Annotated in this window: 29 protein-coding genes; 12 read left to right on the top strand and 17 right to left on the bottom strand. The window is 46.5% G+C overall.

Annotation, left to right across the window (positions count from 1 at the left end; translation table 11 throughout):
* Positions 1-1,198, top strand: a 1,198-nt coding sequence (locus NC99_RS08910; RefSeq protein WP_053182508.1) for an ABC transporter permease, incomplete at its 5' end; no start/stop codon positions are given.
* Positions 1,199-2,291: 1,093 nt separating this feature from the next.
* Positions 2,292-2,996 (top strand): DUF6261 family protein, encoded by a 705-nt coding sequence (locus NC99_RS08900; RefSeq protein ID WP_053182501.1) that lies wholly within the window; start codon positions 2,292-2,294, stop codon positions 2,994-2,996.
* Positions 2,997-3,075: 79 nt separating this feature from the next.
* Here the strand turns inward: NC99_RS08900 and NC99_RS08895 are convergent, their stop codons facing one another.
* A complete protein-coding gene (locus tag NC99_RS08895; RefSeq protein WP_053182525.1) occupies positions 3,076-5,514 on the bottom strand; it encodes a glycoside hydrolase family 2 TIM barrel-domain containing protein in 2,439 nt (812 codons plus the stop codon).
* Between the two features lie 293 nt (positions 5,515-5,807).
* On the opposite strand from NC99_RS08895, the gene NC99_RS08890 reads away from it, so the two are divergent.
* The 4 genes from NC99_RS08890 to NC99_RS08875 all read left to right on the top strand — a co-directional run bounded on the left by NC99_RS08890 (position 5,808) and on the right by NC99_RS08875 (position 11,878).
* The gene (locus tag NC99_RS08890) at positions 5,808-6,809 is read left to right on the top strand and encodes a glutamate ligase (protein ID WP_053182499.1); all 1,002 of its coding nucleotides are present in this window, start codon (positions 5,808-5,810) and stop codon (positions 6,807-6,809) included.
* Between the two features lie 102 nt (positions 6,810-6,911).
* Positions 6,912-8,282: a glutamate--cysteine ligase gene (locus NC99_RS08885; protein WP_053182496.1), complete on the top strand. Its 1,371-nt coding sequence runs from the start codon at positions 6,912-6,914 to the stop codon at positions 8,280-8,282.
* A 25-nt stretch (positions 8,283-8,307) separates the two neighbouring features.
* Positions 8,308-10,053: an ABC transporter ATP-binding protein gene (locus NC99_RS08880; RefSeq protein ID WP_053182493.1), complete on the top strand. Its 1,746-nt coding sequence runs from the start codon at positions 8,308-8,310 to the stop codon at positions 10,051-10,053.
* A gap of 37 nt (positions 10,054-10,090) precedes the next feature.
* On the top strand, positions 10,091-11,878 hold the full coding sequence (locus tag NC99_RS08875) for an ABC transporter ATP-binding protein (RefSeq protein ID WP_053182490.1): 1,788 nt from the start codon (positions 10,091-10,093) through the stop codon (positions 11,876-11,878).
* A gap of 30 nt (positions 11,879-11,908) precedes the next feature.
* Here NC99_RS08875 and NC99_RS08870 read toward each other — a convergent pair whose 3' ends face one another.
* The 7 genes from NC99_RS08870 to aceE form a co-directional block, all read right to left on the bottom strand.
* Entirely contained in the window at positions 11,909-12,763 is an 855-nt protein-coding gene (locus tag NC99_RS08870; protein ID WP_053182487.1) for a hypothetical protein, read from the bottom strand.
* A gap of 82 nt (positions 12,764-12,845) precedes the next feature.
* On the bottom strand, positions 12,846-13,184 hold the full coding sequence (locus tag NC99_RS08865; RefSeq protein ID WP_162231185.1) for a SpoIIAA family protein: 339 nt from the start codon (positions 13,182-13,184) through the stop codon (positions 12,846-12,848).
* Positions 13,185-13,279: 95 nt separating this feature from the next.
* Positions 13,280-14,089 (bottom strand): family 1 encapsulin nanocompartment shell protein, encoded by an 810-nt coding sequence (locus NC99_RS08860; RefSeq protein ID WP_053182480.1) that lies wholly within the window; start codon positions 14,087-14,089, stop codon positions 13,280-13,282.
* A gap of 13 nt (positions 14,090-14,102) precedes the next feature.
* Entirely contained in the window at positions 14,103-14,393 is a 291-nt protein-coding gene (locus NC99_RS08855; protein WP_053182477.1) for an encapsulin-associated ferritin-like protein, read from the bottom strand.
* Positions 14,394-14,427: 34 nt separating this feature from the next.
* A complete protein-coding gene (lpdA, locus tag NC99_RS08850; protein ID WP_053182472.1) occupies positions 14,428-15,849 on the bottom strand; it encodes a dihydrolipoyl dehydrogenase in 1,422 nt (473 codons plus the stop codon).
* Between the two features lie 12 nt (positions 15,850-15,861).
* Positions 15,862-17,265: a 2-oxo acid dehydrogenase subunit E2 gene (locus NC99_RS08845; protein WP_053182469.1), complete on the bottom strand. Its 1,404-nt coding sequence runs from the start codon at positions 17,263-17,265 to the stop codon at positions 15,862-15,864.
* Between the two features lie 52 nt (positions 17,266-17,317).
* Positions 17,318-19,984, bottom strand: coding sequence for a pyruvate dehydrogenase (acetyl-transferring), homodimeric type (gene aceE, locus NC99_RS08840; RefSeq protein WP_053182462.1), 2,667 nt, complete (start codon positions 19,982-19,984; stop codon positions 17,318-17,320).
* Positions 19,985-20,422: 438 nt separating this feature from the next.
* Here aceE and NC99_RS08830 point away from each other — a divergent pair, with 438 nt between their 5' ends.
* The 4 genes from NC99_RS08830 to NC99_RS08815 all read left to right on the top strand — a co-directional run bounded on the left by NC99_RS08830 (position 20,423) and on the right by NC99_RS08815 (position 27,831).
* The gene (locus NC99_RS08830; RefSeq protein WP_053182457.1) at positions 20,423-21,793 is read left to right on the top strand and encodes an NAD(P)/FAD-dependent oxidoreductase; all 1,371 of its coding nucleotides are present in this window, start codon (positions 20,423-20,425) and stop codon (positions 21,791-21,793) included.
* Positions 21,794-21,895: 102 nt separating this feature from the next.
* Positions 21,896-23,845 (top strand): aconitate hydratase, encoded by a 1,950-nt coding sequence (locus tag NC99_RS08825; RefSeq protein WP_053182454.1) that lies wholly within the window; start codon positions 21,896-21,898, stop codon positions 23,843-23,845.
* Positions 23,842-25,380 (top strand): trehalose-phosphatase, encoded by a 1,539-nt coding sequence (gene otsB / locus NC99_RS08820; RefSeq protein ID WP_053182451.1) that lies wholly within the window; start codon positions 23,842-23,844, stop codon positions 25,378-25,380. Before NC99_RS08825 ends, otsB begins: the two co-directional genes overlap by 4 nt.
* Positions 25,381-25,410: 30 nt before the next feature.
* On the top strand, positions 25,411-27,831 hold the full coding sequence (locus NC99_RS08815; RefSeq protein WP_053182448.1) for a glycoside hydrolase family 65 protein: 2,421 nt from the start codon (positions 25,411-25,413) through the stop codon (positions 27,829-27,831).
* A 140-nt stretch (positions 27,832-27,971) separates the two neighbouring features.
* Here NC99_RS08815 and NC99_RS08810 read toward each other — a convergent pair whose 3' ends face one another.
* The 3 genes from NC99_RS08810 to NC99_RS08800 form a co-directional block, all read right to left on the bottom strand.
* Positions 27,972-28,343, bottom strand: coding sequence for an endonuclease domain-containing protein (locus tag NC99_RS08810; protein ID WP_053182445.1), 372 nt, complete (start codon positions 28,341-28,343; stop codon positions 27,972-27,974).
* A gap of 417 nt (positions 28,344-28,760) precedes the next feature.
* Entirely contained in the window at positions 28,761-29,408 is a 648-nt protein-coding gene (locus tag NC99_RS08805; protein WP_053182442.1) for a hypothetical protein, read from the bottom strand.
* 511 nt (positions 29,409-29,919) lie between these two features.
* A complete protein-coding gene (locus NC99_RS08800; RefSeq protein WP_204374953.1) occupies positions 29,920-30,765 on the bottom strand; it encodes a formate/nitrite transporter family protein in 846 nt (281 codons plus the stop codon).
* A gap of 483 nt (positions 30,766-31,248) precedes the next feature.
* On the opposite strand from NC99_RS08800, the gene NC99_RS08795 reads away from it, so the two are divergent.
* Positions 31,249-32,388, top strand: a complete 1,140-nt coding sequence (locus NC99_RS08795) for a baeRF7 domain-containing protein (RefSeq protein ID WP_053182439.1) — start codon at positions 31,249-31,251, stop codon at positions 32,386-32,388.
* 86 nt (positions 32,389-32,474) lie between these two features.
* The gene (locus tag NC99_RS08790; protein WP_053182435.1) at positions 32,475-35,135 is read left to right on the top strand and encodes a cation-translocating P-type ATPase; all 2,661 of its coding nucleotides are present in this window, start codon (positions 32,475-32,477) and stop codon (positions 35,133-35,135) included.
* 92 nt (positions 35,136-35,227) lie between these two features.
* On the opposite strand, the gene NC99_RS08785 is transcribed toward NC99_RS08790, so the two are convergent.
* The 6 genes from NC99_RS08785 to NC99_RS08760 all read right to left on the bottom strand — a co-directional run bounded on the left by NC99_RS08785 (position 35,228) and on the right by NC99_RS08760 (position 45,245).
* The gene (locus NC99_RS08785) at positions 35,228-36,217 is read right to left on the bottom strand and encodes a DUF4973 domain-containing protein (RefSeq protein WP_053182517.1); all 990 of its coding nucleotides are present in this window, start codon (positions 36,215-36,217) and stop codon (positions 35,228-35,230) included.
* Between the two features lie 21 nt (positions 36,218-36,238).
* Positions 36,239-38,293 (bottom strand): RagB/SusD family nutrient uptake outer membrane protein, encoded by a 2,055-nt coding sequence (locus tag NC99_RS08780; protein ID WP_204374952.1) that lies wholly within the window; start codon positions 38,291-38,293, stop codon positions 36,239-36,241.
* Between the two features lie 11 nt (positions 38,294-38,304).
* Entirely contained in the window at positions 38,305-41,382 is a 3,078-nt protein-coding gene (locus NC99_RS08775; protein ID WP_053182511.1) for a SusC/RagA family TonB-linked outer membrane protein, read from the bottom strand.
* Between the two features lie 25 nt (positions 41,383-41,407).
* Positions 41,408-42,835, bottom strand: coding sequence for an IPT/TIG domain-containing protein (locus NC99_RS08770; protein ID WP_204374951.1), 1,428 nt, complete (start codon positions 42,833-42,835; stop codon positions 41,408-41,410).
* Positions 42,836-43,570: 735 nt separating this feature from the next.
* Entirely contained in the window at positions 43,571-44,566 is a 996-nt protein-coding gene (locus NC99_RS08765) for a FecR family protein (RefSeq protein WP_053182428.1), read from the bottom strand.
* Between the two features lie 91 nt (positions 44,567-44,657).
* Positions 44,658-45,245, bottom strand: coding sequence for an RNA polymerase sigma factor (locus NC99_RS08760; RefSeq protein ID WP_053182425.1), 588 nt, complete (start codon positions 45,243-45,245; stop codon positions 44,658-44,660).
* Positions 45,246-45,376 lie beyond the last annotated feature (131 nt).

Below are 45,376 nucleotides of genomic sequence, written 5' to 3'. Positions count from 1 at the left end.
GGTTGATGTTGTTCTAGTTGTTGGTATCGTAGCCGAAAAGTCCGGTAAAACGAAGGCCGTCGGTCACAAAATAAAAAAAATGAAAACGATAAAATACATTCTTCAAAAAGAGTTCATCCAGATATTTCGGAACAAAACCATGTTGCCGATGATCTTTTTATTGCCACTGATACAAATGCTCGTGTTGGTTTTTGCGGCCACCTACGACCTGAAAAACGTGAATATTTATGTGGTGAACCAAGACCTGTCGGAGACTTCGCGCGAGCTGGTGTCCAGGTTCGAAGCCTCGCCCTTTTTCAACATTTACGATGCCTCGTTTGATGTACAGGATGCCGAAAACAGTTTCAATAAAGAAGAAGCCGATTTTGTGATGCTCATTCCACCTGGGTTTGAACGCGACCTCATTCGCGAAGATCAGGCGAAGCTGCAACTGCTAATCAATGCCATAGATGGTAACAAAGCATCGCTCATCTATTCATACACGCTGGGCATTCTCAAGGGCTTCAACAAAGCAGTGGTTGCCGAATGGAAAAGCCTGCCCGAGTTCAACCCGCCCCGGCGCATCGAGGTGAAGGACAGCTATTGGTTCAATCCCGAGTTGGATTACAAATGGTACATGGCTCCCGGCATCCTGGCAATTCTGGTCACCATTATCGGCATGTTTTTATCGGGCATGAACCTGGTGCGCGAAAAGGAAATTGGCACCATCGAACAGCTCAATGTGACCCCCATTAAAAAGTACCAGTTCATTTTGGGCAAGCTCGTCCCTTTTTTAATCATTGCCCTGTTCGACCTCGCTTTTGGTTTGGTCATCGCCCGGGTCGCATTCAACATGCCCATTGTAGGTAGCCTGCCCCTGTTGTTTGGTTTTGCCGCGCTCTACCTGGTTGGCGTGCTGGGGCTGGGCCTCTTTATTTCGACCATTACCGAAACGCAGCAGCAAGTTATGTTTGTCACCTACTTTTTTATGATGATTTTTATTTTGATGGGCGGCATTTTTACCCCGGTCGAAAGTATGCCTGAATGGGCCCAGGAACTCAACCGCATCAACCCCATTTATTACTTCATGCGCATCATGCGGATGGTCGTACTGAAAGGTTCCGGCTTTTTCGATTTGCTCGAAGAATTTGTTTCCCTCACCATCATCGGCACCACCTTTTTGGCACTCTCCATTTGGCGCTACCGGAAAACAAGCTAGCCCGATTGACGATTTAACGATTGACGATTGACGATTTTATGCTGCTGGCTTCTGCTCCGTCATTCCGGCGAAAGCCGGAATCTGTAGGCAAGCCGTTCGATCCCATCCGGGATTGCATCATCCTCTACTCGGGTTAGTTCTACAAATATTGGATGCCTCTGGCATCGAAAACGTACCCGGTTGAAGAAGCGATCCTGTTTTTTACTGAGCGGGTGACTCCAAGTCACCCGCTCAGTAGGTAGGCACCCACTTTTGAAGAGACTACAACCCTCAGCCGTCATCCCGATGAAGATCGGGATCTGTAAGAAAATAGGGATCAAGCTTCGTAATCATCCAACGATATTTCAATTTCAAATCCAGCGGATTTGCATGTTTGTAGTAAAGCTGCAAGGTAGCAAGCCGTTCGATCCCATCCGGGATCGCATCTTTCCCTGATTCTGTGTTTCTATAAACATCCGATGCCGCGGGCATCGAAAACGTGCCCGGTTCAAAAAGCCGGCATTTCTTTTATTGATCGGATGACTCAAAGTCATCCGATCAATAAGCGGAATAGCCTGCCAGTGAGGGCGTCATCATTTAGTCATGACTTCCCTGACAAAAAGTGAAGGTGTGACTATTTAGTCATGGCTTCCCTGGAGAAAAGTGGAGGCGTGACTATTTAGTCATCGCTTCGCTGGCAAAAAGTGGAGGCGTGACTATTTAGACATAGCTTCCCCAATCAAAAAATGGAGGCATGACTATTTAGTCATGACTTCGCTGGCAAAAAGTGGAGGCGTGACTATTTAGTCATAGCTTCCCCAATCAAAAAGTGGAGCTGTGACTATTTAGTCATGACCCCGCTGGCGAAAAGTGGAGCCATCACTATTTAGTCATGGCCTCCTGGTGCAAAAGGAGGCGAAATACTGTAAAATACTGCTTAGACGGAAAAAAAGAGCGTGAAACGACTAAATATATGTTCAAAAACATAATCATTACAAAATGTAATTGCAATAATTTATTCTACATTGTACACACAATTAACCCGCCGGTCACCCAATCTTCATCTTCAACCCGATTCAGGGACCGGTCATTATTCATTAATAAACATACCTATATGATCGAAAAAGTAATCACCACCAGTCGTACGACCGAAGTCAACGATCTGGCCTCGCGGGCGGTTGGTGCATTTAAGAACACCGAACTAAGCGGTGACGCCTATTTAACGGGCATCATCACTGGTTTGGAAGGTGAAGTGGCGCGTTTGACTGCCGCCATTAAACGAATGAAAATTGAGTCGCAACTGGAGGAGAAGGATGAATTTCGGGATGATACCTTACGTGCATTGTTCTACCTGGTGCTGGGCTTATCCCTCCATCCGAATGCTGAAATAAAAGCAGCGGCTACGAAGGTAATTGCTGTGCTTAACCGTTACGGAATGTCAATTTTAAATGAAAGTTATGCTATTGAATCGTCGCTGGTCAACTCGATGCTTGGCGATTTAAGCCGAGCCGATTTGCAGGATGTAATTGCTGTTTGCCCAGGATGCCCTGAATTAATTGCTGCTACGCAAACTGCCCAGGATGATTTCGAGGCTACCCGGATTGCCTACGAAGAAGAACAAGGGCAGGAAACCACCCAGGAAAACGCCACAGCCATTAAAAAGCAAATGGTTACTCTGATTAATCAGAAACTCGTGCTTCACCTTCGTGCCATGGAGCAGGTACAACCTGACGCTTATGGGCCTTATGCCCGCACCGTGGCGCAGATTATTGCCGACAACAACGAAATCGTGAAAAGACGCCGTTCAAAAGCGGCCTAAGCAGCATAAAGGTTGATAGTTGGGTTTAAAGGTAGGGATGTCATTTTCGAAAGAAAGTGGCATCCTTTTTTTATTGGAATTATTCGACCGAAGAAATTTTGATTTTCGCTCGTTTCAAACCCTTTCCAGCAACCGACAATTCAATGTCTCCAGCCCTTTCGTTGCTTTGTACCAACACCACCAATTGGCCACTAAACAGCTTCATCGTTGGCTTGTGGAACAATTCCAGCGATGTGGCATCGCCGTTGCAGGCTGCCCGGTATTCGCCTGCGCCGCTCACCTCGAATGACAGTTGGTTGGTGGCCGTGGGACAAGGATTGCCATTTTTATCGACCACCGACACGGTTACAAAGCTGATGTCTTTGCCATCGGCCTGAATGGTCGAGCGGTCCGGCTCCAACACCAAGCGATGCGGCGCTCCTGCAGTACGAATGATCTTCTCTTCAGCAGGTTCGCCTTTTTCGTTGAATGCAACCACTTTCAGTTCGCCGGGTTCATACACCACATCGTTCCACATCAGGCGGTAACGCTCCAATTTCGAATCTTTACTTTTGGTTCGCACGCCCAGGCTTTTCCCGTTTACAAAAAGTTCGGCACTGCTGTAACTGCTGTACACAAACACGGGAATGGTATCTCCCTCCTTGCCTTCCCAGTTCCAGTGGGGCAGCACGTGCAAAGTTGATTCATCAGTGTCCCAACGGCTTTTGTACCAGTAATAGCGGTCCTTGGGCAAACCAGCCAAATCACAAATACCAAAATACGAACTGCGCGACGGCCAATATTGGTCGTAAGGCGTCGGCTCACCCAGGTAATCGAAGCCCGTCCACACGAATTCACCGATCACCCAGTCTTTGTCATCCTGCAACACAGCGTCATCGTCCGGCAGGTTACTCCAATTGCAATATTCCAGATCATAGGAAGAACACTGCCCGTCATCGTACATTTTGCCAACGGCTTGTTCTACCGGAAACTTGTAAATGCCCCTGGAGCTCACGGTCGATGCCGTTTCGGAACCTAAAAGCAATCCTTGGGGAAAACGCTCAAAAGCCTCTTCATACAGATGCGTGCGATAGTTCAACCCCGGCACATCCACAATGGCGCCAAATCCCGACGCCATGACAGCTTTCACCTGGTCCATACCAACCGTCACCGGCCTGGTCGGGTCTTCACGATGGAAGATATCCTGTAAGCTTTTTGCTCGTTTCACCCCTTCGCTGCCATGCTGGTCGGGCACCTCGTTACCACTGCTCCACATCACAATACACGGATGATTGCGGGTTGCACGCACCAGGTTCACCAGGTCTTTTTCGTGGTATTCGTCGAAAAAACGATTGTAGCCGTTTTTCACCTTCGGTCTTTTCCACTCATCAAAACTCTCCGCCAAAAAGAGCATGCCCATTTCATCACAAAGCTCAAGCTGTTCGATCGACGGCATGTTGTGAGCACTGCGAATGGCATTGGCGCCCATGTCTTTCATCAGTTGGATCTGGCGTCGAAGGGCCGCCTTGTTCACCGCTGCGCCCAATGGTCCCAGGTCGTGATGCAGGCAAACACCCTTAAACTTGCGGACTTCTCCATTCAGCTTGAATCCCTCGCCGGCCTGGTAGCTGATGGTGCGAACCCCAAAACGGGTGGTCTGCTCATCCTGAAGCTGGCCGCTTTCATCGTATAACTTCGACTCGGCATAATACAAAGCCGGCGATTCGGGGCTCCAAAGTTTGGGATTTTCCAAAGCGATATTTTGTTCGAATTCCTTGCCAAACAAAGCTGTTGCGGTCTCTGTAGCCAGCACATTTCCGTCAGTGTCCTTTATGGCCGTTTCCAGGCGAAGATTTTGTCCTTCAACCTTGGTTTTAATATTGATTTTGGCCAGGCTGTCGGTCACAAAAGGGGTCGTGACAAAAGTGCCCCACAATTGAAAATGATGCTCCGGCAGGACCAGTACGCGCACTTTTCGAAACAGTCCGGCGCCGGGATACCAACGCGAAGACAAGGGTTTTGGCGAAAGGTGCACCGCCAGCAGGTTGCTTTCGCCTGAGGCCACAAAATCGGTGATGTCAAGATTAAAGTAAGCATAACCATAGCCCCACTCGCCTGCTTTTTCGCCATTGACAAACACCTCGGGGTCGCTCATTGCACCTTCAAACACCACCAAAACACGGCTACCTGCTGCCAGCTCCGGAAGCTGAAAACTGGTTCGGTACCAACCATCCCCAATGTGTGGCAATGCTCCGGTGCGTCCGGTTTTTTCCGAGGCCTCCTGCTCATTGTTCTGGCTGATGGCAACCACCTGTTTGTCCACCTCTTTGTCAAATGGCCCATAAATCGCCCAGTCATGAGGCACCGAAACGGTTTCCCAAGCCGAATCATCAAAATCCACCTGTTCAGCATTTTCAAAATTACCCTTGCTGAATTTCCAGTTGTTCTCCAGAATATGGGTGGTTCGGGTTGTTTGGGCATTTATCAGATAGGGGCAGATCATTAACAGGAGCAAAGAGCCAAAGCGTAGTTTTTTCATGAGTTTGAGCTTAGTGTTTGAAAGTTCTGAATGAATTCCAAAGATATTGTTTTTATAGAAAAAGTAGATCTTCATTTGCTTTCCGGTTTTTGAGCACGTTATTTCAACAAGGAGCAGCTCAAATCAATGTATTTAGCGGCAGCATTGAAACCGTTGGGTTATAAGTTTCCATTTCTTCAAAATCAGTTGAAAAACAAGCATTTTACGCATCTTGAGCCGGATTCCTTCATCGTGATCCTTTATTTCGACAGTTTATTCCTAATTTTGAGCTTCCTTAAAAATCAATCGCAAAAATGGAAGACACCACTTATAATTTCGTCCCTTTAGCAGGCTATGAGCAGTTTGAAGCCACCACGCAAATCATCGTGGCAGAAATCCTGCGCCGAAAGCTCCCCTTCGAAATCATTGATGCCAACAAAAACCTGCTTGCCGTAACCTACGAGAACAAGGAATTTATTATTCATGAAGGAACTATTTCGGATGCCAATAGCCTGATTGCCTACTGGATTTCGAACGACAAATGGATGACGCGCCAGTTTCTGCAGCGCAAAGGAATCCGCCAGGCCAAGGGCATTTTGCTCGAACGGGGCTTCGATCCGGAACGGCTCCAAAAGGTTAGTTTTCCGGCTGTGGTAAAACCCGTTGACACCGACCACGGTATTGCGGTTGCCACCAACCTGCAAACCCACAACGAGCTTCACGAAGCCATCAACAATGCCTTTTTGCACGCCAACCGGGTGATTGTGGAAGAGTATTTTACTGGCCGCGAGTACCGGTTTTTGGTGATTGACGACAAGGTACGGGCCATTGCCTACCGCGAGCCGGCGAACGTAACCGGCGATGGTAAGCTGACCATTCGGCAGCTGATTGAGCAGAAGAATGCCGGGCGTGGAACAGATTACCGACATCCGCTGCTGAGGATTGTCATTGATGAAGAGGTGCTGCGGCATTTGAAGGCTTTTCAACTCACCCCGGAAAGTATTCTGCCGGAAGGCGAAAAAGTGTACCTGCGCAAAAATTCGAATTTGAGCACCGGAGGCGACAGCATTGATGTCACCGACGAAATGCCGGACTATTATCGCGAAGTGGCCATCCAATCGGCGCAGGCCGCAGGCTTGAAACTGGCAGGAATTGATATCATCATCAACAATTTGCTGGCGCCGCCTTCGACAGAAAACTACATTGTCGTCGAGTTAAACGCGCCAGCCATGTTGTCGATGCACAATTTTCCGTACATCGGTAAAAACCGTCACGTGGAAAAATATGTTTTAGACTGTATTCTGAACTCAAAATAAGCAAGCGACCATATTCAATTGACAAGCCCACCAAGCGCTTAAAACGAAAAAGAATTCAACTCAAGGGAAAACAAAATTGCCAAAAAGAACTTTAGTAAGAAGATGACAGAAATAGAAAAACAACAACACATACTGGACAAGGCACAGTTGGTGCATTACTTTGAGCAGGGAAGCAAACCTTCGGTGGATTGGGGCATTGGAACCGAGCACGAAAAATTCCTATACAACACCACGAACTTTCATCGACTGGGTTACAACACAGAACCGGGCATCAAAACCATTTTGAAGCATATGCAGATTCACGGTTGGGAACCCATTAATGAACATGGAAATATCATCGGGCTGAAGCAGAACGGAGCTTCCATCACGCTCGAACCCGGCGGCCAGTTTGAGCTTTCCGGAAAGAATTTCAAGACGGTACATGAAACTTACATCGAAACGAAGAAGCACTTTGAGGAGCTCAAATCCATTTGTCAGGAGTTTGGCTTTTTTAGTCTTCCCATGGGTGTTGGCCCCCTTTGGGAAGTCGACGAACTACCCTGGATGCCCAAGAAGCGCTACACGTATATGAAAGAGCACATGCCCACCCGCGGCAAACTCGGACTGGATATGATGACCAACACGGCCACCATTCAGGTTAACCTCGACTATTCAAGCGAATCGGACATGGTTCGGAAAATGCGGGTTGCTCAGGCTTTGCAATACATCGTCACCGCCATCTTTGCCAATTCGCCGTTTTCGGGTGGAAAACCAAACGGCTATTTGACTTACCGGGCACACATTTGGGAATACACCGACCCGGACCGATGCGGCTTTTTACCTTTTATTTTTGATGAAGGTTTTGGCTTCGAACGCTGGGTAGATTACCTGTTGGACGTGCCCATGTATTTTATCTTCCGGAATGAAGAATACTTACCGGCCAGTGGCATGACCTTTCGCGATTTTATGAATGGGAAGCACCAGCTTGTGCCCACCATGGAAGATTGGGAAACGCATGTATCGACCGTCTTTCCCGATGTGCGCCTAAAGCAGTTCATCGAGATGCGCGGCGCCGATGCCAGCTGCACCAGGCATATTGCCGCACTGTCGGCCCTTTGGGTAGGCCTGCTGTACGATGGCGACAGCCTGGATGAAGCCGAAGCGCTGATTTCAAATTGGGACGTGAAAACCATGCAGGAAGTGCGTGCGCAGGTTCCCCGCAAAGGATTGCAGGCTGCCAGTGGAAACATCCACGCCGGAACGGTGGCCAAGCAACTGTATCAAATTGCTTTGGGTGGCCTCACGCGGCGTTCGGTCACTTGCTGCAGCGTGGACGAAAGTCTTTATTTGGAGCCCGTCCGCGAAATTACGGCAAGCGGCATTACCCAAGCCGAACGGGTGCTTCATAATTATCATCAGAAGTACAATGGAAATTTAATCAACTTATTAAACGACTGGCAGTTGTTGCAATTGCAAAGCTGTCCCAACGAATAGAAGCCTTTAAACGACAATTTAGCTCATGTTTTCAAAACTGAAATTTTTATTCAGCTACATGCACCAATACCGCTGGTGGTACACCGGGGGAATTCTTTTTTTGGCGCTTACCGTTTGGGTGTCGGTCACCATTCCCGAGTTTATTCAGCGAAGCATTGACCTAATTGCCGACGGACGCGCAGGCAATGAAGCTGATTTCAACAAAAACGTACTGATCATCGTTGGCTTGGCTTTGGCGTTGATCCTGGTGCGGACTTTTTCGCGCATCCTGATTTTCATCCCGGCCCGTTTGATTGAACGGCAGCTGAAAGGCGAAATGTTCCGAAAACTTTCGTCGTTTGGAAAAGACTATTACGATGAAAACTTGTCCGGCTCCATCATCTCCCGAATCAACAACGACATCAACGGACTGCGGCTGATCGCCGGATTTGGCATCCTGCAAATCGGTAACATCATTTTCTCCCTGTCGCTGACGCCTTATAAAATGTGGCAACTTTCGCCCGCGCTCACCTTGTACTGCATTGTGCCCATGGTGGTGGTTTTTATCATCGTTCGTATCGGCATGGCCATCATGGTGAAAAACACAAGGTTGCAAATGAACACGCTGCAAAGGCTATCCGGAAAAACCATCTCCTTTTTGTCGGGAAACAGCGTGATTAAAAGCTACAACATTTACGATTACGCCGAGCGTGAAGTTCAGAAGGAAAACATCTCCCTGTTTGGGCAAACCTTGAAAATTGCCTGGATTCGTTCTTTTGTCATGCCACTGCTTTTCAACCTGGGACAAATTCTGAAGATTGTGGTGCTCTTTGTCGGTGGTATGTACGTCATTAACGGAAAGTTTACCATTGGCGAACTAACCGGATACATTGCCTACGCGGCGCTGCTCAGCCAGCCCATTATGGGCTTGGGCTGGGTGCTCACCATTTTCCAGCAGGGTTTTGTGGGCATCAGCAGCATTCAAACCATTTTGGAACGAAGAGGAGCCGATGAAAAACGCCAGGCACTTCCCGATGAAATCAAAGCCAATTTGTTTGGCGATGGCATCCGTGTAAAAAACCTCAACTTCACCTACCACAACGGGGAAAAACCCGAATTGCAAGCTATTTCCTTCACCATCAAACCCGGGCAAGTCGTTGGTATCACCGGAAAGGTGGGTTCTGGTAAAACAACGCTCATCAACTGTTTGAATGGCTATTTACGCCCCGAAAAAGGCATGGTTTATTTTGGCGATTTGGACGCGGCCGACCTGCGCAGCGAAGATATCCGCTCGTCGGTAAGAACGGTGAGCCAGGAGGTTTTTCTGTTTTCGGATACCATTGAAAACAACATTGCTTTTGGTTCGGAAAAAGCACCGACAAAGAACGATTTCAAGGAAGTGATTTACAAGAGTTCCTTTGCCGACGAACTGGCCCGCTTTCCGAAGAAGGAAAAAACATTGGTGGGTGAAAAAGGCATCATGCTCTCGGGCGGACAAAAACAACGCATTAGCCTGGCCCGTGCGCTTTACACGCCCTGCGACCTGCTGATTTTGGATGATGTGTTTTCGGCGGTTGACACCGACACCGAGCGCTTTTTGATCAAGCAAATATTCGACAATCATCCGGCCAAAAGCCTGGTGGTCATTTCGAACCGGATCAGTGTGCTTGAAAAAACTGACTTTACGATTGTACTGGAAGAAGGAAGGATGGCTGCCAAAGGCAATCACCGCGAGCTGCTGGAACAATCTGAATTTTACCGCGACATTCTCGCACTTCAGCAGGAAAGTTAAACGCAAAAGCTGTCATTAAAAATTGAATTGGAAACCGATGATTAACGCAACACAAAAGATATTAAAAACAAAAGACTGGCAATTGCTTCGGCGATTTGGACGCTATTTTGTTCCGCATAAAAAGTGGTTCTTCCTCAGTATTGCTTCCATTCCGGTCACCACCATTGCGGGTATTCTTTTTCTGTGGCTGGTTGAAAACATCATCGACAACTACGTCGTTCCGGGAAACCGCGAAGGTTTGATTCTTCAAATCATTTTGCTGGCGGTGGTGTTGCTTGTCAACCTGTTGTTTGACGGTGTTTACAGCTACGCCTTTTCGAAATCGGGCGGAATGGCCATTGTTGATATGCGGAAAGAGCTGTTCGGAAAATCACTTCGGTTTCCACTCAGCTATTTCGATAAAAAACCGATTGGTGTCACGCTTTCGCGCCTGACCAGCGACATGGAATCCATTTCAGAATCGTTTGCCCAGGGAATCCTGGGGCTTTTGGCCGACAGTATCAAAACGCTGGCCCTGGTTGGTTACCTCTTTTACCTGAACTGGCGGCTCACGCTGGTTCTGCTTATTGTCGTTCCGGTTATTGTGCTAATCATGAGCTATCTGCGGAAGAAAATCCGCATGGCTTACAACAATTCACGCACCAGCCTGGCCAAATCCGCAGCATACCTTCAGGAATCACTCAACGGTATGAAAACTGTTCAGCTATATGCAGCCGAAAATGAAGCATTCGAAAAATACGACAAACTCAACAAAGAATATTGCGATGCCCAAAACAATTCGAACATTTACGATTCGGCACTTTATTCGCTTGTTGAAGGAATTACCTCGGTAGCTACGGCCATTGTCATTTGGTACGGCGCCATTCAAATTTGGGATTATGGCTTTACGCTGGGAATCCTCATTGTGTTTGTCACTACGTTGGAACGTTTGTTCATCCCGGTCAAACAATTTGCCCAGCAAATCTCCACCATTCAGCGGGCTTTATCGGCGCTCGAACACATCAACGAATTGGTAGATCAGCAAGTGGAAGACCCCAAAGCAGCGCAAAGGAGCCAAACGCCACAGCCTTTGCAGGTTCGCGAAATTGAGTTTAAAAATGTCTATTTCCGTTATTCTGAAGATTCGCCGGACGTATTAAAGAATGTTTCTTTCACACTCAACAAAGGCGACCGGCTGGCTTTGGTTGGAACAACAGGATCGGGCAAATCGACCATCATTAAACTGCTGGCGAAAACCTACACCGGCTATCGGGGCTCCATCAAAATTAATGGTATTGAACTAACTGACATCCCCATTGCGCAGGTTCGCGAAACCATTTCGGTGATGCAGCAGGATATTTTCATGTTCAACAATACGGTGGAATTCAACATTTCGCTGGGGCGCGAATCAATTTCCAAAAGCGATGTGGAACAAGCCGCTTCCTTTGTGTTTGCCAACCACTTTATCAATCAGCTACCGGGCGGCTATGAATTTGTTATTCAAGACAACGGCGACAACCTGTCGAAAGGACAAGCCCAGCTGATTTCGTTTGCCCGGGCCATTGCCGGCAACAGCGAGCTCATTATCCTTGACGAGGCCACCAGTGCGGTTGACTCACTCACCGAGCAATATATTCAGCAAGCCATCGCGAATATTTTCTCATTGAAAACGGTGATTGCCGTGGCTCACCGACTGAGCACCATTAAAAACTCCGATATGATTTTGGTGCTGGAAGATGGCGAAATCATTGAGCGGGGCAATCACAACGAACTGTTGCTCCACGGTGGAAAATATGCCCGCTTGCTTCATCAACTACAGGAGGAAAATAAACCGGAAGCCGAATAAAATAGACTGACTAATTTTTCGTCGCCTGAATTATTGTTTCATCGAATAGAACAATACCGGCGTGCGGGTTTGTTCCAAAATTTTTAGCACAAATTCCTTTTTGAAAAAACTTGCAATGGCATTCTGTGGCCGCTCAAAAATCAAGGTCAAACCGGGCTCGAGCAGCGCCGTATACTCGATAAATTGCGCTTCGAAATCACCTGCCGTGATCAGCTTGTGATTGACCGATGAAAGATGAAATACGCTCGAAAGCTTTTTCTCCCACTGCCGCAGCTCACCCGCTGTTTTGTCGGCACGCATACCCATAGCATTCACCACGGGATGAAAAACACCCAGAAAATCAGCTACTTTCCGATAGTTGTTAAATTCTTCATCATCGAAATTTGTTGGTAAAAGAATACTTGAAATGGGTTGAAATTCTTCACCGGGTGGAACCAACAAGCTTATCCCGCTAAAAGCTTTACAGCAATCGATCAGCTCCTTTTGCGATTCAAAGATGGCCCCATCCGCTTCCTTATTGATAACCATTAAGGCACTGGCACCTGCGTTCAGATCATTCGCTATTTTATTTTCAACACTGTTTTCTTCAATGTCAACATTGACTTTTAAAGGATAATTCAACTTCGAAGCTTCCTTACTCAGCATCTGGTCAATTTTCATGGCAACCTGTCGCTTTTCGCGCTGCATAATTTCGGCATGCGAAAACTTATTCCCTGGCGTTATGCTTTGCGAATCGGCATACGTACTGCTGACTCCCTGCGCCATGCGCGAATCAATAACATGAACCAAGTCTACCTCAGCCTCCAGATGTTTGGCCAGGTTTAATCCATAAGGAATGATGCTTTCCGCATTTCCTTTTATATCACTTATAATCGTTATTCTCATTTCGTTCTGTTTTTCAGATTAAACTTCTTCTGATTCGAAAGTTGACTATCAAAAGGCATCCCGGTTGAAGCGACCCCATTCGCTAATCCAAAATCCAGCGGACAGCATCGGTAATTTCCTCTTCGGAATAGTATTTCATCTCGCCTGAAACAAATGGGCTAGCCAGATTTGACCACAACTTTTGCCATTTACTTTTGCCAACAACAACAACTTTTTCCATATGGTTAAAATGTTTGATGTAGGTTTTCAAATCTTCTTTCAACGCTGCAGCCTCAACACCCTCAATACTTTCAATTTCAATGTACATCCTGATTTTCCCATAGTCTTTGACACGTCCATTGATCAAAGGGGTAATCATTTGATAGTCTTCTTTTCGGACCTTTCCGTCAATCTTAATGGCTATCAGATTATCTTTTGTCAAATTCAATAATTTAAACATGCTCGTTCCTTTCTTTAATCGTTAAATGATGACTTTTTTCAAAACGATGCCGGCTGAATCTGTCTTGATTTCAGATGCTAATCCGACCGCTTACTTTCAAATACAACGACTGCTTCAGGACTTAAAACCCTGAAGGTAAATGAAGCCGTCAGGTAGAGTTTCACATTTTGAGTATCATGTGTATCATAGCCCAAAGTAATATCTTGTCCTTGAACCAGTTCATAATCTCCTCCCCGCTCCGAAACCAAAAAAGAAAGCTTATTGGATTGGTTAATGATCAGCTGTCCACCTAAGATTTCCGTTAGCTGCTTTTGGATGGGATAACCTTCGGAAAGCTTCACCAACTCAAGCCATTCGGCTGCTGAAATCACCAACGAATATGGGCCTTCAACCCCATTTTGACATAGTTGCATAATTTGCTTGCCCAGTTCTTTCAAAAATGCATTGGTACTTTTCGGAATTTCAACAGATGGATTTTCCGCAGCCTGTTTCATTCCCTTAATTTTGATCGGTTCAAAGCCTTCATAAATCACCTTTTCTTCAAAAAAAGCCACTTCTTTTACAGCTTCTTCCAGTGGAGTCAAGTCAACATCTTTTGCGCCCCGTTCAATGTTGTCGAGCTCCCAAAGATCCAGTTCAAAAGGCTTGCGAATTTCGATAAAAGGCAACATTTCCCTGATTCCATAATTTACACCATCATCCGACTGGTTTTCAGGTACAATTAAACGGCCGGTTGAAATTCCACCTTGTTCCAGACCAGTTGGCCCTTCAATGTCAACAAACTTTCGGGCAGTCAAATAGGTTCCCATAATTTGCTTGGTCCTGTCCGTAATTTCCTCCCAGGCCTTATCGGTAATTGGTGCGATCGATTTTTTTAAAATATTCATAGCTTTCTATTTTTTAGTCATCTTCAATTTTAACAATATCTTTTTCGGTAAATAGGTAAGTTCTCAAATGTTCATCCCAACCTTTCATATTTCTTCGGAGCCATTCTAAAGCCATACAGGCATGCTCCATTTCTTCATTGCGGTTGTGTTCTAAAATCTTTTTGAGTTGTTGATTTTTAGTGACCGATAGACGCTGTTGATACCAATCAATAGCTTCAATTTCTTCTTTCAACGATGTAAGAGCCCGGATAAAATCGCGGGTTTCATCTGACAATTCTGTTGGTGGCTCATGATAGTTTTGCATGGTTATTTATTTTAAAGGTTCTACAAATGATTTGTTATTTCTTTTTGACAAACGTATGGGCCGGATGGCCGTAAAATAATTCGGCCGCTTCCATAATGGTTTCGCTCAGCGTTGGATGCGGATGGATGGTCAGCGCCAGATCTTCAGCAGTTGCTGCCATCTCGATAGACAGCGCCAGCTCCGGAATCAGATCACCGGCATTTTTTCCGACAATCCCCGCTCCCAGTATGCGTTCGTTTTCCGGATTGATCAGCAACTTGGTAAAGCCGATCGTTTCATTCATCGCCACGGCCCTACCCGACGCGGCCCATGGAAACTTGGCTACTTTATAGCTGATGTCGTTATCTTTCGCCTCCTTTTCGCTCAATCCACAGGTGGCAATCTCGGGTTCGGTATAAATCACTGCCGGTATCACTTTCGCGTCGTTGGTTGACTTTTTACCGGCAATCACCTCAGCGGCCACTTTGCCCTCGTAACTCGCTTTATGTGCCAGCAAAGGGGCACCGGCAACATCGCCAATGGCAAACACATTTTTGCCCGTTGTTTCCTGCTGCTCATTTACCTTGATGAATCCTTTTTCATCCAACTCAATGGCTGTCTTTTCCAGTGCCAGGCTGTCGGTGTTGGGCTTTTGCCCCACGGCTACCAACACCTGGTCGTATGGCTTCCTGAATGTCTTTTGTTCGCTGTCTTCGAAAGTCACTTGCAGCGCGTCACCCTTTTTATCCACCTTCACCAATTTCGTTTTCAGAAAAACATCCTGGAACATTTCTTTCGATGCCTTCTTATATTCGGCCACCAAATCCTTGTCCATTCCCGGCATGAAATCATCTGTCAGTTCGGCAATGCTAACTTTCGAACCAAGTGCATGATAAATCGTAGCCATTTCAAGGCCGATGTAACCGCCGCCAATCACTAACAGTTTATCAGGAATCTCTTTCAACTCCAAAGCTTTTGATGCGTTTAAAATACCGGGCTTGTCAAACTCCATTCCCGGAAGTTCGACTGGTGTGGCACCGGTTGCAATAATGGCTTTTTGAAAGGTGATCTTTTCCACATCGCCATTTTCATGCTTCAACTCCAGTGTTTTCGAGTCGATAAACTTGGCATAAGCCCTGATGTAATTGATCTTCCGGGCCTTTACCAGTTGTCCCAAGCCGGCGGTCAGCTTCTTCACAACCTTGCTTTTCCAGTTGGCCACCTTTTTCACATCAATTTCTGCGGCAGAAAAATGAAGCCCCATGGCATCAGCTTCTGCCGCATCCTTTTTAATTTTCGACAAGTGCAACAATGCCTTGGTAGGAATGCATCCGCGGTAAAGACAAACGCCTCCCGGATTGACTTCTGGATCGACCAAGGTAACTTTCAGCCCCAGATCGGCGGCCATGAATGCCGCGCGGTAACCTCCGGGACCAGCACCAATAATGACGAGTTCGTGTTTTTTATCGTTGTTCATTATGATTCGTTTTTATTGCAGGATGGCGTAAGGATCTTCAATCACCTGGCATATCCAGCGTAGAAAGCGTGCACCATCGGCACCATCAATCACGCGATGATCATAAGAAAGAGACAAGGGAATCACCATTCGCTTTTGAAATTCATCATCAACCAAAACCTGCTGATATTTGCTTCGAGCTACGCCTAGTATGGCGACCTGGGGCGCATAAACAATCGGCGTGAAACCGGTCCCGCCAATACCGCCCAAATTGGAGATGGTAAAGCTTCCACCCTGCATTTCGTCGGATGAAATTTTCTTGTCGCGGGCTTTTTCAGCCAGCTCATCCAGCTCAGCTGAAAGCTCGGTCAGCGACTTCTTATTGACATCGCGCACCACCGGAACCAACAACCCCTGAGCCGTATCAACCGCAACGCCAACATGGTAGTAATGCTTGTAAATGATTTGATCATTCTCGGTATCCAGACTGGCATTAAACTGAGGATATTTCTGCAGTGCAAAACCAACAATTTTGAGCAACAAAGCTGTCACCGTTAGTTTTCCACCTGTTTTGGCAACTTTCTCTTTATTCTTTTGTCTGAAATTTTCAAGATTGGTGATGTCCGCTTCGTCAAACTGGGTGACATGCGGAATGGTTTGCCAGGCACTCTGCACATTAGTGGCTGTCAGCTTGCGAATGCGGCTCATCGGCTCGACCGAAATCAGGCCCCATTTGGCAAAATCAGGCGACTTTTTCCCGTCGTCTTTGGTTTCTTTTTTCTTGTCCGATTTTTTATCAGACTCACCAGCCTCCGCTTGTTCTGCGTGCTTTTTTACGTCCTCAGCCGTAATTCGCTCGCCTGGTCCCGTGCCTTCCACCTGACTCAAATCCACCCCTTTTTCGCGTGCCAATCGTCTGACCGAAGGCGAAGCAGGCAGATCAGCCGAATCTTTCTTCTCTTTCTTTTTACTTTCATCCTCTTCCTGCGACTCATCAGACTTTTCGCTTTCTTCGGAAGACTCTTCTTGCTCGTCATCGTCGTCATCTTCTTCTGAATCCTGACCCTCTTCTTCAGAATCTCCTACCTGTTCTTCCTTTTTTGTCGATTTTGATTTTTCCTTTTTAGACTTTTTATCATCCGAAGCTTGTTCATCGTCTTTTTCGTCGGCATCCTCATCGCCATTCTCCTCTCCTTTTCCTTCGGTTTCAATAATCATGATGACCTGGTTGACTTTCACTTCATCGCCTTCACTCACTTTAATTTCATCCACCACACCGGCGTAAGGCGAAGGAATATCGGTAGTCGCCTTATCCGTTTCAATTTCAACCAAGCCCTGATCTTCATCAACCTTATCGCCAACAGAAACCAGGATTCCGGCTACTAAACCAGTTTCGACACTTTCGGCGATCTCTGGAATTTTTATTTCTTTCTTCATCTGTATTTCAAATTAAGGGTTACTACCTGTTTTTTCGGATTGCTTCGCTGATTCACGGTCGAAGTGGCGATTTTTTCTCCCCGGTTATCTGCAATTTCTCTTTGGCTTCTTTTAATGTTTTTTGGTCAATCTTTTTTTGCTTATGGAGAGCCAGCAAAGTACACCAAACAATATGTTTTGCATTGACTTCGAAATGTTCCCGCAATTCGTCGCGATGTTCGCTAAGGCCAAAACCATCGGTTCCCAGGGCCTCAAAAGTTCCGGGAAACCATTTTGAAACCGACAATGGCAAAGCCTTAACATAGTCGGAAGCAGCAACAAAAATTCCTTCTTCCTTTCCCACAGCCTCTTCGATGTAAGATTTTATTTTCGAATCATTCAGTCGGTTTTGGCGTTCCGTTTCAATAGCGTTGTCATACAATTGCTTGTAGCTGGTCACACTCCATACTTCCGAAAAAATATCGTAATCTTTCTTCAGAATATCGGCTGCTTTCAGGGCTTCATTCAAAATGGAACCACTTCCAAGCAAGTGCAGGTTATGCTCATTTTTCCGGCTGCTCCTAAACGGGTACATCCCATTAATAATGCCTTCTTCGATTCCCTTTCGGGGAGGTTTGGCTGGCATCTTATATTTTTCGTTCATGATGGTGATGTAGTAAAAGATGTCCTCGCCATCCACATACATGCGTTTGATTCCATTCTTTACGATCACCGCCAGCTCATAGGCAAATGCCGGGTCGTAAGCCTGAACTGTAGGAACGGAAAGTGCCAGCAAATGGCTTTGCCCATCCTGGTGCTGCAGGCCTTCGCCGGCCAAGGTGGTTCGCCCGGCTGTTCCTCCCAGCAAAAATCCTTTGGTTCGCGCATCGGCAGCGGCCCATATTAAATCGCCCACCCGCTGAAAACCAAACATGGAGTAAAAGATGTAGAACGGAATGCAATTGATTTGATGAGCAGAATAGGCTGTTCCTGCAGCGATAAACGACGACATGGACCCCGCTTCGGTAATTCCCTCTTCCAAAATAGCGCCGTCTTTTGCTTCCTTGTAGTACAATAAACTATCGCGGTCAACGGGTTCGTACAGTTGTCCTTTGTGCGCATAGATACCCACTTGCCTAAACAAGGCATCCATCCCGAAAGTCCGCGATTCATCAGGCACAATCGGAACAATCAGCTTTCCGATATTCTTATCCTTCAGAAGTTTCGAAAGCAGCTGCACAGCAGCCATGGTCGTGGCCACTTCCCGCTTTCCGGAACCTTTTAGGAACTCCTCAAACACCTCGGAATCCGGCATCTCAAAATCTACCGTCTCCTCATTTCGAACCGGTAAAAACCCATTGAGTTTCTCCCGCTGTTTTTTCAGGTATTGAATCTCGTCGCTGTCTTCGGCAGGCTTGTAAAAGGGAGCTTCTGCCAAATCTTCATCCGAAATCGGGATATTGAACCGATCGCGAAAATGGATGAGCTCTTCTTCATTCAATTTCTTTTGCTGGTGGGTAATGTTTCGGCCTTCGCCCGCTTCGCCCAGTCCATAGCCTTTCACGGTTTGGGTTAAAATGACCGTTGGGCCGTTCGTAGATTCAGACGCTTTCTTGTAGGCATTGTATACTTTTAGCGGGTCGTGGCCTCCGCGGCGCAACTTGACCAGCTCGTCATCACTTAAATCTTCAACGAGTTTTAACAATTCCTTGTACTTTCCAAAAAATTCCTTGCGAATAACATCGCCATCAGAAATCGAGAATTTCTGACGCCGCCCATCAACCAACTCGCCAAGTCGCTTTATCAATAAACCACTTTTATCCTTCTCCAGGAGAGGATCCCAGTTTTCGCCCAATATCACTTTAATGACATTCCAGCCAGCACCATAAAAGGCTGCTTCCAATTCTTGTATGATCGATGAGTTTCCCCGAACTGGTCCATCAAGCCTTTGCAAATTACAATTGACCACAAAAATCAGGTTATCCAAATCCTCTCTCGAAGCCAGCGTAATGGCACCCAGCGACTCAGGTTCATCCATCTCACCATCGCCAATAAATGCCCACACTTTTTGATCAGACTCTTCCAAGAGACCTTTGTCTTGCAAGTACTTGTTAAATCGTGCCTGGTAAATGGCCATAATTGGCCCCAAGCCCATCGACACGGTGGGAAACCGCCAATAGTCTGGCATTAACCGCGGGTGCGGATAAGAAGACAAGCCGCCTTTGGGATTCAGTTCACGCCGAAAATTTTCCAGAAGCTTTTTCGAAAAGCGCCCCTCCAAAAAAGAGCGGGCGTAAATACCGGGAGAAGAGTGTCCCTGAAAATACACCATATCAGCCGATGTGCCGCTGTCTGCTCCCCGAAAGAAATGATTGAATCCAACCTCATAGAGCGTAGCCGACGAAGCATAAGTTGAAATGTGCCCTCCAATGCCATCTTGCTTTTTGTTGGCTTGAACCACCATCGCCATGGCATTCCATCGAATGATACTTTTAATTTTTCGCTCTAACTCGCGGTTGCCCGGGTAGTCCACTTCATCAGAAACCGGAATGGTATTGACATATGGAGTATTGACAGGAGACTTTAGCCGAATGCCTTTTGCCCGGGCCCGGTTTTCTAGTAATTCAATTAATTCGTCAACCCGGTCAGCATCTTCATTCTCAATAATGTAATCAATGGAATCAAGCCACTCTTGATTTTCAAACTCGTGTATCTTGTGAGAGTGATTTTGTTTTGTCATACCTGCTCTCTTTTTGTTTTGATTATTCGGAAATCAATTTCCTTTTTTATGATAAAAATGGCAATTGTTATACCATAATCAGCATGAAAGCAACGGCACAACTGAAAACGAGGAAACTGCTGGGACTCGCTGGAAAATCAAGGCCAACCAGATTCTATCGAATGCAAAGTGATTGTGGAATTTTCAAGAAAAAGCGTGTAATAACTCTACACAAAAATAGTGACTTTACCAATAATCCTGCAGTAGCGGTAACGCTGCCTCATGACTCCTAAAACGAAGTCTTTAGGTGAAAAACAGATCAGTGCCCACTCACAATCCCCTTCGAGTCTTCCTGCAAAAAATAACAGCATCACAAGTTCAGCGCATCCAAATTTGACCACTTTCCGCCAACGGCCAAAACTGGAACGGTTTTTTCACTTCTAAAACAAAATTAACGAAATGACGAATCAAGAGCATCTGTTTTCGATCAATATACCAGACACAAAAAAATCCCGAATTGTAATCATTGGCGGAGGTTTTGGAGGTGTTCAACTATTAAAGAATCTGAATTCTGACTATTTTCAGATTGTGTTATTGGATCGGTACAACTACCATACATTTCAGCCCTTGCTCTATCAGGTGGCAACTGCTGGACTTGAACCAGATTCAATTGCAGGACCGTTAAGAAAAGTGATTAATCGAAAGCCGGACACCCACTTCCGGATGCTCAAGGTGAACCGAATTAACCCGAATACCAAAACAGTAAAAACATCCGCAGGAGTGCTAAACTATGACTACCTGGTCATTTCCACAGGCGCCCAGATCAATTATTTCGGTAATAGAAATATTGCAGAACATGCTTTTCCCCTCAAACAGATCACCCATGCGCTGGATTTGCGCAGTCATATTTTTCAGCAATTCGAAAAGGCCGAAATTATGACCAGTGAAAAGGAAAAGAAAAAGCTCATGACCTTTGTTATTGTTGGTGCCGGGCCTACAGGGGTCGAAGTTTGTGGTTCGTTAGCCGAACTAAAAAACAAGGTATTGCCCAAAGACTACTCCGGACTGGATTTCAGCAAAATGGAGATCCACCTAATTGAAGGACTGGATCGTATCTTGCCATCCATGTCAGAAAAGTCGGGGAAAAAGGCAAAAAAATACCTTGAAAAAATGGGGGTTCATATCGTGTTAAACTGCATGACTGACGATTATGATGGCGAAGTTGTAAAACTGGATAATGGCACAACAATCCATGCCGGAACGTTAATTTGGGCTGCTGGTGTGAAAGGAAATTTAATTGATGGATTTGGCAAGAAAAGCATTCTAAAAGGCAAATTGGTCGTTGATGAAATCAATCGTGTTTTTAAAGATCAAGAGCAAAAACAAGTCTATGAAAACCTTTTCGCCATCGGCGACGTTGCCCACATGCTGCATCCAGACTACCCCAAAGGGCTCCCTGGCCTGGCACAGGCGGCGATACAACAAGGCCGGCAACTGGGCAAAAACCTGAACAGGCTGCATCAAGCTCAAACCATGAAGCCTTTTCACTACAAAAACAAAGGCGTTTTGGCAACCATTGGCCGGAATAAAGCGGTAGCGGATTTTCCCGGCGACCTCAATTTCAGTGGTGCCCTGGGTTGGTTCATCTGGATGGTGGTACACTTGCTCTTTCTGATCGGCTTTCGGAACAAAGCCGTGGTATTTGCCAACTGGTCATGGAACTACTTTACCTATGATCGTGGAATTCGGCTTATCCTTCGTCCGTCAACCAAAGAAAACGACGCAGTTAGCCGCGAAATGATCGAAGCAATGAAGGAGACGCAAGAATAATACGATCTGTCCGCTCCTGTTTCTAAGAATGGAGCATTTGCAAGCGCAAAAAGTGAAAGATTAATAACAAAAGATGCAAAGCAATTAAAAGTATAACACGTCATGAAAAAATTAAATGTCACACAAAAGCTGATAAAAAATCACCTGGTGGAAGGTTCAATGGAGCCTGACTGCGAAATCGCCTTGAAAGTTGATCATCTTTTGCAGCAGGACGCTACCGGGACACTAATCATGCTTGAGCTTGAAAAGCTTGGGCTGGATCACGTGCAGGTGGAAGTGGCTGTTCAGTATGTAGATCACAACTTACTACAGGCTGATTTCAAAAATGCTGATGATCATGCTTTCCTGCAGTCAGCCGCCCAAAAATACGGGTACTGGTATAGCCGTCCGGGAAATGGAATCAGCCATGTGGTGCATATGGAGCGCTTTGGCAAGCCGGGCAAGCTGATGATCGGATCGGACAGCCACACCTGCTCGGCTGGTAGCCTCGGCATGCTGTCCATGGGCTCTGGAGGCTTGGACATCACCACTGCCGCAGCGGGGCAGCCCTACTACATCAATATGCCCAAAGTTATGGGCGTTGAACTGACCGGCAGGCTGCCCGACTGGCTAAGTGCAAAAGACATTATTCTGGAAATGTTACGCCGCTACGATGTAAAAGGAGGTGTCGGCTATATTGTTGAATATTTTGGCGAAGGACTGAAACAGCTCAGCGCCTGGGATCGGCACGTCATTGCCAATATGGGTGCCGAATTGGGAGCAACAACCACCGTTTTCCCGTCGGATGAAGTGACCCGGGCTTTCCTGAAACAAGAAGGCCGCGAAGATGACTGGACCGAAATTAAAGCCGACGAAGGTGCGTCATACGATCACTACGAACACATCCGGCTCGATGAACTGGTGCCCCTGATTGCCAAACCAGGCAGCCCCGACAAAGTAGTTCCGGTGAGCGAAGTAGCCGGAAAACCGATTTCGCAGGTTGTGATTGGCTCATCAGCCAACCCCGGCTTGCGCGACTTTTGGATGGTTAGTGAAATTGTAAAAGGGCAGGTTGTTCCCGCTGACGTTTCTCTGGACGTCAACCCTTCTTCGCGGCAAAAAATTGAAGATCTGGGAAAACTCGGTGCCCTAAATGAATTAATTAAAGCAGGCGCCCGCTACCACCAAACCGGATGCATGGGATGCATTGGCATGGGACAGGCACCCGCATCCAACACCATCAGCCTGCGTACCATGCCCCGAAACTTTCCGGGCCGGTCGGGAACAGCCGACGACCAAGTGTACTTATGCAGTCCCGAAACGGCTGCCGTATCTGCCCTCCACGGGGTGATTACAGATCCGCTGGACTATGGAAAGAAAGCCGCCTACCCCAAATACATTGAGCCCGAACAAGCATCGGTCAATAAAATGATGTTAATTGAGCCCAACGAAAGCGGCCGGGATGTTGAGCTGAAAAAAGGGCCAAACATCACCTCCTTACCGGATTTCACACCAATTGAAAATACCTTCGAAGCCCCCATCATCCTAAAAATGGGCGACAACATTTCGACCGATGAGATCCTGAAAGCAGGAGCCGAAGTACTGCCGCTTCGAAGCAATATCGAGGCGATTAGTCAGTTCGCTTATGAAGCGCTCCACCCTTCGTTCCATCAGGCTGCACTCAAAGCCCGCGATGCTTTGGGTGGCCACCTGGTTGTCGCAGGTGAAAACTATGCCCAGGGTTCGAGCCGCGAACATGCGGCCATTGCCCCCCGCTACCTGGGACAAAAAGCCGTAATTGCCAAAAGTTACGCACGTATTGCCTTTCAAAACCTGGTCAACTTCGGCATTATCCCTTTTGTGTTTGAAAATCCTGAGAACCTGAACCATCTGGAAACAAACAACATCCTGGTCTTCAACGATGTCATTTCGTCTATCGAACAGGGAAAAACCATTACGGCATACAACAAGGCCACACAACAAGGTATTAAACTGGTCTGCCCCTTAAGCAAACGGCAACGGAAAATTCTTTTGGCCGGCGGACTCATCAACTATTTAAAAAACAGCAAATGAAACTGAATATTGAAGGAATTGAAGCAGCCATTTTTGACATGGATGGTGTAATCACCCAAACAGCGCGGCAGCACGAAAAAGCATGGAAACAGGTATTTGACGCTTTTCTAAACTCAAAAAGAAAGGATTTTAAATCGTTTAGCCACAACGATTACCTGAGTTATGTGGATGGCAAGCCCCGCTACGATGGCGTGGCAAGTTTCTTAAAATCAAGAGGGATTGAAGTGCCCTACGGCAAACCGTCAGATTCGCCAGATCAGGAAACCATTTGTGGATTGGGTAACAAAAAGAATGCTCATTTTTTAGAAATCATTGAAGCAGAAGGTGCCGATGTTTACCCGGATACCATCGCACAAATAGAGGAATGGAAAGCCAAGGGGCTAAAAATCGGCGTGATTTCCTCCAGCAAAAACGCCCGGCTAATTCTTGAAAAAGCAGGCGTTTTGAACTTATTTGACACTCGTGTGGATGGTCAGGTTTCTGAAGAACTTGGACTGAAAGGGAAACCGGAGCCTGATATTTTTATTGAAGCAGCCAACAGGCTCAAATCTTCCATCAGTAAAACCATCGTGTTCGAAGATGCGGAAGCAGGCGTAAAAGCCGGACAAACAGGCGGTTTTCAATTTGTGGTCGGAGTAAAGCGAAGTGGCGGCAAAGCAGATATGCTGCGTCATGGTGCCCATTGGGTCATGAGCAACTTCGAGGAAATAAGTATCAGCAGCAAGACGGAAAAAGAAGCTTCATTTTACGAAGAACTACCTTCTGCGCTCGACGAAAAAGAACACATCTTCAAGCAATTTCAGAAAAGGAAACCGGCCCTGTTTTTCGATTATGATGGTACACTGACCCCAATCGTATCGCAACCCGAAGATGCCGTTTTGGGCGAAAACATGCGCCAGACCATTGTTCAGCTTGCTGAAAAATATCCGGTTGCTGTCGTTAGTGGCCGCGATCTGCGCGATATTCAGCAGCTCGTCAAACTCGACACATTGATTTATGCCGGAAGCCACGGCTACCACATCGAAGGACCAGACAATTTATATCTCGAACAGAAAGAAGCACAGGCCGTTCTTCCACTCCTGGATCAACTGGAACAACAACTTCAAAACGAACTGGCCGGAACAATTCCCGGATGCAAAATCGATCGGAAAAAGTTTGCCATCGCCGTGCACTACCGCAATGTAGACGAGCCGAATGTAGACACCATCAAAAACAAGGTGCAACAAGTGGTTGATGCACACGAGAATTTGAAACTGGGAACCGGAAAACGCATTTTGGAAATCAAGCCGGCCATCGACTGGCACAAGGGAAAAGCAGTGTACTGGCTGCTGGATAAGCTCAACTTATCCGTTGACAACACAATACCTGTTTACTTTGGTGACGATGTGACGGATGAAGACGCCTTCCGGGACATCATTGATGACGGTGTCAGCATTTTGGTTGGCAAACATGATCAACCCACCGTTGCTCATTTCAGACTGAAGGATGTTGATGAGTTAGAACAGTTTCTGAACCAACTTCTTCAGCAGTCATAAATGCCCCCCCCGAAACTGAAAAACTGATTTATGGATAACTGGAAAATAACTTACCACAGCTACGATGCCGAAGAACAAGCCAAACGCGAGGCCTTGCTAACGCTTGGAAATGGCTACATTGCCCTGCGCGGTGCCTTTGAAGAAACCAGCGACAATGCGACTCATTATCCGGGAACCTATCTGGCCGGTGGATTCAACCGGCTTACAACAAATATTGCCGGAAAAGACATTGAAAATGAGGATTTGGTGAACTGGCCTAATCCGTTGCCTTTAACGTTCCGAATCAATCAAGGAAAACCGTTTCACATCGACCAGGTCACAATTCATGAATTTCAGCATGAGTTGGACTTAAAATCGGGCCTTTTAATCCGCAAAGTCAAGTTTTCAGATGAACAGGGAAATGAGACCAGTTTGATTGCCAAACGATTTGTCAGCATGAACAACTGCCATGTGATTGGTATCTCATGGGATATTGTTCCCGAGAATTGGTCGGGAACACTGCATGTCGTGTCCGCACTTGATGGTGATATCAAGAATAACAATGTAGCCCGGTACAGCGATTTGAACAACGAACACCTGAACCTGATCTCTACGAATTGCCTCGGCGAACATATCATCAGTCTGGCAGCCGAAAGCAACCAATCGCACATTAAAATGGCACTGGCTGCCCGCACCGAACTGTTTATAGATGATAAGAAACAAAAACCCAGGGCAAATTTTAAGTCAGAAAAAGGAAAAGCGATCCATGAGCTGGAACTTGAAGTTCAGAAGCTTCAGCCGGTCCGCATCGAAAAAATCATGACGCTCTACACCTCAAAAGATGTGGCGATTAGCGAACCACTTTACCAGGCCAAAACCAGCATTGAAAAATTACCCGGATTCAACCGCTTACTGCAAAAGCACGAGTCATCCTGGGAAAACCTGTGGAATCGAATTGATACCAAAATTCGGCTCAATGATCAAAGCGAAGACCAAACCATTTTGCGTTTACACACCTTTCATATTTTGCAAACCGTGTCCAGTCATACAGTCAATATCGACATTGGCGTTCCTTCACGAGGCTGGCACGGCGAGGCTTACCGCGGACATATTTTCTGGGACGAAATGTACATCATGCCCTTCCTCATTTTGCATTTGCCCCATGTGGCCCGCAGCCTGCTCATGTACCGTTTCCGGCGATTGGGTGAAGCCCGTCAGGCTGCCAGGGACGAAGGCTTTGAAGGCGCCATGTTTCCCTGGCAAAGCGGCAGCGACGGACGCGAAGAGAGTCAAAAGATTCACCTCAACCCGGAGTCCGGCAATTGGATTCCCGACAACAGCCACCAGCAGCGGCACATTAACCACACCATCGTGTACAATGTCTGGCACTATTACCAAGCCACAAAAGACATGGAATTTCTTTCATACTATGGAGCTGAACTAATCTTATCGGTCGCCTTGTTTTGGTCAAGCATCGCACAGTTCGACCGCAAAAAATCACGCTTTGTGATCAATGGGGTGATGGGACCCGATGAATACCACACCAAATATCCCGACTCGGACGAACTGGGCTTAAACAACAACGCTTACACCAATTTCATGACCGTGTGGGTTATTCAACGAGCATTGGACGTTTTGGCCTTGTTTGATGGCAACCAGCAAAAACAAATCATGCAAGCCGTTGGATTGAAGGATGAACATGTGAAAAAATGGGAAGAGATGACCCATAAAATGTATATTCCATTTCATGACGACAACATCATCAGCCAATTTGAGGGCTATGAAAAATTGAAAGAATTTGACTGGGAGCGCTATAAGCGTGAACACGGCGAGGTCATGCGGCTCGACCGGATTCTGGAAAGCGAGGGCGACACCCCCAACCGCTATAAAGCCAGTAAACAGGCCGATGTGTTGATGATCTTTTTCTTACTCACTTCGCATGAAATCAAAGAAATATTCGGCCAGCTGGGCTACTCCTTCAATATTCAAACCGATATTGCGAAAAACATCCGCTACTATCAGCAACGCACGTCGCACGGATCAACCTTGAGTAAAGTGGTTCACTCGTGGATTTACGCCCGTCTAAACCGAAGCAATTCCTGGAAAAACTTCAAGCAGGCGCTCATGAGCGACTTCAAAGATGTTCAGGGGGGAACCACGCCCGAAGGCATTCACCTGGGCGCCATGGCCGGAACAGTCGATTTGATTCAACGCTGCTACACGGGACTGCAAATTCGAGACGATGTGTTGTGGCTCAACCCACGCCTACCCGAAAACATTGAAAACATTGTTTTAAGTATCCGTTTCCGAAGCCATTGGTTCAGACTATACATCAATCACAAAAAGGTAAAAATTGAGTTTGAAAAAGGCTGGGCGCCACCTGTTGAAATTGGAATTCAGGGGAAAACCTACAAATTTGAAGAACGCAGCTGCAAAGAGTTTGAGCTCGACCAATCAAAAAAATCAAACTAGTTAGACCGGGACCGTTCCTTGCCCGATAAGTCGCTTAGGGACGAAACAAATAATCTGGTTCCTCTGGCTTTTTTGCACCCTCCCCGGCCCTCCCTACGTGTAGAGGTCGCGACTTGCCGCGGCAGGGTGGATCAAGGAGTTTATGGAATAGCCCCAATATAATCTGTTATTTTATGCAGAACACTTCGCATGTTTTCCAGCTCTTCGTTTCTGATTCGTATCACATGCAAGCCCAGGCTTGCCATGATCTCATCACGGGCGGTATCTTCCTCTTTTTGAAAGTCGTGAATTTTACCATCCAATTCGATCACCAGTTTTTTATCGGCACAATAAAAATCAGCAATAAAATAAAGAGGTTTGTTGTTGTACACTTGATAAATGATGGGATGTTGGCGTAAGAATTTAAAACCACCTAACTTTCTTTTTCGAAGATTGGCCCACAATATTTTCTCGAAAGGAGTCATGTTTTTGCGGAGTGCACGCGCCCGGCTAATTGGAGTAGGATCGCTCATTTGATTGGTGTTTTCAGACAAGTTATGAAAAACAAGGCAATTGAGCTGCTCCGTTCTCTGGCTTTTTTGCACCCACCCCGGCCCTCCCTACGTGTAGGGAGGGAAGTCGCGGCTCGCCGCGACAGGGTGGGTCAAGGAGCTTATGGAATAGCCCCAATATAATCTGTTATTTTATGCAGAACACTTCGCATGTTTTCCAGCTCTTCGTTTCTGATTCCTAAAACATGCAAATTCTAATTCGTTGACCAAATCAATCCATCCCGGAAAAAACTTGTTTTCTATAATATTCATGGTTTGTTTTTATGACTGGTAAGTTGTTTCTCTCCCTCTCCCCATCTCCCCTCCCCCCAAAAAAAGGAGAACCCGACTCCCATCGCCGGGCCCTCCATGCTCTGAGTTATCTAGAGACTTTGAAGCTTATCGGTCTACAATTACCCGGGCGGCCAGGTAGCCGTTGTAAAAGTCGGGGTCGCGGCGTTTAAAGATTTTCATCACCTTGTCGAGCTTGGTGGTTAAAATGTCGTGGGCTTCGCTGAATAGCTCGGCCAGGCTTTTGGTGGCCTGCACCGATGCAATTTGGTAGGCCCGCGGTTCGCCATTCATTTCCAGGAAACGATTCAGATCGGCTTTCAGGTCTTCAATTTGCTCTTCCGTCACGCCATATTCTGCCACAAGTACTTCCTTGTGTGCTTCTGCCATGGCAATCAATTCCTTAATTTTGGGGACAAAGTCGCCATTGCGCAGATTCTTCAGGTCCCAATACGAAGCAGCCATTTTGCTTTCCAGCGCCGCGTCATCGGTGACTACGGCCATCGCTTCTACCGAGTCGTTCAATACGTCGCCTTTCAGGGCGATTGTTTTCTTCAACTCTTGCTTACTTTCGCCAACAAAAACCTGTGCGGCCAGTTGCGATTCCTGCGATTGTTCAATCGCCACATTTACGGTACTCAATTCGGTTTTAAAAACGACAATTTTGGGGATGGAGCTCCATTTTTCGGGTTTGCCATCCAGAAAAGCGATGACGGCGTCATGCATGGCCTTTCGGTTAGATTGTTTTTTGTTCATGGTTTAACAATGTAAATTAATTTGCTTTGCTAGTTAGTACATTTCAGAACAAAATCCAATCAATTGTTCAATTATTTTTATGACTAGTTGATTTTTTATTTTTTACTGAGGTCTGCTCATCAGCTAGTTTAACTTGATGACAAGTGCTTGTCTAATCAAGTTAATTCCTATAAATCCCTTGTTTTATCTGCTGTTTTGGTCTCCTGTATTCGATGATTTGGGCAAATGTTATGATATTTCAAACGAAGATTCCGGTGCATCGAGCACTTGTTCCGATACATCGAGCGGTTGTTCCGGTGTGTCGGGCACTTATTCCGGTGCATCGAGGGGTTATTCCGGTACGTCAAGCGGTTATTCCGGTACATCAAGGGGTTATTCCGGTGCGTCGAGCGGTTATTCCGGTACATTGAGGGGTTATTCCGGTCCGTCGGGCGGTTATTCCGGTGCATCGAGCAGCTATCCCGGTGCATCGAGCCGATCGTTGGATGAATGAGGTGAACGCTTGGAAAAGCTACCCTTTCCCAATTCTCCGGTTTCGTGGGTTGACGTGGCTGAACTTGACCAAAGCGACAAACACCACGCCGCCGATGATATTGCCAAGGGTTGACCAAATCTGAACATGGGCATAATCCGTCAAATTTACAGCATTGCTGGTGAGTACGGCGGCAAAAACTTCAATGGAACCTACAATGGAGTGATGCAATCCACCGATGCCAATCACCGAAGTGATTAAAACGATGATCAGTATTCGGCTTATGGTCTCCTGTGCCGAGGTGACCAGCCACGACAGCAAGCCCATCAACCAGCCAGCCAGGATGCCACTGAGTAAAATGATATGCCAGGGAAAATTGATGAGTTTTAGAGAAAGTTCGGCCAAAGCCCTGGAATCGATAACCTCGAAGGCGGAAGGCAAAACCGCCAGAATACCGCTGAAAACATAGCCTCCGAGCAAATTGCCGGAATAGATGATTCCCCATAAAATCATCAAGCTTTTAAAGCTGGCGATTTTGTTTAAAACCGGAATAACAGCCAGCGTGGTGTGCTCGGTAAACAGTTCCGATTTTCCGACAACCACAAAAACAAAGCCTAATGGATAAGCACAGGCAAGCAGCACGTGCAAGACCGAAGGATGAACAACATCGTGGAAAAGCGTATAAATAACGGCCATCAGGAAAACACTGAAGCCAATGTCCAATCCGGCAGAAATGGCCGAAAGAAACAAATCCTGTTTGGATCGGTTATGCTCGTGCATGGCCATATCGATCTGCTCGGTCAGAATTTCATCAATCGGTTTCGGTTTATTCAGTGCTTCTTTCAGGTCTGTTTGTCTTTTCTCCATCCTATACAAATTAGTCATCAACTTTCCGTTTTTAAACCGGAGCATGCCGCCCTCGAAAATCAATTTTTGGTGTGGCAATATTCCACAGTTTTCCTATAATTTCCACAGGAAAAGCGGGCATCTTGATCATTCAGGCAGCTGCACGATTCATTTATTTTCGCCTGTCCACGCTATTCCCGGCCCCTAACGGTTCGCGCTGGCCCGTTTAGGAATAGGAGTTGTGGTTTCATGAACAAGAATAAAAACAAATTTTAAACCATGGACAGTTTACAAATCAATCGTACTCCAATCGATTTCACCCCAAAAGCATTTACCGCCCAATGGCGAGTTTCGATATGCTGCAAGAACAACTTTCCGTGCAAATTTCGAAAACCTGATTCCCTCCGCTTCCTGCCCTGAGATTGTTCCCGCAGCTAAACGGTATCTCCTCCAAAGCGGAGACAGCAGCAGGCTATTGAGCTTTATCCTACTTTCATTTTTAACATTTTAATCCGTTTAATCATGACTTTACTAAAGAAAAAACAGTTTGATGAACTGGTTGCCGAACGCGGCGACTATTGCATTTCGATTTACATACCGACCCACCACAACGGTGAAAACAAGGACAGCATGATCCGCCTGAAAAACCAGGTGTCCAAAATTGAAGAACAGCTCGTTGCGCTTGGATTAAAACAGCGAGCGATTTTTGAATACCTGGAGCCCATCACAAAGCTGCTGCAAGACACCACGTTCTGGAGACATTTGTCCGATTCGCTGCTGGTTTTCCGCAGCCGCGATAAATTTGTGTACCGTACCCTACCGCTCCGCATCGAAGAATTTTCGTTGGTTTCCAACCGCTTTTACCTGCTTCCTTTGCTGAGTATTTTCAATCGTCACGACCAGTTCTACATTCTTCAGCTTAGCCTGAAAAAGAATCGGCTTTTTGAAGCTTATCAATACGAATTGACGGAGATTCCAACCAAAGGCGTGCTTCCCGAAGATTTGGAAGATGCTGTTGGAAAAGATGTAAAACAAAAATCGTTGAACTACCGCAGCGGGCAAACCCCGGGCGGCTTTGGCCTTTATCATGGCAAAGGCGAAGGCAAGGAAGACAAGGAAAAAGAGGTGACGAAGTACCTGCAAGCCGTTGACGATGGTCTGAATAAAATACTGGGCGATGCATCGGCTCCTTTGGTCATTGCTTCGGTGGAGCACCTGTGCGCCCAGTTTCAGCATCTTTCGGATTATAAGAACATCTTCCCGAAATGTGTGCATGGCAACCACGATAACGGCGACATGGACAAAGTACATAAAAAAGCCTGCGAACTTTTACAGCCCTATTTTGACAAGACCAGAAATGAAAACAAAGAGAAGTATTCGGAAACGAACCTTCGGATTACTTCCGATCTGAAAGAACTGCTGATTGCTGCCAATGGCGGCCGGATAGAAACCCTGTTTGTGGGAAAAGGCCAACACATTTGGGGCGATTTTGATGTGGAAAACGCGAAATTGAAGATTCATGAGGACAAAGAACCGATGGATCATTGCCTGCTTGATTTTGCTGCCAAATCAACCTTTCTGAAAGGCGGAAATGTTTTCATTGAAGAGATGGATGAGTTGCCCTCCAGCGAGGCTCCGGCCAATGCCATCTTGAGGTATTGAGCGGCTCATTCGTTTTCGGAATCCGAAAAGCACACCGTTGCTGAAAAAGGGGTTGAAACCCAGAACCTCGGAACAAAAACTACTGCATGAGTGAGAAATCCAAACAGTCGCAAGCACATACCCGATCTGCAGACCAGACCCTTGAAGCCTGGTCTGCTTCCAAAGAAGGACTGTCGCCACAAGAAGTGAGAAAAAGGCAGCAAGAGTTTGGCCCAAATAAGCTTCAGGAAAAAAAACAAAAAAGCTTGTTCCGGCTGGCTATTGATCAGCTCAACAACCCAATTATTTACTTGTTGACGGGTGCTGTCATCGTTTCCTTAATTTTCAACGATATTCCCGAAGCGATCGCGATTCTGATTGTCATTTTACTGAACACCGCGATTGGATTCTGGATGGAATACCAGGCACGAAAGTCGGTTGACGCGCTTAAGAAGCTGGATCAGCTGGAAACCCACGTCAGAAGAGACGGGAAAAGCCAAAAGATCAATGCCGAAGAATTGGTTCCGGGCGATATTCTGGTGCTCGAATCAGGAGATTTGGTGCCGGCAGATGCCCGGATTCTTCAAGCCTCGGAGCTTGCAGCCGATGAATCCCCACTCACCGGAGAATCAGTTCCCACTGAAAAATTCACCGATCAGCTGAACGAAGAGACTCCCCTGGCCGAACGAACCAACATGCTGTTTAAAGGAACAGCCATCACCAGTGGAAAGGGCGAGGCCATGGTAACCGCCATTGGCCACCAAACCGAGATTGGAAAAGTTTCGGACATGGTTGATGAAACAAAAAGGGAAGAAATTCCACTGAACAGAAAACTGGCCAAATTGTCGCACCGGTTAATCTGGTTTATTTTGGGGTTGGCTGTGCTGTTCTTCATTTTTGGCTGGTGGTCGGGCAAAGAAATTTACCTGCTCCTGCAAACGTCCATTGCCTGGACTGTCGCGGCCATCCCTGAAGGGCTCCCCATTGTTGCCAGCATTGCCTTGGCCCGGGGCATGCTGCGCCTGGCTAAACGCAACGTGATTGTCAAAAAGCTGGAAGCCGTGGAAACCTTGGGTGAAACAACCGTCATTTTCACTGACAAAACAGGCACATTAACCAAAAACGAACTCACGGTGAGCCTGATGGAATACCCGGGCAAATCGATCGAGGTGGAGCAGACAGAAGAAGCAAAATACAATCTTTCGGATACAGAAGCTTCAGAAAATGAAAACTTTCAACATTTATTCAAAATTTCAGTATTCTGCAACGATGCCGAATGGTTAAACGAACGTGAATTGAAGGGCGACGCACTGGATGCGGCTCTGCTTCAGTTTGCCAAATCATTCCATCCTGAACACTACGAAAAGTTGACGAATACTGAACGGATTCACGAAGATCCGTTTGATTCGGAATCAAAGTTTGTGGGAACCGTTCATCAGGAAAAAGACATCCTCTATGTTGCGGCAAAAGGGGCTGCCGAACCTATTTTAAGCCGATCGGCAAAGTACCTGGATAACGGCAAAGAAGTGCAACTAAATGAGCAAGCGAAAAGTGACTGGTTGAAAAAGAACCGCGAACTTTCAGAAAGCGGACTTCGAATTATTGCCTATGCCTACCGCCAGGATGATCTCAGCCAAAAAGATCAGTTGAAGGCCAGAGAGGATTTTGTAGAAGAAATGGTTTTTGTTGGGTTTATCGGCTTTATCGATCCGGCTCGAAAAGAAGTTCAACCGGCCATTGAAAAGTGCCACCAGGCTGGCATTAAGGTGGTGATGGTTACCGGCGACCATCCGGGAATTGCTCGAACAATTGCCCATGAAGTTAACTTGACCGACAACGGCCACGAACAGGTGATTGAAGGTAAAAACCTGGATGAAAAGGAAAGCGAAATCATCAACTCACCACTATTTGCACGCGTCGATCCCGGACAAAAGTTAGACATTGTGGAACACTACAAGAAGAAAGGGGAGATTACAGCCATGACCGGTGATGGAATCAATGATACCCCGGCGCTAAAGATGGCCGATATCGGAATTGCCATGGGCGACAAAGGAACACAAGCCGCGCAAGATGTTGCGGACATGGTGTTGAAAGACGATTCGTTTTCATCCATTGTCGACGCCATCGAACAAGGCCGCGTGATCTTTGGCAATATCCGCAAATTCGTCCTGTATCAACTGTCCTACCACCTGGCCGAAATCCTCATCATCGCCGGAATCAGCTTTACGCTGTTTCACCTGCCTCTCCTACCCTTGCAGCTGCTTTTCCTGAACCTACTATCCGATGTGTTTCCGGCCCTCGCCCTTGGCATCGGCAAAGGCGATGCCACCATCATGCAGCAACCGCCAAAAAATCCGGATGAACCCATTATCAACCGAAATAACTGGATTGCGATCTCCGTTTACGGAATGATCATGGCCCTTGTCATGATCGGAACTTATTTGGTCGCCTTCGATCTTTTAAACGAATCAAAAGAAACAGCCAATACCATCACCTTCTTCAGCTTGGCAGTGGCGCAGTTGCTGCATGTTTTCAACATGCGTGATCCACAGGAAAAAATCTTTAATAACCAGGTCGTAAGAAATAAATACATCTGGCTGGCTTTAGGAATCTGCGCCATCATGTTGTCAATCGCCTATTTGACACCATTACTTCATGAAGTACTATCCTTCGAACAATTGACCCTGGTTCACTGGGGATTGGTTGCACTATCAAGCTTTTTGGTTCTACTGATTACTCAGCTGGTCAAAAAAATATTCAGGCTATAGCAAAAAAGGGATGAAGGCCATTGCTATCTGCAAAAAAAGGATGTTGCCTGAGGCAACATCCTTTTTTACAATCATTCAGAGCATACAATCTACTACCACTCAATGGCCTGATCTTCATCAGGTATCTGGGTATTGATCTTGCGTTCCAGAATCAGCGAACCACGCACGGTATACGCTATGCTTGCGTTAGGCACCGAAGTGTAATCCGTAAAACTGTAATCGATTTTGCTGATGGTAACATAGCGATGCAGCAGATACGGACGTGTAGCATCCATGGTTTCTTCCACGGAAAATACCGGAGTGCCATATACCTGAAACTCCATATCCGGATTATCAGCAGTCAGCGTTACCTGCTTGGTTTGTTCGTTGAAGGTCGCGTAAATCTTGTAGTTTTCGCGGTCTGTCCGGTTCTCGTCAACCGTGCCGGCATAGAAGAAAACCGTGTTTTCGTCAACCACATACACATCAACTTCACTTTTCACAATGGCCGCGTCGCCTTCATAACCTTTTAAGAAGGTCTTGAGTGCCGTGCCGCTGTAAATACCGGAATAATCGTTGAATGGCATCACCCGAAGCAAAGCTTTTCTGTAGTGCTTCCTTGGGTGAGGAACATAGTCGTATGAGGCGTCATCGACCACGGTCAAAGGTAGCAGCCATTTGTCAACCAAATCGATATCATTCAACGTGAAGTCAATATCCAGCAACGAAGTGTTCTCCCCAGCCACAACCTCAACGGTTTCCGGCATCGAAAAGTACTCGCTTGTCAGCTCCTCGTAGTAAAGCTCAGTACGGCTCTGGAACTGTTCCATGTTTAAAGCATCCAAAGTATCACGGTCTACCGCCACATGAACAGTCATATTCTGGTCGTTGGTTGTTGATCCACTTACAACGACGGGCAACCGGTAAGTTGAGATACTATCCTCCCGATAGCGAACGTAAATGCGTGTCACGCCTTGCTCATTCAAGGGAGCTTTAAAAGCAACGTAACGCTCATACTGCTCTTTGGTCCATTCATCTTCGCAAGAGCTAAACAAGAGAAGTCCAGCCAGCAAGGATAACAGTATATTATATTTCTTTTTCATATCCATCTATCTTTTTAAAGATTAGTCATTATAAGTCCATCCCGGGTTCTGCGTCAGGCGTTTGTTCCGCTTCAGTTCACTGTGCCTGATTGGCCAGAACCACATTTTACGCGAGAAGGTCGATTGAAGCGCCCACTCAGCCACCGGCGTGTGAAACAAGTCTCTTTGATCACTGGTCATCAACACGTTGCAACCATAGATTGGTAAAGATTCTTCTACAGGTGCATCTTTCCAACGACGCAGATCGTAGTAACGTTGTCCTTCGCCCATCAGTTCTACCTGGCGCTCACGTTTCACCGTTTTGCGAAACTCATCCTGGCTGGCATAAACTTCGGCCGGATAGTCTGGCACACCACCACGAATCCGGACAGGGCGAATGCCCTTTTTCATCTCGTTGACATCACGACTAATCGCGTAAGTTGTGCTTCCATCCCATGATGGAATATTATACGATCCGGTCAATTCATTCAAAGCTTCGGCATACATCAGCAGAATATCTGCGTAACGAATCGCTGGTTCGAGTTTGGGAACAATGCGCCCAATTTGTCCATCGCGGTAGGTGTCGCGTGGGTGTACAAACTTCATCACGCCAATACCGGTACGCAGCCAAAACATGGTATTGGTATAACCGTTCCCATCGCCACGGTAATAAAACACCTGTTGTTCCTTGTTCCAGCTGTCAGGCTCATTTTCGAGGTGCCAAACACTGCCATTATAAGCTACCGACGCATAGAAGCGAGGTTCGCGGTTGGCATACTGCAGGGAAACACCTTCTCTCAGTGGCTTGTATAAGCCATTGTCCACATCATCCTGTGTGACATAACCGGAAACACGATCGCTACCATCGCCTCTTCCAATCTCCTTGTCTTTACCCGGAGCATCCGTTCCATCGTTCATGTAGTAGGCATCAACCTGCTTCTGTGTTAAACCTTGGGTATTCCAGCCGTTGGCCACACGGGGTAACTGGTGTGCTACCATCGCCTGCCCGTTCTCACCGCCGTTATCTCCCCGCGTGAAGATCAGTTCGGGATTTTCGGCACCGGCAGTACCATTAAATACAGACCGATACGACTCAAACGGGTCAATATTCTTCCAGCCTTCCGGCCAGTTTTTGTCTGAGAATTCTGCATCGTAAGGTGGAACAATAGTTGGAGGATAGGAAGAATTCCCCGTTTCGCGAAAGCTGGCCGTGTAGAGTTCATACACCCCAAGTTCCATGACATCTCTGGCAGCAGCTGCTGCTCTGGCCCATTTCTCCTCGTCGTAAGTGGTTGACAGCAATTGGTTGCCTTCATCATCCACCAGTTCCATGGCATAATCATCGGTATTGCCATTCATCAAAGGACTGGCCGCATACAACAGCACTTTGGCGCGGGTAGCCAGGGCTGCTCCGCGCGTTGGGCGGGCAATGGCCAAACGATCGCGGCTCACTTGCAAATCCTGCGCTGCCAGCAACATTTCGCTGGCAATATACTCTGCACACTCCTCATACGTACTGCGGGGAGTGGCTACTTCGTCGTAGCTGTCAGTATAGTCAATCCCTTCATCCGGCAATAATGGAATGGGGCCATACTTGCGTAGAAGAAGCCAATAATAATAGGCCCTTACAAAGCGCGCCTGTGCTTTGTAGTCAGCGATTTCTTCCAATGTCATCTCCTCATTGATGTCGATGTTATGAATGAAAGTGGTGGCATTGCGAATGCCCCTGTAGGATTGAAGCCAGCTGCCTTGCTTCTCATTCTCAGAATACATACCGGTGTGAAACTCGTTGTATGACAATGCTGAGGCATTACTGATGTCGTAATTGGCATCGCGGTCGCCATAATACATGTCGTCGGCAAAGCAATGCGGCGTATATCCCTTACTGGCCACATCGGCATTCTCATCGCGCAGGTCAGAATAGGCATGTGCCAGCCACTCTTCCGAATACTGCTTACTCGAGAATGCTTTATCCAGCGTCATCCGATCCTTAAAATACTGGTCAGACTCCAGATAGTCAGCACAGGAAGAGAGCACGCTCACGCCCAGCGCTGTAATTAATAGAAGATACAGTGTCTTCATTTTATTTCGTTTCATTTGATAAGATTTTACAGATTAATGTTTAGTCCAAGCGTGATTGATTTCGTCAGCGGATACTCTTCACCGCGTGGATTAGCCATTTCCGGATCCCACAGTTTGAATTTGGACCAGGTCAGCAGGTTGGTACCTACCACAAATATGCGAATGTTATTGCAGTGCAGCTTGTTGACCACCTGTTTGGGAAGCGTGTAACCTACATCAACTGTCTTCAAGCGAAGGTAGGCTCCGTTTCGCAGCCAGTAAGTTGACTCACGGTAATTGTTACCATTTCCGCCAAAGCTCAAGCGCGGGTAGGAAGCATTGGGATCTTCTGTTGCCGGATCGCCGGAGATCTCAGAAGAAATCCAGCGGTTGGGTCCCATCAGGTCTTTCAATACGGTTCCCCATTCGCCTTCGCTGAAGGCGTAAACCGTTTTTCCGTAGATAAAGAAGCTAGACTTTCCGGCTCCCTGGAAGTGAACATTCACGTCCAGGCCTTTCCACCGGGCCGATGATCCAATACCGTAGATCAGGTTTGGCCGGCGGGTTGCACCAATGGCCACACGGTCGCCATCGTTGATCACACCATCACCATTGACGTCCTTGTATTTGATGTCTCCCGGCTGGTAGGGTCCAAACTGCTGCTCGGGGCTGTTGCGGATATCATCATAATCTTCGAACAATCCCAAGGCAATTAAACCTCGGGCCTGGTCAACACGGTAGCCTCTTTCCATTTGATAAGGATAAACATTGTTTTCCTCATCCCGCTCCAGGATCTCATTTTTACTGTAGGTGAAGTTACCCCTGACGGTCATATCGACCTCACCTACTTTTTGCTTGTACGCCACGCGGCCATCAAAACCTTCCGACTTTACAGCTCCCACATTAGCTCTTGGAGCACTTTCAAGCCCCACCATTTGCGGAAGGTAATTACGTGCCATGTAGATTCCTTCACGCTTCTCATCAAAATAGTCCACAGTGGCACTGAAACGGTCGTCAAACAGCGAAAGGTCTAAACCAAGGTCACTTTTGGTCGCTACTTCCCAGGTAACGTAAGGAGATGCCACTTGAGTGAACCTCATACCCGTATAATTCCGATCGAACGAATAGTCGGCCCATTCATAACCAGCACCGCCACCCTCAATAGTATAGAGGTACGGGAAACGCTCATTGCCCATGTTATCATTACCCACCTTTCCGTGCGAGTAACGAATTTTGAACATGTTCACCCACTTGAAATTATTCTTCACGAAACCTTCTTCCGCCACGTTCCAGGCGAATGAGTAGGCGGGGAAGAATCCAAACTGGTGTCCTCTGGCAAAGTTCTCCGAGCCAGTGTACCCAAAGTTGAAGTCGGCAAAATAGCGAAGGCTCCAGTTGTAGGCAACACGTCCCGCAAGCCCTTGGTTTCGCTCAGCAACCCCGTTTTTCAGATCATCTCCCAGGTTTTGTGTACGAACAAAAGAGTCTTGGGTATATTTCACCGTTCCGCTAAAGTGATGCGCTTTCAAACCGCGATCGTAGTTGAACATCAGGTTCAAAAATTCGCGTCGATCACCCGATGAACCACTTTCCTGATACATCTCACGAGGATTAGCAATATGGGTAAACACCAGGTTTCCTTCTGAATCGCGTGCCCGCTCGGCTCTCCACTGCTCTGGCCATTTGCGGCGGTTGATGTTGTTGTAGTTGTTGGTATCGTAGCCGAAAAGTCCGGTAAAACGAAGGCCGTCGGTCACAAAATCCAGATTCTGCTCCAACGCAACATTGGTCTGGATTTTATTTTCCCAGTGCTCATTAAATCCGGTTTGCGTGGCAGCCACCCAAGGGTTGGTCTGGTTACCTGTACCAACGGCCGGTACAAATCCATTCGAATACACAACCGGGGTACGGGTGGGTGAATAGCCAAACAGCTCACCCCAAACATCGTTGTCACCCAAGCCCGGGCTGTTGCGCTTGGCCAACGATCCGGAAACACCAACTTTTAACAAAGTGGTTTTCGTGATATCGAGATCCGTATTTAAACGATAGTTCCAGCGCATGTAGTTCGCATTGGTGTCGTAGTCATCTCGCAGTGAGCTGTCTGTATTGTACATCCCTTCCTCTTCCACATAACTGGCCGATACATAATAACGGGCCGTTGATCCACCACCATTGATATTCAAGTTGGCCCGGTGGCTCATCGCGCCGTCGCGAAGCAACAATCCTTTCCAATCAACATTGGGATACAAATCAGGATCCAGTCCCAAACGTAGGATTTCGAGCTCCTCAGGCTGATAAATAGGTGCCTGATTACGGGTAATCCGCGATTCGTTTAGCAAATTGGCGTAGGTATTTCCATCCACAAAGTCCGGTGTGATCGTCCTGGTGTTGTACGAATTTTCAATCTTCACATCAATATTCACCTTACCGGCTTTACCTCTCTTGGTGGTGATCAGAACAACGCCGTTAGCACCCTTCGAACCGTAAATGGCCGTTGCAGAAGCATCTTTCAGAACCGTGAAGGATTCAATATCTTCGATATTCAGCTCGTTCAAATCACGTTCAAAATCGTCAACCAACACATAGGCGCCTGAGCTGGCACCAAAGGTCGAGATTCCACGAATCCAGAATTCCGAGATATTTTTTCCGGGTTGTCCTGAAGTGGTCATGGCCATGATTCCCGGCACATTACCAGCCAGGGCATTGGACAAATTTGAAGAAGGAGTCGATTTCAGATCTTTCATATCGATGGTCGTAATGGCACCGGTTACCGAGATCTTTTTCTGTGCTCCCGTTCCCGTCACGACAATCTCGTCCAATACACTATCTTCTGACTCCTGCATCGTGATGTTCACCACACGCTGCTCCTTGATCAGTACACTTACTTTTTCGAATCCGATATAGGAAAAAGTCAATTCTTTATAAGCAGGCATCTTAATCTTGTAATTTCCGTCACCGTCGGTAATTGTACCCAAACCGGGAACATCGATTACGTAGACACTTACACCTGGCAGTGGTTCATTATTGGCATCGGTTACGATACCGGTTACTTCAACGGTCTCCTGTGCAAATACACCGATCGAGAAACCGAGAAACAACATACCTAGTATTAAATATTTAGTCATAAAATCAGTCTGTTTATTTTTTGGTTTATTCATCCTCCAAGGCTATTTTGCGGAGACGACGGTTCTGGTGATCCATCACGTAAAACGCTTTTTCTGCCTCATTGTAGGCCAAGCCTGTGGGTTGGTCAAAACGGGCTTCCTGGCGCAAATCTCCCTCAACATACCCCCAGGGATCGGGGTTGATGCTGGAGCTTCCGCGACCCGCAAATGTGGTCACCTTGCCCTCAGGCGTTAAGATGCGGAGATCGTGATTGTGCTGCTCGGTAAAGTAGAAGTCATACTCATCAGCTTCACCGGCATAGTCAGGATTTTTCACAAATACGCCCTGATAAGGATTTCTTAAGCGTGCTTTCGATCCCACACCGTCTTCCCAACCTCCGACGCGAGGCTCACCGCACACCAAATAAGGCTGGCTGAAACGTTGCTCATCCCAGTTGTAGTCGGTGCGTAATATATAGTGTTGATTGACAACTACGATATAAGCATAGTTTCCTGAGGGGTGAATCTGAACATTGAACTCCCACCCATTGTCCTGAACCAAGAATAAAGTTTCATAATCTTTCGTTCCTAATCCTGCATCACCAATAATTGGTTTTGAGTTCATGACATCGAACCGGTAGAATTCGCCTTTTTCATAGCCATTGAAATACATTTCGCCATTCACCGGGTGAACTGAAGCGCCGTTGCAAGCCCGCGATGTGGTCAAAATCTGTGGGTCTTTAAATCCATTGGCTCTTGACATGATGGACGTACTGATGCCATTCGGATCCCACTGGTCATGCGACACAATCATATATTCTCCGTCTATGGAGAAGTCCAGACTACGTATCCGCCACCAGTTTCCTGCCGAAGAGGTGAGGTGCTGGGTGACCGTGCTATCCGCGAAATTAATCAGGTAAATTCCGGGGCCATGGTCATACGACACATAAAGATGATCTGGATTCAAGGGGTCAAACTTCATGAAAGCGGGTTCACGAAATCCGGCCGCATCGTCGAAGTGCCCATTAATCCATCCTTGATCATCCCGATCGTTTCTAAAGCCAGCCAGCGTGCTTACGACCATTTTTCGCTCATAGGCAAATACCTCTGACCCTACAGCCAATGGCTCCGGACGGTCGCCCATATAGATTTCAATCGTACCGTCATAAGCTTTTTCAGGTACAAGACAATAAAGGCTTTCCCCATTCACGCCAATCACAATGGCTTCCTGGCCACCAATAAACACGCGAATCAATTCTGGGTCATTTCCAAAGTTTTCACCATAAATCACCAATCGTTGACCAACACCACCCGTTTTGGGTGTAAAGTCTGAAACCACGATCGGTTTCGATGGATCATAAGGCGGGGTCGTTTGAACCGGGTCATCATCCGAGCAGCTTGCAAAGCTGAAAACAAAAAATGCCAGCATGATAAAATGAATGGTCCCGCGACCTTTTGTAATGAAATTTTTCATTCTCATAATCATTTAGGTTAACAAAATTGATAAAGTGCTCCCTGGCGTGTACCTGTTTTGCAAACAAGTTAAGTGCATGTCCAGGGCAGGCACCGTTTTTTTCAAAGAGTAAAATGAAAGGATTTCCTCGCCCCGTTCAGGCAAGTGGTTACGTTTTTTGTTTTTTCTCATAATTTTCACTTAGGTTTTCAATTTAGAGTTCATACAATGAATATTTAGGTTTACTATTATTGTTGAGCATTTTGAATAGTGATTTTATTTTCAATATCTCATGAGGGGACCACAAAAGCCAGGCTACTGGTCATGCAGGAAATTCGACGCCGAAGGATGTTCGGAACTTGTACCAAGCAAGCAAGAGTTTAGGAACTACGCACTACCTGAACAAAAAATTCACAACTGTAAAAATCGAACAAACCTTGAAATGACCAACAGAATTGGCTCACAAATAGTCGCTTAAGTCTTTGTGCAGTATGAAAGATATCCGTGACCTGAGAACAGCCCGGTAAAAGTTTCCTTCCGAAGTTGAATTAGATCATTTGTTTTTTTCATAAATTTGGTTCGTTAACGGTTATTCGATTAGTGCTTGCGTAAACCGACCAGTTCATGAAGCATTAATCAACTTAGCTATTTTTCTAAGAAGGGGGTAGATCGGCAAAATCTGCTCCCTTTCTTTTTCTTGTTTTTTAGGTTTTAGTTTTCGATCACTTTATCTTCGTTTTGATCTCAATCGATTCGTTAAATCGACTGATGATTTGTTTTCTCAATCGTTTTTATTCGACCGCTACAATCAAATTGAGTCTGATTATGATCGTAGAGCATCACCAAATTTTTTCCTTTTTCAATCAGTAGCTTGTCCAATGATTCGCTCTTTTGATCCATCAACCGATCATTTTTCCACGAAATAAGCGGTTGCGGATCGACATTCGGACTAATCACCAGGCGTGGTTGCGCGTAACTCAAAACCGCTCCGTTCTGCTGCTTATAAAAAGTTGCTTTGTACTTACGACCAAGCGACACATCGCTGGTAATTTCTTCAGTCCTGTGCTTGAGCCAAACTTTTCCTTCAACCAAAATAGCCTCAATGGTCGGCTCATCACAGTAGGCTTTCACATTAAATTCAGTTTCTCCACCCTGAACCAATAAGCCAAAAGCATCTACCACGAAAGGGTTTTCTTTATTTTTTGCCACCTGAAAATATCCTTCGCCTTCCAGCTTCACCAAGCGATTGTCCTGATTAAAACTGGTTGAATAGGTCAGTTTACTCCCGGCATTTAACCAAACGACCGTACCATCCGGCAACACAACCTGGGTTTTGGCTCCATCCGGCGCTACAATCTCACTGTAGGAAACCGGAGGTCGTTCAATGGCATGTCTTTCATTCAAAAAATAGGTGGTTAATCCGCTAACCACAAGGGCCAGCACCAAGATTGCTGCCGCAGGCAGTAAGCGATAAAGGCCCGGCAGTTTCCTGATGACCAGCTTTGGCTCAGTCGTCTCCCGGTCCATTTTACATTCGAGACTCTGAAACAGGCGAGCTTTGTCGAAAGGAACCAATTCCTGATAATCCTGCGCATCCAACTTCCGGTACATGGTATTTTCAATTTCCGAAGTCGTGGCTTCGTTTTCAACCAATTGTTCCAGTTCGTTCAGCTCGCTGGCTGTACAATCTACTGCCTGAAATTTATCAAGCAGCTGTTTAAAACGCTTTTCTATGTTTTGATTATCTTCCATCTCACTATCACATACAAGTAGCTTTAAAAAGCTACTCACGTCATTTTAAAAAAAATTCAACTTTATTTACAAAAATCTCAATCACTTTGCCTTAAATAAAACAAAGACAGCCAATTATCAGGATCAAGTAGTCATCCTTTAAATGTTCTTTCAGAAATTTAGTTGCCCGGTACACCTGGTTTTCAACCGTTCGCACCGACAAACCCAATTTTTCCGATATTTCAACATTTGAATATCCTTTCAAGCGACTCAAAACAAAAATTCTTCTTTTCTGCTCAGGCAATTTATTGAGCACGTCCTGAACTTTATCACTCAGCTCATTTCGCCTGAACGCTTCCTCGGGCGTTTCGCTAAAAACCGGATCGAGACTCATCAAATGCTCTTCGTACTTTTGACGCACAATCTGGTGTTTCAGATGATTAAATACCCGGTTGACCGTCATTTTATAAAGGAAACTTCTGAACGACTTCTCTTCGTCAATTTCGTTCCTGATTTCCCAGAGTCGAAGAAAAACGTCCTGAACAATTTCTTCGGTATCATCCGAATCTTTCAGGTAGGAATAGGCAAAATGAAAAAGACGCTCACTGTAAGCATCAAAAATCAGCTGAAAAGCCTGCCGGTCTCCATCCTTTAGTTTTCGGAGTAATTTCCTGTCGATATGTTTAGATTCTTTCGCCAATCGTCTTTTTTGTTTTCGGGCTACAGCAAATTGTTATGGCAATTTGCCTTGCTGCGGCCCTTTCTATCCGTCATTCAATCCTTCACGCTCAAATCCTGCTTCAACTAACGGTTGATCAGTTCCACATTTTG

The organism is Sunxiuqinia dokdonensis, assembly GCF_001270965.1.
In the GTDB taxonomy this organism is placed as follows: Bacteria; Bacteroidota; Bacteroidia; order Bacteroidales; family Prolixibacteraceae; genus Sunxiuqinia; species Sunxiuqinia dokdonensis.
The sequence above is the reverse complement of the archived record's forward strand: the minus strand, read 5'-3'. Positions and strand labels throughout refer to the sequence as shown.

Bases quoted from the DNA above. Each gene is read 5' to 3' on its own strand.
- NC99_RS08775 (WP_053182511.1), bottom strand. From the start codon at position 41,382: ATGACTAAATATTTAATACTAGGTATGTTGTTTCTCGGTTTCTCGATC.
- NC99_RS08900 (WP_053182501.1), top strand. From the start codon at position 2,292: ATGATCGAAAAAGTAATCACCACCAGTCGTACGACCGAAGTCAACGAT.
- NC99_RS08880 (WP_053182493.1), top strand. From the start codon at position 8,308: ATGTTTTCAAAACTGAAATTTTTATTCAGCTACATGCACCAATACCGC.
- otsB (WP_053182451.1), top strand. From the start codon at position 23,842: ATGAAACTGAATATTGAAGGAATTGAAGCAGCCATTTTTGACATGGAT.
- NC99_RS08780 (WP_204374952.1), bottom strand. From the start codon at position 38,293: ATGAAACGAAATAAAATGAAGACACTGTATCTTCTATTAATTACAGCG.
- NC99_RS08770 (WP_204374951.1), bottom strand. From the start codon at position 42,835: ATGAAAAATTTCATTACAAAAGGTCGCGGGACCATTCATTTTATCATG.
- NC99_RS08765 (WP_053182428.1), bottom strand. From the start codon at position 44,566: ATGGAAGATAATCAAAACATAGAAAAGCGTTTTAAACAGCTGCTTGAT.
- NC99_RS08855 (WP_053182477.1), bottom strand. From the start codon at position 14,393: ATGCAAAACTATCATGAGCCACCAACAGAATTGTCAGATGAAACCCGC.
- NC99_RS08810 (WP_053182445.1), bottom strand. From the start codon at position 28,343: ATGAGCGATCCTACTCCAATTAGCCGGGCGCGTGCACTCCGCAAAAAC.
- aceE (WP_053182462.1), bottom strand. From the start codon at position 19,984: ATGACAAAACAAAATCACTCTCACAAGATACACGAGTTTGAAAATCAA.
- NC99_RS08845 (WP_053182469.1), bottom strand. From the start codon at position 17,265: ATGAAGAAAGAAATAAAAATTCCAGAGATCGCCGAAAGTGTCGAAACT.
- NC99_RS08800 (WP_204374953.1), bottom strand. From the start codon at position 30,765: ATGACTAATTTGTATAGGATGGAGAAAAGACAAACAGACCTGAAAGAA.
- lpdA (WP_053182472.1), bottom strand. From the start codon at position 15,849: ATGAACAACGATAAAAAACACGAACTCGTCATTATTGGTGCTGGTCCC.
- NC99_RS08815 (WP_053182448.1), top strand. From the start codon at position 25,411: ATGGATAACTGGAAAATAACTTACCACAGCTACGATGCCGAAGAACAA.
- NC99_RS08890 (WP_053182499.1), top strand. From the start codon at position 5,808: ATGGAAGACACCACTTATAATTTCGTCCCTTTAGCAGGCTATGAGCAG.
- NC99_RS08790 (WP_053182435.1), top strand. From the start codon at position 32,475: ATGAGTGAGAAATCCAAACAGTCGCAAGCACATACCCGATCTGCAGAC.
- NC99_RS08825 (WP_053182454.1), top strand. From the start codon at position 21,896: ATGAAAAAATTAAATGTCACACAAAAGCTGATAAAAAATCACCTGGTG.
- NC99_RS08870 (WP_053182487.1), bottom strand. From the start codon at position 12,763: ATGAGAATAACGATTATAAGTGATATAAAAGGAAATGCGGAAAGCATC.
- NC99_RS08785 (WP_053182517.1), bottom strand. From the start codon at position 36,217: ATGAAAAAGAAATATAATATACTGTTATCCTTGCTGGCTGGACTTCTC.
- NC99_RS08875 (WP_053182490.1), top strand. From the start codon at position 10,091: ATGATTAACGCAACACAAAAGATATTAAAAACAAAAGACTGGCAATTG.
- NC99_RS08860 (WP_053182480.1), bottom strand. From the start codon at position 14,089: ATGAATATTTTAAAAAAATCGATCGCACCAATTACCGATAAGGCCTGG.
- NC99_RS08795 (WP_053182439.1), top strand. From the start codon at position 31,249: ATGACTTTACTAAAGAAAAAACAGTTTGATGAACTGGTTGCCGAACGC.
- NC99_RS08830 (WP_053182457.1), top strand. From the start codon at position 20,423: ATGACGAATCAAGAGCATCTGTTTTCGATCAATATACCAGACACAAAA.
- NC99_RS08885 (WP_053182496.1), top strand. From the start codon at position 6,912: ATGACAGAAATAGAAAAACAACAACACATACTGGACAAGGCACAGTTG.
- NC99_RS08805 (WP_053182442.1), bottom strand. From the start codon at position 29,408: ATGAACAAAAAACAATCTAACCGAAAGGCCATGCATGACGCCGTCATC.
- NC99_RS08895 (WP_053182525.1), bottom strand. From the start codon at position 5,514: ATGAAAAAACTACGCTTTGGCTCTTTGCTCCTGTTAATGATCTGCCCC.